49 protein-coding genes, 1 tRNA gene and 2 pseudogenes (2 of these 52 cut by a window edge) are annotated in these 57,671 nt (G+C 63.2%); 26 read left to right on the plus strand and 26 right to left on the minus strand.

Translation table 11 applies throughout. The features are described 5' to 3' along the window. Positions 1-196, plus strand: a pseudogene (locus tag C437_RS10240) (MFS transporter); it begins 994 nt to the left of the window's first position. On the opposite strand, the gene C437_RS10245 reads toward C437_RS10240, so the two are convergent. Both C437_RS10245 and C437_RS10250 read right to left on the minus strand, forming a co-directional pair. Further along, entirely contained in the window at positions 197-2,218 is a 2,022-nt protein-coding gene (locus C437_RS10245; protein ID WP_004516879.1) for an AMP-binding protein, read from the minus strand. It abuts the pseudogene before it with no gap. Positions 2,219-2,353: 135 nt separating this feature from the next. After that, positions 2,354-3,223 carry an SDR family oxidoreductase gene (locus tag C437_RS10250; RefSeq protein WP_004516880.1) on the minus strand — a complete coding sequence of 290 codons (870 nt, stop codon included), beginning with the start codon at positions 3,221-3,223 and terminating at the stop codon, positions 2,354-2,356. Positions 3,224-3,470: 247 nt separating this feature from the next. Here C437_RS10250 and C437_RS10255 point away from each other — a divergent pair, with 247 nt between their 5' ends. Genes C437_RS10255 through C437_RS10275 form a run of 5 tightly spaced genes read left to right on the plus strand, consistent with a single transcriptional unit; the run spans position 3,471 to position 8,409 of the window. Further along, entirely contained in the window at positions 3,471-4,820 is a 1,350-nt protein-coding gene (locus C437_RS10255) for an ABC transporter substrate-binding protein (RefSeq protein WP_004516881.1), read from the plus strand. Positions 4,821-4,829: 9 nt separating this feature from the next. After that, positions 4,830-5,774, plus strand: coding sequence for a branched-chain amino acid ABC transporter permease (locus C437_RS10260; RefSeq protein WP_004516882.1), 945 nt, complete (start codon positions 4,830-4,832; stop codon positions 5,772-5,774). Beyond that, a complete protein-coding gene (locus C437_RS10265; RefSeq protein WP_004516883.1) occupies positions 5,774-6,922 on the plus strand; it encodes a branched-chain amino acid ABC transporter permease in 1,149 nt (382 codons plus the stop codon). The genes C437_RS10260 and C437_RS10265 overlap by 1 nt, the downstream gene beginning before the upstream one ends. A 1-nt stretch (position 6,923) precedes the next feature. Beyond that, positions 6,924-7,679, plus strand: coding sequence for an ABC transporter ATP-binding protein (locus tag C437_RS10270; protein ID WP_004516884.1), 756 nt, complete (start codon positions 6,924-6,926; stop codon positions 7,677-7,679). After that, positions 7,672-8,409, plus strand: coding sequence for a branched-chain amino acid ABC transporter ATP-binding protein (locus C437_RS10275; RefSeq protein ID WP_004516885.1), 738 nt, complete (start codon positions 7,672-7,674; stop codon positions 8,407-8,409). Before C437_RS10270 ends, C437_RS10275 begins: the two co-directional genes overlap by 8 nt. A gap of 30 nt (positions 8,410-8,439) precedes the next feature. Here C437_RS10275 and C437_RS10280 read toward each other — a convergent pair whose 3' ends face one another. After that, a complete protein-coding gene (locus C437_RS10280) occupies positions 8,440-9,144 on the minus strand; it encodes a helix-turn-helix domain-containing protein (protein WP_004516886.1) in 705 nt (234 codons plus the stop codon). 108 nt (positions 9,145-9,252) lie between these two features. On the opposite strand from C437_RS10280, the gene C437_RS10285 reads away from it, so the two are divergent. Further along, positions 9,253-9,837 (plus strand): GNAT family N-acetyltransferase, encoded by a 585-nt coding sequence (locus tag C437_RS10285; RefSeq protein WP_004516887.1) that lies wholly within the window; start codon positions 9,253-9,255, stop codon positions 9,835-9,837. A 22-nt stretch (positions 9,838-9,859) separates the two neighbouring features. Here the strand turns inward: C437_RS10285 and C437_RS10290 are convergent, their stop codons facing one another. Continuing rightward, positions 9,860-10,333 (minus strand): FKBP-type peptidyl-prolyl cis-trans isomerase, encoded by a 474-nt coding sequence (locus C437_RS10290; protein WP_004516888.1) that lies wholly within the window; start codon positions 10,331-10,333, stop codon positions 9,860-9,862. A 129-nt stretch (positions 10,334-10,462) separates the two neighbouring features. Here C437_RS10290 and C437_RS10295 point away from each other — a divergent pair, with 129 nt between their 5' ends. Both C437_RS10295 and mce read left to right on the plus strand, forming a co-directional pair. After that, positions 10,463-12,145: an acyl-CoA mutase large subunit family protein gene (locus tag C437_RS10295; RefSeq protein WP_004516889.1), complete on the plus strand. Its 1,683-nt coding sequence runs from the start codon at positions 10,463-10,465 to the stop codon at positions 12,143-12,145. 83 nt (positions 12,146-12,228) lie between these two features. Further along, the gene (gene mce, locus C437_RS10300) at positions 12,229-12,618 is read left to right on the plus strand and encodes a methylmalonyl-CoA epimerase (RefSeq protein WP_004516890.1); all 390 of its coding nucleotides are present in this window, start codon (positions 12,229-12,231) and stop codon (positions 12,616-12,618) included. A 20-nt stretch (positions 12,619-12,638) separates the two neighbouring features. Here the strand turns inward: mce and C437_RS10305 are convergent, their stop codons facing one another. Beyond that, on the minus strand, positions 12,639-13,286 hold the full coding sequence (locus C437_RS10305; RefSeq protein WP_004516891.1) for an NUDIX hydrolase: 648 nt from the start codon (positions 13,284-13,286) through the stop codon (positions 12,639-12,641). An 84-nt stretch (positions 13,287-13,370) separates the two neighbouring features. Between C437_RS10305 and C437_RS10310 the strand changes: the two are divergent. Beyond that, a pseudogene (locus C437_RS10310) lies at positions 13,371-14,341 on the plus strand (sugar phosphate nucleotidyltransferase). Between the two features lie 28 nt (positions 14,342-14,369). Here the strand turns inward: C437_RS10310 and C437_RS10315 are convergent. The 4 genes from C437_RS10315 to C437_RS10330 are packed head-to-tail and all read right to left on the minus strand — an operon-like array spanning position 14,370 to position 18,055. Continuing rightward, positions 14,370-15,089 (minus strand): diphthine--ammonia ligase, encoded by a 720-nt coding sequence (locus C437_RS10315; protein WP_004516892.1) that lies wholly within the window; start codon positions 15,087-15,089, stop codon positions 14,370-14,372. Between the two features lie 35 nt (positions 15,090-15,124). Continuing rightward, positions 15,125-16,246 (minus strand): DUF373 family protein, encoded by a 1,122-nt coding sequence (locus C437_RS10320; RefSeq protein WP_049919725.1) that lies wholly within the window; start codon positions 16,244-16,246, stop codon positions 15,125-15,127. A gap of 40 nt (positions 16,247-16,286) precedes the next feature. Next, positions 16,287-17,282 (minus strand): signal peptide peptidase SppA, encoded by a 996-nt coding sequence (gene sppA, locus C437_RS10325; protein ID WP_004516894.1) that lies wholly within the window; start codon positions 17,280-17,282, stop codon positions 16,287-16,289. Continuing rightward, positions 17,282-18,055 carry a proteasome assembly chaperone family protein gene (locus tag C437_RS10330; RefSeq protein ID WP_004516895.1) on the minus strand — a complete coding sequence of 258 codons (774 nt, stop codon included), beginning with the start codon at positions 18,053-18,055 and terminating at the stop codon, positions 17,282-17,284. The genes sppA and C437_RS10330 overlap by 1 nt, the downstream gene beginning before the upstream one ends. Positions 18,056-18,106: 51 nt before the next feature. Between C437_RS10330 and C437_RS10335 the strand changes: the two genes are divergently transcribed. Next, a complete protein-coding gene (locus tag C437_RS10335) occupies positions 18,107-19,018 on the plus strand; it encodes an RsmB/NOP family class I SAM-dependent RNA methyltransferase (RefSeq protein ID WP_004516896.1) in 912 nt (303 codons plus the stop codon). Next, positions 19,015-19,515, plus strand: a complete 501-nt coding sequence (locus C437_RS10340) for a DUF7122 family protein (RefSeq protein WP_004516897.1) — start codon at positions 19,015-19,017, stop codon at positions 19,513-19,515. Before C437_RS10335 ends, C437_RS10340 begins: the two co-directional genes overlap by 4 nt. 33 nt (positions 19,516-19,548) lie before the next feature. Here the strand turns inward: C437_RS10340 and C437_RS10345 are convergent, their stop codons facing one another. Beyond that, positions 19,549-21,357, minus strand: coding sequence for an ABC transporter ATP-binding protein (locus C437_RS10345; protein ID WP_004516898.1), 1,809 nt, complete (start codon positions 21,355-21,357; stop codon positions 19,549-19,551). A 127-nt stretch (positions 21,358-21,484) separates the two neighbouring features. Here C437_RS10345 and C437_RS10350 point away from each other — a divergent pair, with 127 nt between their 5' ends. The 4 genes from C437_RS10350 (at position 21,485) to C437_RS10360 (ending at position 24,774) form a co-directional block, all read left to right on the plus strand. Continuing rightward, a complete protein-coding gene (locus C437_RS10350; protein WP_241431663.1) occupies positions 21,485-21,802 on the plus strand; it encodes a PqqD family peptide modification chaperone in 318 nt (105 codons plus the stop codon). Then, positions 21,783-22,220 carry a lasso peptide biosynthesis B2 protein gene (locus tag C437_RS19870; RefSeq protein WP_074654884.1) on the plus strand — a complete coding sequence of 146 codons (438 nt, stop codon included), beginning with the start codon at positions 21,783-21,785 and terminating at the stop codon, positions 22,218-22,220. Before C437_RS10350 ends, C437_RS19870 begins: the two co-directional genes overlap by 20 nt. 422 nt (positions 22,221-22,642) lie before the next feature. Next, positions 22,643-23,557, plus strand: a complete 915-nt coding sequence (locus tag C437_RS10355; RefSeq protein WP_004516901.1) for a phosphoenolpyruvate carboxykinase (ATP) — start codon at positions 22,643-22,645, stop codon at positions 23,555-23,557. Further along, positions 23,551-24,774, plus strand: coding sequence for a nucleotidyltransferase domain-containing protein (locus C437_RS10360; RefSeq protein ID WP_004516902.1), 1,224 nt, complete (start codon positions 23,551-23,553; stop codon positions 24,772-24,774). The genes C437_RS10355 and C437_RS10360 overlap by 7 nt, the downstream gene beginning before the upstream one ends. A gap of 62 nt (positions 24,775-24,836) precedes the next feature. On the opposite strand, the gene C437_RS10365 is transcribed toward C437_RS10360, so the two are convergent. Continuing rightward, positions 24,837-26,399, minus strand: coding sequence for a DUF790 family protein (locus tag C437_RS10365; RefSeq protein WP_049919730.1), 1,563 nt, complete (start codon positions 26,397-26,399; stop codon positions 24,837-24,839). 89 nt (positions 26,400-26,488) lie between these two features. Further along, positions 26,489-27,823, minus strand: coding sequence for a DEAD/DEAH box helicase family protein (locus C437_RS10370; RefSeq protein WP_004516904.1), 1,335 nt, complete (start codon positions 27,821-27,823; stop codon positions 26,489-26,491). Between the two features lie 415 nt (positions 27,824-28,238). Between C437_RS10370 and C437_RS20940 the strand changes: the two genes are divergently transcribed. Together C437_RS20940 and C437_RS10380 are read left to right on the plus strand one after the other, a co-directional pair. Further along, positions 28,239-28,670 carry a NosD domain-containing protein gene (locus C437_RS20940; RefSeq protein WP_004516905.1) on the plus strand — a complete coding sequence of 144 codons (432 nt, stop codon included), beginning with the start codon at positions 28,239-28,241 and terminating at the stop codon, positions 28,668-28,670. Between the two features lie 95 nt (positions 28,671-28,765). Beyond that, a tRNA-Pro gene (locus tag C437_RS10380) sits at positions 28,766-28,836 on the plus strand. Between the two features lie 79 nt (positions 28,837-28,915). Here C437_RS10380 and C437_RS10385 read toward each other — a convergent pair. Beyond that, positions 28,916-29,197, minus strand: coding sequence for a hypothetical protein (locus C437_RS10385; RefSeq protein ID WP_004516906.1), 282 nt, complete (start codon positions 29,195-29,197; stop codon positions 28,916-28,918). A gap of 60 nt (positions 29,198-29,257) precedes the next feature. Continuing rightward, entirely contained in the window at positions 29,258-29,536 is a 279-nt protein-coding gene (locus tag C437_RS10390; protein WP_004516907.1) for an ArsR/SmtB family transcription factor, read from the minus strand. A gap of 332 nt (positions 29,537-29,868) precedes the next feature. On the opposite strand from C437_RS10390, the gene C437_RS10395 reads away from it, so the two are divergent. Next, complete coding sequence (locus tag C437_RS10395) at positions 29,869-31,335, plus strand: DUF4397 domain-containing protein (RefSeq protein WP_004516908.1); 1,467 nt, start codon at positions 29,869-29,871, stop codon at positions 31,333-31,335. 109 nt (positions 31,336-31,444) lie between these two features. Continuing rightward, the gene (locus C437_RS10400) at positions 31,445-32,695 is read left to right on the plus strand and encodes a mandelate racemase/muconate lactonizing enzyme family protein (protein WP_004516909.1); all 1,251 of its coding nucleotides are present in this window, start codon (positions 31,445-31,447) and stop codon (positions 32,693-32,695) included. A 76-nt stretch (positions 32,696-32,771) separates the two neighbouring features. On the opposite strand, the gene C437_RS10405 is transcribed toward C437_RS10400, so the two are convergent. The 9 genes from C437_RS10405 to C437_RS10445 form a co-directional block, all read right to left on the minus strand. Next, a complete protein-coding gene (locus C437_RS10405; protein ID WP_049919731.1) occupies positions 32,772-34,643 on the minus strand; it encodes a hybrid sensor histidine kinase/response regulator in 1,872 nt (623 codons plus the stop codon). A 54-nt stretch (positions 34,644-34,697) separates the two neighbouring features. Further along, a complete protein-coding gene (locus C437_RS10410; RefSeq protein WP_004516911.1) occupies positions 34,698-36,347 on the minus strand; it encodes an AMP-binding protein in 1,650 nt (549 codons plus the stop codon). Next, on the minus strand, positions 36,340-37,143 hold the full coding sequence (locus C437_RS10415; protein WP_004516912.1) for an alpha/beta fold hydrolase: 804 nt from the start codon (positions 37,141-37,143) through the stop codon (positions 36,340-36,342). The genes C437_RS10410 and C437_RS10415 overlap by 8 nt, the downstream gene beginning before the upstream one ends. A 65-nt stretch (positions 37,144-37,208) precedes the next feature. Continuing rightward, positions 37,209-38,372, minus strand: coding sequence for a branched-chain amino acid ABC transporter permease (locus C437_RS10420; RefSeq protein ID WP_004516913.1), 1,164 nt, complete (start codon positions 38,370-38,372; stop codon positions 37,209-37,211). A gap of 139 nt (positions 38,373-38,511) precedes the next feature. Next, positions 38,512-39,501, minus strand: coding sequence for a branched-chain amino acid ABC transporter permease (locus C437_RS10425; protein ID WP_004516914.1), 990 nt, complete (start codon positions 39,499-39,501; stop codon positions 38,512-38,514). Further along, positions 39,498-40,196, minus strand: a complete 699-nt coding sequence (locus C437_RS10430) for an ABC transporter ATP-binding protein (protein WP_004516915.1) — start codon at positions 40,194-40,196, stop codon at positions 39,498-39,500. The genes C437_RS10425 and C437_RS10430 overlap by 4 nt, the downstream gene beginning before the upstream one ends. After that, positions 40,193-41,002 carry an ABC transporter ATP-binding protein gene (locus C437_RS10435; RefSeq protein WP_004516916.1) on the minus strand — a complete coding sequence of 270 codons (810 nt, stop codon included), beginning with the start codon at positions 41,000-41,002 and terminating at the stop codon, positions 40,193-40,195. The genes C437_RS10430 and C437_RS10435 overlap by 4 nt, the downstream gene beginning before the upstream one ends. Before the next feature lie 2 nt (positions 41,003-41,004). Then, positions 41,005-42,417 (minus strand): ABC transporter substrate-binding protein, encoded by a 1,413-nt coding sequence (locus C437_RS10440; RefSeq protein ID WP_004516917.1) that lies wholly within the window; start codon positions 42,415-42,417, stop codon positions 41,005-41,007. 100 nt (positions 42,418-42,517) lie between these two features. Continuing rightward, positions 42,518-43,222, minus strand: coding sequence for a helix-turn-helix domain-containing protein (locus C437_RS10445; RefSeq protein WP_004516918.1), 705 nt, complete (start codon positions 43,220-43,222; stop codon positions 42,518-42,520). 153 nt (positions 43,223-43,375) lie between these two features. On the opposite strand from C437_RS10445, the gene ppc reads away from it, so the two are divergent. Together ppc and C437_RS10455 are read left to right on the plus strand one after the other, a co-directional pair. Beyond that, on the plus strand, positions 43,376-46,072 hold the full coding sequence (ppc, locus tag C437_RS10450) for a phosphoenolpyruvate carboxylase (protein WP_004516919.1): 2,697 nt from the start codon (positions 43,376-43,378) through the stop codon (positions 46,070-46,072). Positions 46,073-46,147: 75 nt separating this feature from the next. Continuing rightward, a complete protein-coding gene (locus C437_RS10455) occupies positions 46,148-46,600 on the plus strand; it encodes a universal stress protein (protein WP_004516920.1) in 453 nt (150 codons plus the stop codon). A gap of 23 nt (positions 46,601-46,623) precedes the next feature. Here the strand turns inward: C437_RS10455 and C437_RS10460 are convergent, their stop codons facing one another. The 3 genes from C437_RS10460 to glpA are packed head-to-tail and all read right to left on the minus strand — an operon-like array spanning position 46,624 to position 50,991. Beyond that, a complete protein-coding gene (locus tag C437_RS10460; RefSeq protein WP_004516921.1) occupies positions 46,624-48,000 on the minus strand; it encodes an anaerobic glycerol-3-phosphate dehydrogenase subunit C in 1,377 nt (458 codons plus the stop codon). Then, positions 47,997-49,271: a glycerol-3-phosphate dehydrogenase subunit GlpB gene (glpB, locus tag C437_RS10465; RefSeq protein ID WP_049919733.1), complete on the minus strand. Its 1,275-nt coding sequence runs from the start codon at positions 49,269-49,271 to the stop codon at positions 47,997-47,999. The genes C437_RS10460 and glpB overlap by 4 nt, the downstream gene beginning before the upstream one ends. Next, on the minus strand, positions 49,261-50,991 hold the full coding sequence (glpA, locus tag C437_RS10470) for an anaerobic glycerol-3-phosphate dehydrogenase subunit GlpA (protein WP_004516923.1): 1,731 nt from the start codon (positions 50,989-50,991) through the stop codon (positions 49,261-49,263). The genes glpB and glpA overlap by 11 nt, the downstream gene beginning before the upstream one ends. Positions 50,992-51,337: 346 nt before the next feature. Here glpA and C437_RS10475 point away from each other — a divergent pair, with 346 nt between their 5' ends. From C437_RS10475 to C437_RS10490, 4 genes are all read left to right on the plus strand, one after another. Beyond that, complete coding sequence (locus tag C437_RS10475) at positions 51,338-53,875, plus strand: methyl-accepting chemotaxis protein (protein ID WP_004516924.1); 2,538 nt, start codon at positions 51,338-51,340, stop codon at positions 53,873-53,875. Positions 53,876-54,003: 128 nt separating this feature from the next. After that, positions 54,004-55,536, plus strand: a complete 1,533-nt coding sequence (glpK, locus tag C437_RS10480; protein WP_004516925.1) for a glycerol kinase GlpK — start codon at positions 54,004-54,006, stop codon at positions 55,534-55,536. Between the two features lie 3 nt (positions 55,537-55,539). Next, a complete protein-coding gene (locus tag C437_RS10485; RefSeq protein WP_049919726.1) occupies positions 55,540-56,673 on the plus strand; it encodes a hypothetical protein in 1,134 nt (377 codons plus the stop codon). A 54-nt stretch (positions 56,674-56,727) separates the two neighbouring features. Further along, positions 56,728-57,671, plus strand: the 5' portion of a protein-coding gene (locus C437_RS10490; RefSeq protein ID WP_004516927.1) for a Cdc6/Cdc18 family protein. 232 nt of this gene lie beyond the right edge of the window; the window shows 944 of its 1,176 coding nt (coding positions 1-944); its start codon is at positions 56,728-56,730; the stop codon falls past the right edge of the window.

The following is a 57,671-nucleotide window of genomic DNA, read 5'->3' on the forward strand; positions in this document are numbered from 1 at the left end:
CGCTATGGCCGGGTTCAACATCTTCGGCAGCGTTGGCTTCCTCGCCGGGATCCTCGTCGGTGGCACTGTTGCAGGGGCCTTCGGCTATTCGGCGGCGTTCCTCGTCGCCGGCGGAACAGAGGTCGTTCTCGCGGTGCTCGCGCTGCCCGGGCTGCTACGGCTTGAGAAGCCGACTGAGGATGCCGTCAGGGGCTAGCTACGACGCTTCGCGGACCTCGTCTAGCGCCGCGGGGTTCTCGATGCTGGACATATCGCCCAGGTCCTCGCCACGGTAGACGCCGGCAATCGCTCGGCGGATTATCTTCCCGCTCTGGGTCTTGGGGAACTCGTCGACGAACAGCACCTCGCGAGGTCGGAACGGCTTGCCGAGTTCCTCGCCGACGGCCGCACGGATGTCGTCCCGGAGGTCGTCGCCGGGCTCGTAGCCGGGTTCAAGCACGGTGTAGAGAACGACGGCAGTACCGGTGGTGTCGTCCGGCGCACCGACGGCGGCGGCCTGATTGACGGCGTCGTGTTCCATCGCCGCCCCCTCGACCTCCGCCGGCCCGACCTTCCGCCCGGCGACGTTGAGCACGTCGTCGGCCCGGCCGTGGAGGAACCAGAGGCCGTCCTCGTCTTTCTGCGCCCAGTCGCCGTGGTCCCACACGTCGTCCCAGGTCGACCAGTACTCGTGCAGGTAGCGTTCGTCGCCGCTCCACAGCGACTTCGTCATCGAGGGACAGGAGTCCCGGGCGACAAGATAGCCACGCTCGTGCGTGTCGGCGATGGATTCGCCGGCGGCATCGACGATGTCGATATTCATCCCCAGCCCCGGACCGCCCAGCGTGCAGGGCTTGAGCGACTGCGTCGGCATCGGCATCAGGAAACATCCCATAATCTCGGTCCCGCCGGAGATGTTGATGATGGGACAGTCCTCGTTGCCCACGTTCTCGTAGAACCACTGCCAGCTCTCGGGGTCCCAGGGTTCGCCAGTCGACCCCAACAGCCGCAGGCTGGAGAGGTCGTGGCCGTCCAGCCACTCGTCGCCTTTCTTCCGTAGCGCCCGGATCGCGGTCGGCGAGACGCCGAAGGTGGTGAGGTCGTGGCGGTCGATCATCTCCCAGAAGCGATCCGGCTCGGGGTGGTCCGGTGCTCCCTCGTACATGAAGACAGTCCCGCCGAAGGCGTGGTTGCCGAGCAGCGTCCACGGGCCCATCATCCAGCCGATATCGCTAACCCAGAAGAACCGGTCGCTTGGCTTGTGGTCGAAGCCGAAGTAAATCTCCTTGGCCGCCTGCATGAGCGCGCCGGCGTGCGTGTGGACGATGCCCTTCGGCTTGCCGGTCGTTCCAGAGGAGTACAGCAGCATCGACTCCTGATTGCTCGGGAGTTCCTTCGCCGCATACTCGTCGTCAGCGGTCTCGATAGCCTCGTCCCACCACTCGTCGCGACGGGTCCAGCGGATCGTCTCGTCGGGGTCGTCCGCGATGCCGAGGCGGTCGTAGACCACAGTGTGTTCGACTGGAGTTGTTCCGAGTTCGTCGCCGGCCTGTTCGATAGCCTCGTCGGCGCTCCCCTTGAGGTGGATTCCCGAGCCCCGGCGGTAAAAGCCGTCGCCGGTAAACAGGACGGAACACTCGGCGTCGGCGATGCGTGTCGCCGTCGCGTCGACGCCGAACCCGGAAAAGATTGGCACGGCGATTGCGCCGACCTTGAGACAGCCGTACAGTATTGACGCGACTTCGGGAACCATCGGCATATACAGGCCGACGGTGTCGCCGGTGCCGACGCCGACGGATTCCAGGTAGTTTGCTACCTTGCTGGCCTGCCGATTCAGTTCGTGATACGTGACTTCCCGCACGTCGCCGGGTTCGCCCTCCCAGATGAGCGCGACTGTGTTTCGGGTCGGGCTGTCCCGCGCTGCGTGGCGGTCCAAGACGTTGTGAGCCGCGTTGATTGTCCCGCCGGTGTACCAGTCAGTGAACTGTGGCCCCTCGCTGTTGTCTCTGACTTCGTCGTACGTTTCGAAGAACTCGATGTCGAGATACTCCGGAAGCAGGTCCCAGAACCACTCGACGCCGGAGTCGGGTTCGTCCGGTATGTCTGTGGTCGTTCGCTCGATGAGCTGGTCGTAGTTGTCGATGTCGTATTCCTGCATGAACTCCCAGACGTTCGTCGATTCGACGAACGCATGGCTCGGTTCGTGGACGATGGAGTCTACGTGGTTTTGTTCGCTCATTGCGTCAGTATTCCGTAGTGTTTGGTCGTCTGGTATAAACTGGTACCGCTGCCCGGCACACGATACCCGTGGGCCGGTCCGGTAGTCCGGTTCCGCACCGCCTGTGTGACACAGGGGCCGTTCATTTCTGCTGTCTCACTCGTACGTTTTTGTCATGCCGCCGTCGAACAGCAGGTCGCCGCCGTTGAGGTGGTCGGCGTGGGTCGAGAAGCCGAACACGAAAAGGTTCGCCACGTCGACCGGGTCCATCATCTCCTTGACCCGGGCCTGCCCCAGCATCACGTCGTCGATGACTTCATCGACGCTGATACCCCGTTGTTCGGCGGTGTCGGGGATCTGGTCGACGACGAGCGGCGTCTTGACGTAGCCCGTACTGATGGAGAACCCACGAAGGCCGTCGCCGCCCTCGGCGGCGATAGACTGCGTCAGCCCCCGCAGGCCGAACTTCGAGACGTTGTAGGCCACCTTATCAGAGGTGACGTAGTGGCCGTGGACCGACGCCATGTTGCCGATGGCCCCCACGCCGTCGTCAGTCCCGCGGATGTGGGGGATGACGCGCTTCGAGAGCGCGAGCGGGGCGCGAAGCATTACGTCGTGCATCTGATCGTACTTCTCCATCGGGAAGTCTTCGATGGCGTCGATGTGCTGGAGGCCGGCGATGTTGGCGAGGTAGCGAACCGTGCCGTGAGAAGCCGCGGTCTCGACGATGGTCTCGATGTCCGCATCATTCGCGAGGTCGCCGGTCACTGTCTCGACGGTCCCGTCGAGGTCGAGGCCCGCCGCCGTGTCCGCGACTTCGGCGAGGCCGTCCGCGTCGATGTCCGTCGCGACGGCGGTCACCCCGTTGGCGGCCATTGCCAGCGCCGTCGCCCGACCGATGCCAGACCCACCACCGGTCACCAGACAGACGGTGTCGCTCGTGTAGTGGTCGTCGTCGACGAACAGGATCGAGGACTCGTCGATTGGCTCGACTTCGAGCCGTTCGTGAGAGGTGCTGGATGCCATTCAGTCACACGTTCTCCAGACACGCCCGAATAGGGGCGGGTTGACATGTATACCCGATTGGCTGCTGCGACGGACCCGCAGTCCGACGCGAGAACGCCGCTCCGCTGTTTCACCGGCTTCCGTGGTTTACGTGTAAACCTCCCGTTATTCGGGGGTTACGTCGGAAGCATCAGCTATCCCTGTGAGCGTGGCACACACCACGTGACCAGACAGCCCAGACTCGTCCGGGCGTCGTTGGGACATACCTATGAAACGAACGACAACGGACCATGACAGCGAAGGTATCGGCAGACGACAACTGCTCTCCGCGGTCGGTGGCTCAGCCGTCGCCGCAGCGCTCGCCGGCTGCTCGACACTGCTAAGCGACGGCGAGGCGGCAGACCAGGGCGGGCAGTCCGGTGGCGGAATTTCAGACGAACCGATACAGGCCGGGCTGTTGACCTTCACCCGCGGCGCGCCGGGCGTCCTCGGGATTCAGGCACAGCGCGGGGCCGAACTCGCAGTCCAGCGCATCAACGAAGCGGGCGGTATCGGTGGGCAACGCGAAATCGAACTGGACGTGGTCAACGAGGGGTCGAATCCGCTCGACAGCTACAACCAGTTCATCGAGGAGGGGAAAGAGGTCACCTTCGGCCCGATTTCCAGCGGTACGCACAGCCAGATCGCTCCGGAGGTCGAGAAAAACGAGGTCATCAACCTCGGGACCGACGGAACGGTGACGACGCTGTACGAGGAGACTGTCCCCGACCCGACCTACTCCTTCCGCTTCCAGAACTACGACATCATGGAGGTGGTGACGATGGCCCGGGAAGCCGTCCAGCGGGTCGGCGCGGACAACATCTCGACCGTCGCCGGCGTCAACCCCGGCTACTCCTTCGGCGAGGACGAGATGCGGGTGTTCACGCAGGCCATCCAGCAGCTCACTGACGCCGAAATCGTCTACGAGGGGTTCCCGGAACTGGGGGCCAGCGACATGGCGAACCACATCACCTCCATCAACAACGAGGAGCCGGACGTGACCTTCTCGAGTCTATGGGGCGGCGACGTGACGACGTTCGTCCGGCAGGCCAGCGCGAACAACATGTTCGAGAACACGACGGTGTTCGGGACGACGCTGTACAGCGCGGCCGGCGACGTCCCGGCTGATGCGCTGGCCGGGACGGACATCTACTCCGGCTCTCGCAACTACTACTGGGGCCTGCCGGCGCTCGGGAACTGGCAGCCCGGCCGCGAACTGTTCGACGCCGCGACACAGCAGGAGGGCGTAACGGTCCCGACGGCCCACTACATGAGCGGGTACGGCGCGGTCACCGCCTGGGCGACGGCCGTCGAGAAGGCTATCGACCTGCTGGGCACCTACCCCAGTCAGGAGCAGATCGCCCAAGTGCTGGAGGGTCACGGCTTCTTCACGCCAGCAGGCTATCACAACATCGCCGAGGACCACCAGGGGGCGTCGAACTCCTTCGCCGGGCAGATGGTGTACGACGACGACCTCGGCGCGGCCAGGCTCGAGGACGTGAACACCTACCCGGCGACCGAAACCGCGCCGCCGCCAGGCGTCACCGGGAGCGACTGGCTGGACAGCTGGAGCGCCTGATACCGAGCCATGGCAGTCTCAGCTACAGCCGCGCTCGTCCAGACGCTCAACGGCATCCAGTTCGGGTTCATCCTGTTTATGATCGCTTCGGGGCTGACCGTCATTCTGGGGATTCTGGATGTCCTGAACCTGGCCCACGGGGAACTGTTCTCACTGGGCGCGTACACCGCTATCGGCGTGTTCGGGTTCATCATCGGCGTCATCGGCCCACCGGGCGGTGGCGTCGTCGGCACCGTCGTGTTCGTCCTCGCGGTCATCGCCGCCGTCCTCGTCACGGCGGCTATTCTCCTTCCCGTGGGAACCATCTTCGAGGCGGTGTTCCTCCGGCAGATCTACGACCGCGACCAGGTGTACCAGCTCGTCTTGACCTTCGCTCTCTTGCTCATCCTGCTGGACGTCAAGAAGTTCATCTGGGGAGACAGCTCGATACGGACCGACGCTGTCTACAGTGCTATCAACACGATCCCGACGAGCGAACTCGTCGGCCTGAACTACCCGACCTACAACGTGTTCGTCATCCTCGTCGGCTCGGCCGTCGTCGCGGGCCTGTTCTGGTTCTTCGAGCGCACGAAGACCGGGCGCATCATCCGCGCGACGGCCATCGACCGCGAGATGGCGACCGCTATCGGCGTCAGCACCGACCGCGTGTTCACGCTTGTGTTCGCACTCGGGGCGTTCCTCGCCGGCTTTGCGGGGGCGATGGCGGTGCCGCCGACGTCGGCGACGCTGGAGATGGGTACCAATCCGCTGGTGCTCTCCTTCGTCGTCATCGTCATCGGCGGCCTCGGCAGCCTCCGTGGCGCGTTCGTCGGCGCGCTCTTGGTCGGCGTCATACGGAGCTGGATGATCACGCTGTACCCACCAGGCGAGATTGCGGCCCCCTTCGCAATCATGGCACTCATCCTGCTGGTCAAGCCTGAAGGCCTGTTCGGAACGTGGGGTGAGACGGCATGATGCCGGAGCGCGTCGACCGCGACGGGACGCCGGCGTATCGCTTCCTCGGGGTTGAAATGACCCGTCGGGAGGCTGCCTTCCTCGGCCTCGGGGTCGTGTTCCTGTTCGTCATTCCCGACATCGCGGGCCTCTCCGACAGCCTCCAGCTCAGCGTCATCCACCAGGGCCTGCTGTTTGGCTTCGCGGCGGTCGGCCTGAACCTCCTGCTTCGGCACACGAAACTCACGTCGTTCGGCCACGCGGCCTTCTTTGGCACCGGCGCGTACGCGACCGCAGTCCTCGCACGGTATGCGGGCGTCCAGAGCGTCGGCCTGCTGTTGCTCGGCGCTATCGCGGCAGCGACGGTGATGGCGGCCATCATCGGGGCGCTGTCGCTACGACACACGGGGCTGTACTTCGCTCTCCTGACGCTGGCGTTCGGCCAGCTTCTGTATGCCATCGCACTCGGCCAGAGCGCACTCGGCGGAAGCGACGGACTGCCGATTCGGCCCGGTCCCGCCAATCAGCCGCTCCTGTTCGGAACCGCGTTCAGCCCGGACGTGTACCAGGTGCTCACCTACTACCTGACAGTGGTCGTCATCCTCATCGGCCTGTTTGTGATGTACCGCATCACGCAGTCGCCGTTCCGCAACGCGCTTGACGCCATCGGACAGGAACGGACCCGGGCGCGGTTCATCGGCCTGCCGGTCCGCCGCTACGTCTGGGCCGCGTTCGTCATCTCGGGCATCTACGGCGGCGTCGCGGGCGGGCTGTACGCCGTCGTCCGCCAGTACGTCCGCCCGGAGGGGACGCTGTTTTTCCTCCGGTCGGGCGACATCCTGTTCATGGCGATTCTGGGCGGGTTCCGGACGCTGGTCGGTCCGCTCATCGGCGGTGTCGTCCTCATTTTCCTGCAGGACGTGGGTCAGGACGTTACTCAGTACTACGAGTTCCTGACTGGCGTAGTGCTCCTGATACTGGTGTATGGCTTCCCGCGGGGCATCGTCGGGTCACTCCGGTCCGGCGGCATCGTCAACACGCGGCTCGGTGAACTCCGCCGGGAACCGTCCGTCCTGTCGACGTGGGGTCGGACCGCCGTGCAGTCGATAGAACGGAAGGTGACAGCGGCGCTGACCAGCCTGCGGATAATCCTCTTTGGAGTCGACTGATATGCTCGAAGCACGCAATCTACGGAAGTCCTTCGGTGAACTGGTCGCGACTGACGACATCACGCTTGAGTTCGGCAAAGAGGAGGGCGAACTCGTCTTCATCGTCGGCCCGAACGGGGCCGGGAAGACGACGTTCATCAACCTCCTGACGGGCTTTCTCTCGCCGGACGAGGGCTCAATCATCCTCGACGGTGACGACATCACCGGGATGTCGGCAAACGGGCGGGTCGACGCCGGCATCGCCCGGAGCTTCCAGGTCGTCAAGGTGTTCGAGGAGATGACGGTCCGAGAGAACCTTCGGACGGTCGTGCTGACTGAACAGGGCAAGACGTGGAGCCTCTTCTCGATGGCTGACGGCCACGAAGATGTGGAGGCGCAGGTCGAAGACCTGCTTGAGAAGTTCCGTCTGGAAGACGCCGCCGACACCGTCGCCGAGGAACTCCCCCACGGCGACCGGAAACTGCTCGACGTGGCGATGTCCTTCGGCCTCGACCCGGATTATCTCCTGCTCGACGAGCCGACTTCCGGGGTGTCGACCCGCGAAAAGGAGTACGTCATCGAGACGATTGTCGAGGTCGGCCGAGCAGAGGGCGTGACGACAGTGACCATCGAGCACGACATGGACATCGTCACGGAGTACGCCGACCGCGTCGTCGCCCTCCATCAGGGGGCCGTCCACGGGGTCGGCCCGCCGACGATGCTGGAAACCGACGACGAACTCCGGCGGCTCCTCTTGGGGGTGGGCGAAGATGAGTAGCGAGCCGTTGCTGTCCGTTCGCGGCCTCAACGCTGCCGTCGAAGGATTTCAGGTGACCGAGGACATCGACCTCGACGTGAACGCCGGGGAGGCGGTCGGGCTGGTCGGCCGCAACGGTGCCGGCAAGACCAGCACCTTCCGCGGCATCATGGGTCTGACGCCGGTCTGGAGCGGCTCAGTCAAATTTCGCGGCGAGGAACTGACCGACATTCGTTCAGAGCTCATTCCAAAGCGGGGCATCGGCTATCAACCGGAGGACCGGAAACTGTTTACCGGGATGACCGTCGACGAGAACTTCCGGCTCCCCATCTGGACCAGCGGGAAAGCCCGCGGTATCGACGACGAGGACGCGGTCGTCGAGAGCGTCTACGACGTGCTCACCGAACTTGACGACCGACGGAACGCGAAGGTCCAGAATCTCAGCGGCGGCCAGGCAAAGATGGTTGCCATCGGCCGAGCGCTGGCGCTCCAGCCCGATTTGCTCATCCTTGATGAACCGCTTGAGGGACTGGCCCCGGTCGTCGTCGAGAACCTCAAGCGCTATATCCGGGCCATCAACGACCGTGACATCGCGGTCCTCATCGCCGAATCGAACGTCACGCACGTCCCAGAGGTCGTGGACCGCCTGTATGTTATCGAGCGCGGCGATATCATCGCCAGCGGCGACCCGGCGGAACTGGCGGCCGATGAAGACATCCAGAAGCTGATGCAGGGCAGCGGGGCCGAATAGTTCTCACAGACAGAGCGTCGGGCCAGCCCCTCACTCGGTCACGTCGTTCATCGCCGTCGTGACGCGGTCGAGTATCTTCCGCTGGCCACGCCGGAGGTTCTTCGAGATGGCCATTTTCGACACGTCGAACTCATCAGCGAGCGACGACAGGGTCGCGTCCCGGGGCGTGTCGAAGTAACCGCCTTCGACGGCTTTCTCTAAGGTGTCTCGTTCCACCTCTGAGAGTTCGCGACAGCCGTTGACCAGCCGCTTCGCCGAGTCGATGTTCTGTAGCAGGTCGTAGTAGTCTTCGAGGTCAACCGACTCCCGTGACCGAATCGTGTAGTCGTTATCGCGCTCCAGTTCCGATAGGGTCCCCTCGGCGACGCGTTCGGTGTCGAAGCCGACGTGCCAGATCTCCGACCCATCCCGGATGCGGAACGGCCCGGTGATGTAGCCGCTGTGGTCGCGGATGACGCTCATCGCGTTCGTCTCGTCGATACGCGAGCGGATGAGCGCCAGATCACCTTTCCGGCGGAGCAGCTGGTACGACTCCATGTGGTCGTGTGCTTCGAGCGCGTTCAGCCCGCGGTCCAGTTCTTCTCGGTCCGCGCCGTTGACCATGATCCGGGTCTCCAGCTCTCGCTCGACAGGGTGAAAATCCCATTGTTTGGCCAGAAACGACACCTCATACTCTCGTGTTGTGTCGATGTACGGACAGTCGTACTGGACCATATCCATTTCGAGCGATATCATGGGCAATCAATCATGTTGAACTGTCTTAGTGGTTGCCTCTTTCCCACGTCGTCACCCCGTGTCAGTCACGCCGCAAACCCTTTTGACTGCGGCAGTTAAGTTTCAGGTATGTACGTCCGGGATGCGAAAAACCGCGAAGAAGTCTGGCTGCTCGACCGTATCGAAGAGATGGGGCTGGACGAGACGGCTTTCAGATCCCGGGACTACGTCGTCGCTATCGACGAGGAGAGCCACGAAAAGGCGGGATTCGGCCGCATCCGCATCCACAAGGGCGGCGACAAACCAGTGTGTGAACTGACCAGCATCGGCGTCCTGCCCGAGTGGCGCAATCAGGGCGTCGGTGCCCACGTCATCGAGCGGCTGGTCGAGTACGCGGGCGATGAAGGGTTCGACACCGTCTACTCGCTGACGAACGCCTCGGAGTTCCTCGCGCAGTTCGGCTTCGAGCGCATCGAGCCGGCACAACTCCCTGATCCGCTCCGGGACCGGCTCGCGACCAAGCAGGAGAACATCCAGCCGGATGCGGTGCCGCTCCGGGTGGCCGTCGACCGCTTCGAGGTGCCCGGCCACCTCCGCAAGCGATTCAAAGAGGCCAGTGCCGGGGACCCTGAAGAGTCCGAGCCACAAGAGGGGCCCGAAGACTTCGGCATCGACCCCGACGAAGCGACCTATAAGTACGACACGGGCGACTGACCAGCTACTGACGACGGACTGATTATCTGATGTCGACGACTTCGATATCGAACACAAGCGTCTTACCGGACAGCTCGTGGTTGAAATCCACCTCGACGGCGTCATCCCGGACAGCAGTTACGTCCCCGTGAAGCCCGTTTTCGGCCTCGACGTGGATGCCGACCTCCGGCTCTTTTCCCACCATACCCTCGAACGTTTCGGGGTCGTACTCACGGACGCGGTCGGGCTGAAACTCGCCGTAGCCCTTCTCCGGGGGCACTGTGATAGTTCCCTCCTCGCCGGCGGTCATTCCGACGATGGCCTCGTCGATTCCCTCGATGATCTCCCCTGCACCGACAGTGAAGGAAAGCGGTGCGTACTCGCTCGCCTCGACGCCCTGTGCCTCGATGAGTCCGTGCTCTCTGGCGACCTCGGGACGTGACGTATCGAAGACGTTCCCATCCTCGAAGCGGCCGACGTATTCGATGGTGACGCCGTCACCCGGTTCGATTGGCATACGTCCTCGGTAATTGGCGACGATATAAACCCACCTCGGAACAGCACGCCGCCGACTGCCGCGGGGTGTATATTACAAACCGTGAAGGATTTAAGAACCCTTAAGCCTCCGCCGTCCGACAATCCGTCCATGTTTGACCCCGACGAGCTGGCGGAGATACGGGAGTCGAAGGCTCAGTGGGAGGAAGACGATGTCCAGCCCACCGTCGACCGTTTCGGCGAACGCAAGGAGACGTTCACCACGGACACCGAAGGGCACGAGGTAGACCGCCTATACACCCCCGACGACATCTCCAACCTCGACTACGAGGCGGACCTCGGCTTCCCTGGCCAGGAGCCGTACACTCGCGGCGTGTATCCGACCGGCTATCGGGGCCGGCTCTGGACGATGCGCCAGTACGCCGGGATGGGGACCGCGACAGAAACCAACGAGAGATTCAATTACTTGCTCGACCAGGGCCAGACCGGACTCTCGATGGCGTTTGATCTCCCCACCCAGATGGGCTACGACTCCGATCACGCGATGGCCGCCGGCGAGGTGGGCAAAACCGGCGTCGCCATCGACTCGCTGGACGACATGGAGACCGTATTCGACGGCATCCCGCTCGACGAGGTTTCGACGAGTATGACTATCAACGCCCCGGCGTCAGTGCTGTTGGCGATGTACATCGCTGTCGGCGACAAGCAGGGCGTCGACCGCGAGGAGCTTCGCGGGACTATCCAGAACGACGTGCTGAAGGAGTACATCGCCCGAAATACGTTCATCTACCCGCCAGAGCCGTCGATGCGGCTCATCACCGATATCTTCGAGTTCTGCGCCGCCGAAACGCCGAGTTTCAACACCATCTCAATCTCGGGCTATCACATCCGTGAGGCCGGCTCGACGGCCGCCCAGGAGATCGCCTTCACGCTCGGCGACGGCATCGAGTACGTTGAGGCCGCCATCGAGGCCGGGCTGGACGTCGATGAGTTCGCCCCCCAACTCTCGTTCTTTTTCGCCTCTTACAACAATATCTTCGAGGAAGTGGCGAAGTTCCGGGCGGCGCGTCGCCTCTGGGCGAAAATCATGGACGAGCGCTTCGACGCCCAGAATCCCAAGTCGAAGCAGTTGAAGTTCCACACCCAGACCGCCGGCTCGACGCTGACCGCTCAACAGATCGAGAACAACGTCGTTCGCGTGTCCTACCAGGCACTGGCGGCGGTCCTCGGTGGAACCCAGAGCCTCCACACCAACGGGAAAGACGAGGCCATCGGCCTGCCGACCGAGGAGTCCGTGCGAACGGCCCTGCGGACCCAGCAGATTCTGGCCCACGAGTCCGGCGCGGCCGACACCATCGACCCGCTGGCCGGGAGCTACTACGTCGAATCACTGACTGACGAACTCGAAGCCGAGGCCCGTGAACTCATCGAAGAGGTCGACGAGCGCGGCGGGATGCGCCGTTCCATTGAGGAGCAGTGGGTCCAGCGCCAGATTCAGGACGTGGCGTTCGAACGCCAGCGAGAACAGGAAGAGGGCGACCGCATCATCGTCGGCGTCAACGAGTATCAGGTCGAGGAAGAGGGCGAGCAAGACATCGAGGAGGTCGACGAAGCGGTCGAGCAAGCCCAGCAGGACAACGTCGCCACCGTCCGCGAGGAGCGCGACGACGAGACCGTCGAGGCGAAACTCGACGCACTCCGACAGGCCGCCGAGGGCGATGAGAACGTGATGCCCTACATCATCGACGCGGTGAAGGCCTACGCCACGACCGGCGAGGTGTGTGACGTGTTCCGGGACGTGTTCGGCGAATACCAGCCCGGCTCGTCGATGTAGGGTCGGTCGAAACGTAAATCGCGGCCTGCCTTCCAGCTCTCCATGCTCCCAGAATTATAAGCTATCCCGATGTACAGCCGTCCATGCAATTCGACCACGCCGGTATCGCGACGGACGACGCCGACTCGCTTGCGGCACTGTTCACTGACGCCTTCGGGACGCCTGTCGTCCACGAGGAGACGTTTGACGGCCTCCAGGTGACGTTTCTGGAGATGGACAACGGCTACTTCGAGCTGCTGGAACCGCTGCCGGACGCCGATGGTGCGATTCCACGCTACCTCGACAGCAACGGGCCGGGCATCCATCACGTCGCGCTGGAAACCGACGACATCTCCGCCGCACTAGAGACGGTCAGTGCCTGTGGGATCGACCGCATCGACGAGGAGCCGAGGCCGGGCGCGTGGGGCCACGATGTGGCGTTCCTCCATCCGAAGACGACTGGCGGCGTCCTCGTGGAATTAGTCGAACACTAATCGGCGGTGTTGCGGCTGTGTTACTCGTCGCTGTCGTCGAGGAAGGCCGCGAACCGTTCTTCGGCTCCCGGTGTCAGCCGCTCCGGCGGCTCTGCGAACCACGCCGCGCCCACGATCTCCGACTCATCCACGTCGAGCGCCCCTTTCTTGTACTCTGCTTCGAGGTAGATGTCCAGCGTGTGGACCGACCCCTGTGCGTCGGTGTCTGGATAGTACTTCGAGTGAACGACCTCCGCGACGCCGGTGACCGTACAGCGGATACCGGTCTGTTCGTTGACCCGTCGGACGGCGGTCCCTTGCACTGATTCGTACTCGCCGCCCTTGCCGCCGCCCGGAAGTGCCCACACGTCAGCACCCCGGCCCAGCACGAGCAGGACACGGTCGCGGGTGTCGCCGGCCGCCTGATCGGGAATCTGGTCGCTCAGTTCCGGGAAGTCGGTGCCATCACGCGTGACGAACACAACGCTGTTCCCGGAGTAACCGGTCCCGCGTGTCGCGGCGAACACGTCCGCGTATTCGTCAGGTGATAGCTCGAAGGTTTCCTCGGTGACCGGGACCTCGTCGTAAGCCGCCTCCAGGCTCGAAACCCGCTCGTCGACGTTCGTCTGATTGATTTTCTCCGTGAGGTTCACGTCCTCAGTCCCCCGGCCGTCGGCGTCGTCAGTCATACGCGGTTGTACTCCGGACCACCGATAAGTGCCGCGGTCCAGTCGATGCAAAAGAACTTGTATTCTGGTTGTCCCTTTGCAGACATGAAGGCGATTGTCCTCGCGGGCGGGTACGCCACCCGGCTCTGGCCAGTTACCAAGCACCGGCCCAAGATGCTCCTTCCTGTCGGTGAAACAACCATCATCGACCGGATTCTCGGCGAGTTAGAGGCGGACAATCGCATTACGGACGTGTTTGTCAGCACGAACCAGCGGTTTGCCGACGACTTTCGGGACCACATCGCCGCGAGCAGCTTCGAGAAGCCGTCTCTGACCGTCGAGGAAACCGCTGAGGAGGACGAAAAGTTCGGCGTCGTCGGCGCGATCGCCCAGTTGGTCGACCGCGAGGGGCTTGGCGATGAAGACCTGCTGGTCATCGCCGGCGACAATCTCATTAGCTTCGATATTGCGGCGTTCATCGATTACTTCCAACAGTACGGCGACCCAACGCTCGCCGCCTACGATGTCGGGTCCCGCGAGAAAGCCCTAGTTCCTACGGCCTCATCGAACTGGACGGCGAGGAGGTCGTGGACTTCCAGGAAAAGCCCGACGACCCCAATAGCACGCTCGTCTCGATTGCCTGTTACGCGTTCCCGGCCGACTCGATTCGCTTCGACGAATATCTCGAAGATGGGAACAATCCCGACGAACCCGGCTGGTTCATCCAGTGGCTCGTCAACGACGGTCCCGTCCGCGCGTTCACGTTTGACGACGCTTGGTACGATATCGGGACGCCGGAAAGCTATCTGGAGGCCGTCGCGTGGGAACTCGACGGGCACAACGTCGTCGCAGAGGATGCTACCATCGAGAACACCACTCTCGGCGAGAATGTCCACGTCCTCTCGGGAGCCGAACTCGTCAACTCAAGTCTCGACCGGACCATCGTGTTCCCGGATACAACCATCATCGATTCGGACATCCGCCAGTCAATAATCGATCAGGATACGCACGTCGAGAGTCTGGACCTGGCGGGTGCGCTTATCGGTGCACACACGCAATTAACCGACGGCAATTAACCCCGCTCAGCCGTTTTGTCTCTCCTGATTACGCCAGCCACGCGTCTTCAATCTGGAGCGTCCCGCGACTCCCGTCCCACTCCGTCTCGTACTCCAGTTCGATTCGACGGTCCATATGTGGCCCGTCGGTCACAAGCGTCTCGAATTCGCCGCCTTCGCCGAGGATGTGAACGCCGTACTCATCGTTGAGCGCCTCCAGTTCGTCGAGCGCGTCGGCATCGAGCGTGCGCCCCAGCCAGGACTCGTCGAGCCCGTACGCAGCCACCCGGATAATGCGGATTTCGAAGCCGGCATCGAGCATCGCGTCGGCGAGGTCGCGGGGGTTCTCCTGCCATAGCGGCGCAAACACGTTGGCTTCGAGGCGGTCGGCCATCGATTCGATGCGGGTCGTCTGGTACTCGCTCTCGACAGCCCCGGCAGTGACACCAGTGATACCGCCGTCCAGTTCAGCATCGAGTTCGCGCAGTGCCGCTTCGAGCGGTTCGAGTTCGGCATCGCCCTGTGCGCCGGAATCAAGCACGTCGTCGGCCTCGAAATCAGCAGGTTCAATCTCGACCAGTGGAATGCCGATACTCTCGGCGGCCAAGCGGGCTAACCGGGTCGCCGGGACGTGGTACATGTAGGAGTCGCCGTCGGGGTGGACCGTCACCAGACGTTCGACGGGATGGTCCCGTTCCAGTGCCCGGTACAGCGCCCACGAGGAGTCTTTGCCGCCGGAGAACAGTGAAACCCACGCGCCGTCTGTCATAGCCGCCGGTAGCCGGCGGCGGCGTAAATCGCTGTCTATTCCACCAGTTCGTCCTCGATATCGGTGTGACTGACGTAGGTCGCTACCCGGACACCGACGATGCTGATGAGGATACCTGCGAGGATGAACAACCCGAGACGGGTGCCAGCCTCTAGCGAGAAGCCCTGAATCTGTACGATGCCGAGGTTCGTTTCCGGCACCTGAAACGGCTCGAACACGCCGCCGCGTTCGAGGAAGTATGCAGAAAAGCCGCGAACGACGAGCCCGACCGCAACCGCACCGAACGGGAGATTCACGTACGCGCTCCGGACCCCCTCTTGCTGGATGAGTTCGTCCAGCAGGCGACCGAGCGAGGCCGCCAGCGCAGCGCCGGTCAGCCACGGCACAGACGCGAAGGCAAAGCGATTCGCGAGCAGGAAGGGGCTGATATCGCCGACCGCAGAGACGCCCAGCACGCCGGCGAAAATACCGACGAGCGAGAGGCCGGCGGCGACGACGTAGGTCACGAGCGACACCTGGCCCGAGTACAGGGCTTCCCGGGTCTGGCTGGGCAACCGGGAGAGGTACGTGTCGATACCGAGTCCCTTGTAGATGAGAAACACGCCGATGGCGGCCGCGATAGCGCCGACGGCGATGGTCGGGCTGGTGACGACGAGCAACAGCGGGAACGCGAGCATGATGATCCCGACGGGGACCAGCACCGTCTTGCGCAGTTCCTCATCGGCCAAGAACTGTTTGAGCAGGTAGTACGTCGATTCGATGTCGCGGGCCTGGCGGACGACGACCCGGTCGACAGCGTCGACCCTGACGCGGCTCTCGATGATGGGGACCAGCCGCTCGTCGTCGGCGCTGTCGACGACGACAACGGCGGAATCGGGGTCGTGCTCGGCGACCAGATCGTCGATCTGGCTTGCGATTTCCCGGTCCGAACCGACGCTGTCGCTCCCACCGCCGACGACAGCGAGGACCGGCGAGGACCCCTCGGCTTCGAGTTCATCCGCGACTGCGAGCCCTTCGAGCAGGCAGTTGACTCGGCTGTCCTCCGGGTCAACGACGCCTGTCTGGGTGATGAGTGACTCGACAGCGTCGCGGCCGACGACGGGACACGCCGCTGCGGCCGGACTGTCCCTGTCGATACACACCACCAGCGTAGTCACACTACGGCGAAGGCGGTCCCCGAATAAAAAACCTCCCGAGCTACCGCCGGAAGGAGAGGCCCTCGATATCGCCGTCGGCGACGCCGGCGATACCCGCACCCAGCGCGAACGCGACCTGCTGTGCGCCCCCGCGGAGTTTCCCTGCCAAGCCGCGCTCGGGCTCGTACTCCTTGATCGTCACATCCTCGCCCAGCCGTTGTTCCAGACTCGCCTCGACATCGTCTCGTGTCCCGAGTCGGTCGACGAGCCCGCGCTCCTCGGCCGCGTCGCCGAGATAGATGCGCGCTTCGGTGTCTCTGAGCGTCTCGGCGTCCATCTCGCGGCCCTCGGCCACGGTGTCGATGAACTGGTCGTAGTAGTCGTCGACGATGCCCTGCAGGTACTCGCGCTCGTCCTCGGTCATTTCCTTCAGCGGGACGCCGGCGTCCTTGTACTCGCCGGCGGTGAACTGCTCGTAGGAGAGCCCGAGGCGGTCGGCCAGATCCTTGGCATTGACCCGCGAGCCGACGACGCCGATGGAGCCGACGATAGAGCCCTCACGCGCCCACAGTTCGTCACAGCCGGCGGCGATGTCGTAGCCGCCGCTGGCACAGACATCCGTCGCGTAGGCGATGGTCGGGCCGTCGAACTGCTGGGCAGCGATGCGGATGTCCTCGCTGGGGACGATTTCGCCGCCCGGCGTGTTCAGCTTCAGAAGCAGCGCCTCCGAGCCGCGGTCGGAATCAGCGCGTTCGATCTGGTCGACGATGTCGTCGGCCGACGCACCGACCGGCGGACTGGTGATACCACCGCCGCCGTCACGGCTGATCGGCCCTTCGACAGTGACTTCTGCGACGTTGTGTGCCGGGAGGAGCGAGCCGGCGATACTGCTACCGATACGGGCTGTGGCAACGGCGACAGCAACGACCAGCAGGACGCCGAGCAACTGGGCGAGGTTGTCAGGCGTTCTGACAAACAACACCCACCCTAGAACCGCGCCAATCCCGACGATAACTGCGATCAGTAACCCACGAACGATGTCGTCTGCGCCCGCCATTACTGATACATCCCGAGCGGCTGTGCGCTCGTGCTCTCCTCTTGATTCTCCTGTAGTTGCTGTGCCAGCTGTGCCTTGGCGCGCCCGATTTCCTCAGCCTGCTCGACCAGCGCTTCGGTTTCGATCTCGAAGTCAGCGAGCGGACTGATGCCCGTCTGGAGCAGCGCCCGTGCCGCTTCCGGGTCAGGGAACCGCTGGTCGGCTTCGACGATAAGGCCGACGCTCGTCAGCCCCATCCGCTGTGACTCGTGAACGAGCGCGCCGGTCGGTCCGGTGATTGCGCCGTTCTCAGAGGGTGGATTCACGTCCGCCTCCGCAAGCATTCCCGCCCCGTCGCCCGTCGAGATACCGTACACGTCTGGGACCCCATCTTTCTCGGCGGGACGGCCGCTGAGGTAGATCGGCGTTGCGTCGTTGGCCTCGAACCAACTGACCATGCAGCTAGCGAACTCTTTCGCGCCGGACGGGGAGATCGGAGCGTCGCTCTGAAGCACGAGCAGGTCACGGTCTGCGTCCGCGTACAGCCGGACCGGTGGGCGAACGTCCGGGTCGTCTGTCCCGTATACGGCTATTTCTGGCAGCCCTTCGCAGTGAGCCGACGCGTAGTACTCCATGTCGTAGAGCTCGACAAGATGGTCCGCGGCTATCTTCCCGACGAGGCCGACACCCGGGAGCCCCTCAACCAGTGTTGGCGAATCGAGGGAAATATCCTCGCGGTGGACCTGTATGTGTGCCATATCTCGAATGTCGGCCGCCGGCGGCTTGAAAGCCATGGGCGGGTCCCGTTCGAAACCCACAAACCGACCGCCAGCGAACGCCGGATAATGGAACCACTCGACCGCTACCGGCCCATCATCGACGACTTCGAGGCGTTCACCGACGCGTGTGAACGCCCGCTGCCGTCGGCTGTCCGGGTCAACAGCATCAAAGCCACCGTCGAGCGGGTCCGGACGGCGCTTACGGAAGCGGACATCGCCTACGACCCCGTCGACTGGCACGACGGCCTGTTCGTCCTGCCCGAAGACTCTCCCGGCGCGAACTGGCCGTACTTCCACGGCTGGATTCACGGCCAGGAGGAGGTGTCCGTGATTCCCGCGACCGTACTGGACCCCCAGCCCGGCGAGCGAGTCTGGGACGCCTGTGCGGCACCGGGCAGCAAGACGACCCAGCTCGCCGCGCTGATGGACGACACCGGCGAAGTCGTCGCGACCGACAACAACCTCGGCCGTATCTCGGCGTTGCGGACCAACACCGAGCGGCTGGGCGCGACGACGGTGGCCGTCACCCACGAAGACGGCCGCAACCACTCGCTCAAGCCATTCGGCGGCGAGGGATACGACCGGGCGCTCGTTGATGTCCCCTGCTCGTGTGAGGGGACGATCCGCAAGAATCCGGATACGCTGGAGGACTGGACGCTCTCGCACGTCGAAGGCATCTCCGGCGTCCAGAAAGGCATCCTCAAACGCGCCGTCGAGGTGACTGAGCCCGGCGGAACCGTCGTCTACTCTACCTGTACGTTCGCTCCGGAGGAAAATGAGGCCGTACTGGACTACGTGCTTGGCGAAGTAGACTGTGAGATTGTAGAGTACGACCTCCCGCTCGACCATGCGCCCGGAATCACCGAGTGGCAAGACGAGACCTACGACCCGAGCGTGACAAACGCCAAGCGAATCTACCCGCATCACAACGACACGGGCGGGTTCTTCTGTGCGAAACTGGAGGTGCCCGCCGAATGAGCGACCAGAGCACAGTGTTCACGCGGCTCCCCGAAACGGACGACGAGCGCGAGGACCCCGAGCGAGCGACCCGCGAGGAAGTACTCGACTTCTGGACCGAGCGATTCGGCGTCCCGCCGGAGACCTTCGACGGGTACACGTTCTGGGAGCGCGGCGCTGGCAAACTGTGGCTGTATCAGGGCAGCCCTCCCTCGCCTGTCGACATTGAAGGGCTGGGCATGACGGTCCTGCGGACGCGCCAGGAACACTGGAAGCCGACGCTTGAGGCCGTCCAGCGGTTCGGCGAGCACGCCTCGAAGAACGTCATCCACCTCGACGAGGACGCTGCCCGGGCGTTCGTGGCCGGTGAGGACCAGGAACTCGACTGGGACGGTGACTGGGGCTATCTGGTCGTCACCCACGACCTTGCTGGTGAGGCTGAACCGGTCGGCGTCGGCCTGTACGTCTACGGTGAACTCAGGTCACAGGTGCCGAAGGGCCGCCGCCGAGAAGTCTGATTCGAGCAGTGTGACTGCTCCGGCGAGAGCGGCTCAGCCGCTTGAGGACTTTGCGGCCGCCGTACCCTGCATCGCGTACAACTCCGCGTACGTTCCATCGTCGTCGAGCAGCTCGGCGTGGCTGCCCTGTTCTGTGACCTGCCCGTCCTCGACGGTGTAGATTCGGTCGGCGTTAGAGACGGTCGAGAGCCGGTGGGCGATTGCGATTACGGTCTGGTCCCGGTCAAGCGTCTCGATGGTTCGATGGATTTGTCGTTCCAGGTTCGAGTCGAGGTTGCTGGTGGCTTCATCGAGCACGAGTACTTCAGCATCCATCAGGAGCGCACGGGCCAGCGCGACGCGCTGGCGCTGTCCGCCGGAGAGTTTCACGCCATCGTCGCCAAGCACCGTATCGAGTCCCTGCGGAAGGTCATCGAGGAATTCGGGGATGTGGGCCTTCTCAGCGACTTCGTACAGCGTCTCGTCGGAGACATCCCCACCAACGGTGAGGTTGTACCGCAAGGAGTCGTTGAAGATATGTGGGTCCTGTCGGACCATCGCAACAGCGTCACGCCAGTCCGCAAGAGCATAGGTCGAAATCGGCGTTCCGTTCGCCAGAACGTCACCGCTATCCGGAGCATAGAGTCGAGTGAGTAGCGAGACGACTGTCGATTTGCCGCCGCCAGACTCGCCGACGATGCCGACGAACTCTCCTCGCTCGACGGCCATGGAAAAGTCCGTAAGCACTGGCTCGTCCTCGTAGGCGAACGAAACATCCTCGAATGCGATTTCCTCAATTCGGTCCGGAACTGGCTGGCCGTCAGTTGGCTCCTGTTGGGATTCGAGGTGGTCGATGAACTGGTGCGTTCGAACAAGGTGTGGCAACTCGCCCTCTATAGCGTAGACGGTGGAATTGAGCGAACTCAACCGGGGCGCGAGTCGGAGCATCACAAACAGGAACACGCCAAGTTCCGCGATGGACAGCGCCCGGAAACTGAGTGCAACGTAGACGAGGCCGAACAGGAGCAGCGAGACCGAGAGCCGATAGAGGCTTCCGATTGCGACTTGGTTCCGGCGAACGGCGACGCTGGTTACGGTGTATCGGTCGAGTGTGGCCCGGAACTCGGCGAGCAGTCCGTCACACATCCCGAACAGCTTCACGTCGCGAATACCCTGGGTTCCCGCCTGTGTTGTCTCCTGTAGCTGTTCGTTTGCCGTCGCCACACGGTCGCCAATTGCATACCCGGGCTCAATGCCGTATCTGATGAGCGCCGTAATGCCGCCCAGAGCGACAGCCGCACCGACTGCCAGCATCGGCGCGATAGCCAGCGCGATTCCGATATACACCAGACAGAGGATACCCTGCTGGAAGAACTGGATGATTCGGCCGATGACACTGCTGGCATACCGGGTCTGTGTCAGAATCGTGTTCATGATGTCGTCGGACCCCTTGTCGTCGTAGTAGGCGACCGACGCACCCATTGCCAGTCCGTAGGCCCGGTCTTTGAGGTCGCGTTCGTACGTCTGGGTAAGCTTCGCCGCAAGCCATTTCACTGTAAACGACATCGTGAACCGGACGACCATCACGCATGCAAGACCAAGGAGCAGGAAGTCGAGCGTAAGCGGCAAGCCGGCAGCGGCATACGCAGACAGAAACCGGCCGGTGACGCCGCCGGCTTGCAGCGGGGGCCCCTGTCCGGTCTGTGCGGCGTCGAGTATCGGAAACAGAAACGAGAGGCCAACCCCCTCCAGTAGCATCACGAATAGGCTGGCGGCGACGATACTCCCCGTCAGCGCCGGACGATAGAGCGCTACGCGGCGCAGCGATGCGTATTTCTCACTGATGGAGGGAGTCCCGGCCATTGTTCCGGATGCGAGCTCTATGTAACATAGTTACCGACCCACTACGGTCGGGTAGCTCTGGAGCGAAGGACGTGTTTACCGGCGGTCAGGGTTGTGATGGCGACGAAAAGGGGCCATAACAATCCGTGTGAGTATCGCCGATGCCCTCATGGTAGCGATAGATTCCGGATCGGCTGTCGTCGCGACTGACGACTGTGTCACAACGACAATCGACGGCGAGGTCGTACTGCTCAACAATAAGACAGGACGGTACCAAGGATTGTTGGGGGCCGGTCCGGATATCTGGGACCTGATTCAGGAACCGACAGAGCCAGCTGACATCGTCTCTGCGCTGGTCGAGGAGTACGATATCGACAGAGACCGAGCGGCAAATGACGTGGAGCAGTTTCTGGAAACGCTTGCCGCGGAGCAACTCATCAATGTCGATGCGAGCCCGACTCGGTGAATTCAGGGCGTTGTCACGGGCGCAGAAACTGTTGCTCTGTGAAGCAATGGCATTGCTGGTTGCGAGCAAGGTACTGCTTGCAGTCGCTGGGCTGGCGGACGCAGAGCGATATTTTGCCACGGTTTCTCAGCTTCTCCCGTGTCATCGTCAGTCTGGGTCACCAGAGTCAGTACGCTGGGCAGTTCTGACAGCAGGATCGCATCTTCCGGGCACCTACGATTGTCTCGACCGAGCACTCACTGGTAGTACACTGCTGGTGGCTAACGGCCTGCCGCATTGTCTTCGCTTCGGCGTGGATACACAATCCAATACCTTCGAGGCTCACGCTTGGATCGAATCGAACGGTAGGGTCATTATCGGGGGTGTCGATAACTTTGAGCGTTTCCGAACACTCACAGAACGAGAAGTACATGACTAACGGCTAATAAACACGCTATTCTACGAGAATTCAACAGTAATAGATGCTATAACAAATACACGGATATCTGAAAGCAGAGTCGGGGTAACCCATGAAGGAATACGAAACGCCGTCGGTCGAAACGTACGGAACTGTCGAAGAAAAGACGAACTGGTGGGACCACGACGACGGATACGGGAAGTGGAGCTAACGTCTACAGTCGGTTCACGTATCTAACAAATTCCTCTTTTATCCGTCGTTGAAACCTGCACGCTTCAGTGGCTACGTCGCGGCGGTTTCGTAGCTGTGTGTCGAAAGTAGAGAGTGCATTCTTATCCACCACAGCAGTCAAGCGGTCTGGTATGAACCAGGGGTGTCATGTATGGGGTGTATTTCAGTACGGACGGAATCGACGGACAACTACGCAAGGAGGACTCTAAGAGATGGCAACGGCGAACACAGCCACGTACGAGGCCTTCGGGCTGACAGTCCGCTCAGCTTTCGACGTACCGGAACTTCCGTCCGCTGAGACAGCGCCCGACGGGCAAGTCGACGTCACCATCACTGAAGAACGGATCTCTCGCCCACTGTCGGCTGACCCCGGGTCCACCTTTCACGCGGTAACCGAGCGCGAATACTATCTGCTATACGATGCAGCAACGGTCAGAATTTGCGACGGCAAGTCCATCGCTGTCGACCCGGCAGCAGATGTCCCCAGTGAAGTCCTCCGCCACGTGCTGGTCGGCCCAGCGTTGAACCACCTGCTTGATCAACGGGGCTATTTTGTACTGCATGCAAGCACTGTCAGCGTTGACGGGCGCGCAGTGGCGTTCGTCGGGGCGTCCGGAGCCGGGAAAACGACAACTGCGATGGCCTGCCTGCTTGACGGGCATCGTGTCCTCAGTGACGACGTGGCCGCGATAGCGCTGGATGATGGGCGACCAGTTGTCCGGAGCGGCTATCCATCAATGAAACTCGATCCGGAGGCAGTTGCGGCGTTTGACCCCCCGGTCGAACCACCGGAACAGGTCCACAGCGAGCGCCCTCGACACTTCTACGGGCTCAGACATGACCAGCCCGCAACCCCGGTACCGTTAGCACGCATCTACCTCCTCGAAGACGGCGAAACAATCGAAGTGGAATCAGTCAGGCCGAACGAACAGATCATGGCGCTCATAGAGAACACGTACACGCTGGGCGCGCTGGAAGCCGACGGTCAGGCTGTGTTTAATTTCAGCGCCTGCGGGGAGATCGTCGACACAGCGGAAATAAAACGGCTTCGCCGGCCGCGAAATCTCGATGCGATTCCGGATATCGCAGCCAAGATTCGGTCTGATATCACGAGCGATTCATGCTGACGGAGGCTGAGCCCGAACTTCAGGTGGTGCTCGACTGCGCTCGGACCGCAATTGTGACCGACGCTTCCCCTGACCCTCTCCCGCTGGCTGACACGCCAGACTGGGACCGCGTCGTCGAACTCGCCCGGTATCACGGCGTTGTGCAACTCCTCTATGAAGGGCTGGAAGCGGTGGCACGCAAGAGCGGTACCGAGTTTGCTGTCCCGAAGACTGTGCTGACGCAACTTAGCAGCATCGTACAGCAAAAACGGATGCAGAATCTCGCATTCACGACCGAGTTACAGGAGCTACTAGAACGCTTCGAGACCCGCGGTGTGCGCACGCTGCCGTTCAAAGGACCAGTGCTCTCGGCCGCTGCATACGACGACGCAACGGTGCGCGAGTACAACGACTTGGATCTGCTCGTCCATCCGGAAGATATCACTGTTGCCGCGGACATCCTGGAAGAGCGAGGATACGAGTGGCGCAGGGGGATGCCGCGGTTGGACGACGCAGCGCTGTTAGGCGGTCCTGTGACGAAGGCAATCGTTCACGAGTACGAGATGCGAGGGCCGGAGTTCGACGTGGAGCTCCGCTGGCGGGTTGGGGACGCCGAGCGCCCATTTTCCACGCCGTTCAGTGAGCTCTGGGACCGCCGAGACACCGTAGCGGTCGGCGGCCAACCGCTCCCGGCGCTTGCAGAGCCGGACCGGCTACTCGTGCTGGCGTTCCACGGAACCAAGCACCGTTGGTATCTCCTGAAATGGCTCTGTGACTTCGTTGCGGCACTGGAGGCGACAGAAACCGACTGGCGACATGTGCTCGCACGGGCGCGAGAAACTGGTGTCGAGCGGAATCTACTGCTCGGGGCCGAACTCGCCCGAAATGTCTTCGAGTATGCCCTCCCAGCCCCGATACTGGACCGTCTGCGTATGGACGGCCGTGTTTCCGAATTGGGCGAGGCTGTCGTCGAGTCGCTGGCTGCTGGGACGCCACAGGCGCCCACGCAGTTCGAGGTTGCTCGGTTTCATGTCGCCGCCAGCGATTCGATAACTACGCTGGTGCCGCTCGTGCTATTACATTCCTCGCTTCACCCGACGTACTCAGAGTACCAGTTTTGCCCACTCCCCGGGCCGCTACATCTGCTGTACTACGCCATCTGGCCGCTTCGACTTCTCGTCGAAACGCCACAGTGGCAACGCCAGCGGTCCGAGGGGGCGCTCGACGAGACGACCTGAGCGCTGACTTGCTCGCTTCATTCCGGCGGGACGCTGAGTTTCAGCGATGTCCCACAGGCGACTCACTCTCGCGGTTCGATAGTCCCGTTTCCCAGCCCTTCCCAGACAACCCGATAGCCCAGTCGTGCGAGGGCGGCGCTGTCGTCCTCGATTCCGTGGGCATCCAGTCGCTCGCTCGCCGTCTCGTAGGCCATGCCGGGCTCGATCTGCTCGGCCAGCTCGTCCAGCACGGCAGGGTCGACGAGTGTGCGGCCGACCAGTTCGTGACCCGGAAAAACCACGTCCTCCAGCGCATCCTCGCTGACGCCGTACGCCACAGCGAGGTCGGCAAGCGAGATGACAGCGTCGTCCGGTCGGAGTTCGTCGGGTATCTCTGCGGCACTCTCCCGCACCAGCCGTTCCTCGTAGGGCCGCAGCGCGTCCCGGACGTCCTTCACGCTAACCGTCCCGGTGTAGGGAATCGCCCTGTTATCCGTCGCTTCGATTTTCTCTCCGACGCCGAGTGACTCGTCGACGGCGACCAGCATCTCCACGTCCTCCAGTGCGTCAAGGCGAGCAAGTTTCTTCTCGACGTACTCCGGCGTCCAGAAGCCCATAATCTCGAAGAAGACGCGGAACGGTGCGTCGCCGTCGGTCCCATCTGGCTCCTCTCCACCCGTATCCCGTACCCCGGTGTCCGCGCCAGGTCGCCACTCGAAGGCGAAATCCGGAATGACGACGTGTTCGCCCGCCGCCAGCGGCTCGGGTTCGCGGAGCAGGTCCCAGTCGAGGTCCAGCGCCCCGAACCGGCCGGCGAAGTCGGCCTCGACGCCGCTGTCATAGCTGACCGCCGTGACGGGCTCGACGCCGGGCACGGAAACATCTCCGTCCGAGAGGGTGAGTTCCCGCTCGGTGCCCCGGTCGTCGATAGTCGCCGTCAGCTCCCACTCGCTCGCGGCCGCGACCGTCCGAAGGAGGCGAGCGAAGCGAGTGCCGTACCGTCGGGTGTTCGAGAACAGCGCGTCCGGCCCCGTGACGACGACCTCACGTCCGTTCTCAGTCCGGCGAATTTCGTACATCAGCCGGAGGCGCTTGACCGCCGAGACGAGCGCCTTCGGGTCGGAGGAGCGGACACGTACCTCGGTCGCGTCGAACAGCGCCGTCTGCGCCAGCGAGAGGTTGTACTGGGCTCGCAGTTCGGCCGGTCCCCAGCGGGAGTCGACAGCGGTGAGAATCTGGCGCGAGTCCCGGTCAGCGTACAGCGCGTCGGCCAGCGTCGCGGCGTCCGTGCCGAAGTGGGCGGCTGCCTCGGCAAGCACCTGTTCGCGCTCGACCTCGGTCACGACGCCGATGTCCGCCGCGGTCTCGAACACCCGACGACGGGCTCGAACGGGGTCAACAGGAGCCTGCGTCTCGAACGTGGCTTCTCGCTCGACGAGCTTCGCCAGCCCGCGGACGAGCTTGAAATCGTCGGCCTCTCGCTCTATGTCTGTGAGTGCGGCCTCCAGCGTCTCGCGGGACTCGCCGACGTGGCCCTGATAGATGCCGAGGACGCGGGCCGCCAGTCGCTCCGCGTCGGCGTCGGCGAACTGCAGGTGATAGCCGCCGCCCGCCCGAGACACCCGCAGGAGGTCTTTCGTCAGCACACGCATGCCTCTGCGACGGAGCGATAAAAAACAGGGAGTCAGGCAATCCCATCTGGACGAATGAGCGCCACCTCGACACGCATCGCCTCCTATCTGCGTCGCCTGGCGACCCGCTCTTCTGCGGTTTCTTCGGTCACGAGTTCGTACAGTAGCGCCCGTCCGCCGTCAGCTTTCGGCCGGAGAATACGACCAAGCCGCTGTGTGAACTCCCGCTCTGACCCGCTCCCCGAGAGTACGACCGCGACGTTTGCGTCGGGCACGTCCACCCCTTCGTCGAGGACATTCGCCGTCACGACGCGGGAATACGTTCCGTTGCGGAACCGCTCTAATATCTCCCGGCGCTCGCTCGCGCCGGTCTCGTGTGTTATCGCCGGAATGAGAAACCGCTCGGAGAGCCGGTACACGAGGTCGGTGTGGGCGGTGAAGACGATGATTCGGTCCTCGCGGTGGCGGTCCAGAATCGTCGCCAGCCGGTCGACCTTTCGCTGGGCGTTCATCATCACCTCACGGGCTTGCTGTTTCGCCAGCAGCGCATCGCGGGCCGCCGGGTCGTTGCCCGACCGCTTGACGAGCTCCTGGTAGTCGCTACCGGAGCGGAGCTGGATGTTCGACTGCGTGAGGTAGTCGGTGAACGTTCCCTGATGCTCCTCGTAGCGGTCCCGCTCATCCGGGGTAAGTGCGACCTCGATTCGCTTGATGTCGTAGTCCGCGAGGTGCTCGCCCGCCAGGTCGTCGACGCTGACCCGCTGGACGAGCGGCCCGACGAGGTCCTCGATAATCTCGTGAGCCCCGTCCGACCGCTCGAACGTCGCCGTCAGTCCGAGCCGTGCCGGCGCGGCGAGCAGTCGAGCGATATCCCGATAGCCCTCCCCGCCGAGGTGGTGGACCTCGTCGAAGACCACGAGCCCGAACCGGTCGCCGAGTTCGTCGGCCCGCAGGTATGCCGAGTCGTACGTCGACACCGTGATGTCCTCGACGCGCTGCTCGCCGCCGCCCATACGACCGACCGGCCGGTCGAACTCCCGCTGTAGCTCGCGCTGCCACTGCTCAAGCAGGTCAATGGTCGGGACCACGACCAGCGCGGGCGTCCCCAGCGCGACCATCGCCGCGATACCGATGACGGTCTTGCCGCTTCCCGTCGGTAGCTCCAGACATCCCCTGTCGGCAGCGTCCCGCCAGGCGTCCAGCGCCGCCTGCTGATACTCTCGGAGGTCGTACGTCGTCGAGAGCGACAGCGACGGGAGCGAATTGACGTGGTCCTCGTACGCCAGCCCACGCTCATTGAGCTCAGCAGCAAGTTCGGCGTACCGGTAGGCCGGCGCTCGCCCCGTCTGCGTGCGCTCGTCGTACTCGACGCCGGGCAGGTCCGACGGCGGGTCCCCCGACACGCGGATTGTTCCCGACTCGTACGTCAACTCCAGCACACGCAGGGGTTCGCCGGTCCGGCCGATAACGCTTTCGCGGGCCGCACCACTGCGTGTGCTACCGAGTGAAAGAACACTACGGTTTACATCTATTCGCCCCCTATCACTCCAACTGTGAGCGACACGCGTACGAAGCTGTCTACCCTCTTGTTATCGATACTGCTGGCACTGGCTGTCATGCCAGCCGGCGTGGCTGGGACCAGGCAGCAGCGGACACATTGACCGTCGACAAATCCGGGAGTCCCGAGTATCGGTCGATACAGGCTGCCGTGGATGCCGCCGATAGCGGTGACACCGTCGAAGTCCGACCGGGCATTACCGCGAAAAAGTCCGGATTAACGAGAGTATAACCCTCACCGCACCTGACCCGGCGATACTGGACGGCTCGCGGTTCGTCAACGGAACCGGTGTCACGGTGGCCGGCACAGCCGAGGCGACCGTCACCGGATTTGCCGTGCGGAACTACCGCTTTGGTGTCGCCGAAAACGGAACCAGCGGTGACTGGACGGTAACTGACACGACTGTCATCGCTGCCGATGTCGGCGTCTACGCGCCAAACACGACCGGGGACTGGACTATCGAGAGCGCCGCCGTCTCCAGCACGACCTACAGCGGCGTCTTCGCCGCTCGAACGACCGGCGCGTGGTCGGTCCAGAATACGACCATCAAAAGCCGGCAACAGGGCATCCACGCCGTCGAGACGAACGCGTCGTGGACTGTCTCCGGTTCGACTATCTCCGTGACCGCAGACCGGAACGCCATCGGTGTCGACGCCCGGTCCGCAAGCGAAGGCTGGTCGCTCGACGACGTTACCATCGACAGCCCCGGTATCGAGGTCGCCGAGTGACGGGGACACGCCAACACCGCCAACCCCGTCACGGGCTGGCACTCTCGTCACCAAAGCGAAGCCCTTAATTAAAACACCCCCTTCTCCCAGAGTGCGGGACCGTGGGGTAGCGGTATCCTCGGCGGATGGGGTCCGTCGGACCTGAGTTCGAATCTCGGCGGTCCCACTTTTTACGAAGCGAAATGAGATGTGCGAAAGGAGCGACGGAGTCGTTCAAACAGGCAATCGATGAAAGCTGCCACGCGTCACTTCCAGGTGAAGTACGTCAGTACGCCGATACCAATCGTTTCGAGCATCTGGAGCACCATCATCACCTGAACGGCAACCGCGGGCATCGCCGGAGCGGTGAAGTAGAAGTACAGGGCAACGGCGTTTTCCGCCAGCAGGAACGACGCGAACACGATAGAGCCAAGCGTCAGTGGGGCGCGGATTTCCCGGTACGTCTGCACCCAGATACTGATGAGGACGCCCAGTAGCAGGATGTTCACTGCGGCGGCGATACGAGCCCCATTCAATACGAGACTCATGGTGCGGGCTCCTGCCGTTGGCCAGTGTCCAACTGTCGGCGATGTGGTGTCGTGCTCATATCAATCGTCCACCTGTGTGAGGATTTGTTCGACCGTGTCCCAGTGGGTTCTCGCGCGCTCGCTGGGGAGATAGATAACGCCGTAGTCGGCATCGCTGCTGGTGATGACTCCGTTGTCTTCGAGGACATCGAGATGGTACCGGACTGTGTTGTACGCGAGGTCAAGGTCATCAGCGAGCTGGTTGGCGTTTCGCGGCTGGTCGGCTAGCGCGCGAAGTACGCGGGCACGGTTGGGTCCTCCGCGGGTACCTGCAAGCGTTTGCCAGAGGACCGTCTCCATTCTGGTTCCATTTCCGGACGGGGTGGCAAGAATCCACCGACATGGTGCACGACCGACCACACACGCCCGGAGACTGCGTCCAACGACCAAGTGTGAGGCATTGAGGGTTGAAAACGCCTCCGTTTAGCCCGGCGCTGAGAATCGCCGCCGTACCCAGCGCGAGAAACCTGTTGTCCATGTTGCAAACGTCCGGGAATGTTCGATAAAACAGTTTCGGGGAATTCGAGCAAACGGCGGGTTCGAACTCTCTAGCCGGATTTGAGAGAGAATTGAGAGAGTCACGTCCGAGTCACGAAATGTACTATTTAGCTGACAATCCCAGCAGATGATGGATGTCATCAGACACGACCCGACGACGGATCTTGCTCGGTATCGGAACCGGTGTGACAGTCGGCATCGCTGGCTGTAGCGGCGGCGGTAACGGCGGTGCCGAAGAGCCAGACACCGAGACGGACAGCGGCATGGACACGCCGATGGAGACCGAAACAGGGACTCAGACTGAAGAGGAAACCGATCCGGGGACTGCGGCGGTCCGAGTGGCGCACATGTCGCCGAACGCCCCGAACGTGGACGTCTATCTTGAGGGCGATGCAGTCCTCGAAGACGTTCCCTTCGGTGCGGTGAGTCAGTACCTCGACGTGCCCGCGGGAGAGCGGTCGGTCGAGATAACCGCCGCTGGCAATCCGGACACGTCGGTGTTTTCGGGGCCCGTTCCGGTGGAAGCAGACACAGCGTACACCATCGCCGCTCTCGGCGAAATCGGCGACGACGCCGACCAGGCGTTCGAACCGCTCGTGCTGGAAGACGACAACAGCGACCCCGGCGGCGACACCGCACGCGTCCGCCTGGTCCACGCTTCGCCCGACGCGCCGGCCGTCGACGTGACCCTTGCGTCAAACGGGGACGCGCTGTACGACGGCGTCGAGTACGGCGGTTCCGGCTACGTTGAAGTGCCTTCGGGCGACTATACGCTCCAGGTACGTGGTGACACGGAGAGCAACGACGGCGACGTCGCCGCGGAGTTCGACGTGAGCCTGTCCGGTGGCGAAGTGTACACGGCCTTCGCAGCAGGCTATCTCACGCCGGACGACGACCCGGCGGACACGCCTTTCGACCTGCTCGTGACACAGGACACTGGCGGCAGCGCTACGCAGACTGAAACAGAGTCCGAGCCAGCGAGCGTCCGGGTGGCACACATGTCGCCGAACGCCCCGAACGTTGACGTGTACGTCGACGGGTCGGCCATGCTCGAAGACGTGCCCTTCGGCGCTGTCAGTGACTATCTGGAGGTCCCCGCTGGCGCGCGAACGGTCGAAATCACTGCTGCCGGCGACCCGGACACGTCGGTGTTCGAGGGTGACGTGACCGTTGAGGGCGGACAGGCGTACACCGTCGCGGCGGCCGGCGAAATCGGCGACGATACCGGTGACCCCTTCCAGCCACTCGTGCTCGCCGACAATACCACCGCACCCAGCGATGGGACAGCCCGCCTCCGACTGGTCCACCTCTCGCCCGATGCCCCACAAGTCGACGTGACAGTCGGATCGCGCGGCGACGTGCTGTTCGATGCTGCCGACTTCCGGGAATTCGACAGCGTCGAGGTGCCAGCGGGCGAGTATACGATACAGGTCCGCGGAGCGACACCTGATAACGATGGGGACGTTGTCGCGGAGTACGACCTCAGCCTGGCTGGCGAAACCGGATACACCGCCTTTGCGGCGGGCTATCTCACACCGGACGACGAACCGGCCGACACACCCTTTGATCTGATTGTCGCACAGGACACCGGCGGAATGTAGCGGCCCGCGAGACGCCGTGGGCTCCCCGCAGGTATCGGACACAGTCGATTATGTCGGAACGAGACCGATTTCCTCTACACTTTTGTAACGCCAATAGCAAGCGAGGGGTATGGGAAAGGCAAACGACGTAGACTACGCTGACCTGCACGACCCGAACGCAGAGTACACCATGCGGGAGCTCTCTGCGGAGACAATGGGCGTCACCGCCAAGCGCGGCGGCGGCCGTGACGTGGAGATCACAGACGTTCAGACGACGATGGTCGACGGGAACTTCCCGTGGACGCTCGTCCGCATCTACACTGACGCAGGCATCGTCGGCACGGGCGAGGCCTACTGGGGTGCGGGCGTCCCGGAACTCATCGAGCGGATGAAACCGTTCGTCGTCGGCGAGAATCCGCTGGATATCGACCGCCTCTACGAGCACCTCATCCAGAAGATGAGCGGCGAGGGGTCTGTCGAGGGCGTCACCGTCACCGCCATCGCCGGCATCGAGGTTGCGCTGCACGACCTCGCGGGCAAGATCCTCGAAGTCCCGGCCTACCAGCTACTCGGTGGCAAGTACCGCGACGAGATGCGCGTGTACTGTGACTGTCACACCGAAGAGGAGGCCGACGCCGACGCCTGCGCCGCGGAGGCTCGCCGCGTCGTCGACGAGCTGGGCTACGACGCCCTGAAGTTCGATCTCGACGTACCAAGCGGTCTAGAGAAGGATCGTGCGAACCGACACCTCCGTCCGGGTGAAATCCGCCACAAGGCCGAAATCGTCGAGAAGGTCACGGAAGAGGTCAAAGACGAGGCCGACGTGGCCTTCGACTGTCACTGGACGTTCTCGGGTAGCTCGGGCAAGCGCCTCGCAGACGCCATCGAAGAGTACGATGTCTGGTGGCTCGAAGATCCTGTTCCGCCGGAGAATCTCGAGGTACAGGAGGAAGTCACCAAGTCCACGACTACGCCGATCACCGTCGGTGAGAACCGCTATCGCGTCACCGAGGAGCGACGCCTCATCGAGAACCAGGCCGTCGACATGATCGCGCCGGATATGCCGAAGGTCGGCGGCATGCGAGAGACGCGGAAGGTCGCCGACGTGGCGAACCAGTATTACATCCCGGTGGCGATGCACAACGTCTCCTCGCCGATTGCGACGATGGCGAGCGCACACGTCGGGGCATCTGTCCCGAACTCGCTGGCCGTCGAATACCACTCCTACGAACTCGGCTGGTGGGAGGATCTGGTCGAGGAGAGCGTCATCGAGGACGGCTACATCGAGATTCCGGAAGAGCCGGGCCTCGGCCTGACACTCGACCTCGACGCCGTCGAAGAGCACGTCGTCGAGGGCGACACCGTCTTCGACGAAGCGTAACGTCCGGCCACCCATTTGGTGTTGACTGGGGCGGCACCGGGTGACGTGGTGGTCACCCGATACCACGGCGACACGGTTACGCCGTCTCGAACTCGACGCCGGTGATCTCGAAGCGAGCACCGCCGGCGTCGCTTTCTGCGACCGTTATCGACCAGCCGTGGGTGTCGACGATTTCATCGACGATTCGAAGCCCAAATCCGGAGCCCGAAACAAGCGAGTAGCCGCTCTCGAACACGTTCTCGCGCTCGTCCGCCGGAATCCCGACGCCGTCGTCCGCGACGTAGAAGCCGTCGGCCAGTTCGCCGACAGTCAGCGTCAGGTCGGAGGCCGCTCCCTGTGACTGTGATCTCGGGGTTATTACACGTTGCTCGTCAGTGCCGTCCTGTCTGTCAGTGTGTGGTGTTTGGCTGTGTTCGACGCTGTTGCGAATCAGGTTCTCGAACAGTTGTCGAAGCCGACTCGGATCTGCCCGGATCACGGCGGAAGTCCGCAGCTCCAGCGTCGCGTCATCGGTCTCGACGGTTTGCCAGCATTGCTCGACGACGGTCTGGAGCGGTACCGGCTCGCTGTCGAGCGCTGCCTCGCCGTTCTGGGCCAGCGTCAGGAGGTCTTCGATGAGCTGTCCGATACGGTCGTGAGATCGCTTGACCGCATCGAGATGTTCGCTATCGTGGTCTCTCCGTGCGAGTTCTAGCTGGCCCCGAGCAACGTCTAGTGGATTCCGGAGGTCGTGACTGACGACGCTGACAAACTCTTCGAGGCGCTCGTTTTGCCGTTCAAGGGCCTGTTGGTGACTGTCGCGGGGAGCAGTATTCCGACCGATACCGGCCACGCCGAGCGCCGAGCCGTCAGCAGTTGTTATCCGGCCACCTGTGAACTCGTACGGGGCTGCCGTTCCATCGGCGGTCAGCAGATCGGCTTCGAACGCTGTCTCACCGGTCGCAAAAGCCGTCTCGATACCTTGGCGAACGCTCTCTCGGTCGGCTGGGGCGAAGAGGGCTGTCAGTGCCATCGACGCGAGATCAGCGTCTTCGTGCCCGGTGGCTGCCGCGAGCGCGTCATTCCAGCGAACGAGATTGCCGTTCTCGTCGAGTGCATAGAACAGGTCCGGCACTGCATCGACCGGTGTGTCGGGGCTATCCAGTTCCGCGGCGCGTTCGGACTCGCGTCGCTTCTGCTCGGTGATGTCGCGCGAGGCTCCGACGATTCTGGCGACTGTGCCATCCTCGACAATTGGTTGGGCCGTGGCCCGTACCCAGCGCTGTTCGCCATCCGGCCGGGTGATGCGGAATTCGAGCTCGGTGGATTCGCCGGCTGAGACGCGCTGCATCGCCTGCATAACACTGTCCTGATCTGCGGGATGAATCGCCGTCATGAACTCCGCGGGATTGGCCTGCAAGGACTCGACGGAGCGGCCGTAGATGGTTTCGTATGCCGAATTGACGAACTGTATCTCGGTCCAGTCTCCGGAGAACACCCACAGCAGTTCGTTCGACTGTTCCGCCAGTTCTGTGAGTTGCCGTCTGGTCTGGCTAGCGATTGCTGTCGACTGGTGGTGTTCGACGAGCAACCGAATCCGATTGGCGAGGAGGTCGCCACACCCGACAGCCGTGTCTCTGCGGAAAACGTCAGTGACTCCGTTCGAGAGTGCGTCGCTGGCGACGGATTCAGACTCGGTCAGCAGCAGTACCGGGACATTGTTGTCCCGCTCGCGGACCGCGTCGACGAACGCACGGCCGGACCGGTCCGGGAGGTCGTCCGCGGCAACGATACCATCGATAGCGGTGCCTTCGAGGCGTGCAAGCGCACTGTCAGCCCGGTCGGTCGTGGTCAGCGTCAGCGAGTCCGGGCCTCGACTGTCCGGAAAACCGACAGGCTCGTCGAGTAGTGGTGTGTCGTCTACCTGCAACACGTGCATTGAGTCCGCGGTCATATATGTGTCAGACATATTGTGTAAATAGAACTGCATCATCCCTCTTGAAGATACGCCTGCATTGCTGGATTACGCCCCAAAGCGGTCCGAGACGGCATCCCGGTCAATCTTGTCCGGACCGCTGGTCGGCATCGCCTCGACGAACGCGATGTCACGAGGGTGTTTATACCGCGCCAGGCGGTCATCGAGGAACGCCCGGAGGTCGTCAAGCGTGAGCGGCTGGTCGCCGGCTCCCTCCGTCGTGACACTGGGCGCAGGTTCGATGACAGCTTTCCCGACCTGTCCCCACCTGTCATCTGGAACTGGGATCACGACGACGTCGGCGACCGAAGGGTGGCCGGCGATGGCGTCCTCGACCTCCGCGGGATAGACGTTTTCGCCGCCGCTGACGAACATATGTTTGGTACGCCCCTCGATGTAGTAGTAGCCATCCGCGTCGACGCGGGCGAGGTCGCCGGTCGACACCCAGCTGTCGCTGAACGTCTCAGCCGTGGCCTCGGGGTTGTCGAGGTAACCCGTCGCAGCGTGGGGCGAACGTAACTGGAGTTCGCCGACGGTGCCGCGCTCGACCGGCTCCCGCGGGCTGGTATGCTTGTCCCCCTCGTCTCCGTCTTCGGGCTTGACGACTCTGGCATCGACGTGCAGCACCGGCTTGCCGACCGAATCGGCTTTCTCACGGGGCCAGTCCTCGGGCATCGCGAAGTTGTTCGGGCCACATTCGGTGAGGCCGTACCCCTGCGAGAGGTCGACATCGCGGTCCCACCACGTCTCCATCACGCTCTTTCGACAGGGGCCGCCGCCGGACTTGGCAAAGCGGAGCGTCGAGAGGTCCGTCTCCGCCCACCGGTCGTGGTCTGTCATCATCCGCAGCACCGCGGGGACAGCGACGAGGACGGTCCCGCTCTCCGCGTCGATGGTCTCCAGCACGTCGCCGGGGTCGAACTCGCGGGCGATGACGACGGTCCCGCCCATATGCCACAGCGGGACGGTGAGGACGTTCCAGCCGCCGGTGTGGAACATGGGAAACACCATCGGCGTCACGTCGTCGGCCCGCAGCCCCCAGGCCGTAATCGTGTTCAGGGAGTTCCAGACGAGGCCGCGGTGGGTGATTTCCGTCTCCTTTGGCGTCCCCGTCGACCCGCCGGTGTGCAGGAGAAGATGCGTGTCGCCGGGGGCCGGCGTCGCCGTCTCGACGAGTGTGTCGTCCTCGGGGAGGGCCGAAGCGTAGGGCGTACTGTCGAGCGTAGCAGCCGAGGACGCGCCGTCGGAGGCGGTTTCGAGATGGAAGAGTCGGGGATTTGGCGTGCCGGCCGCCTCCAGAGCCGCCGAGACAGTCTCGGCGAAGGGTGTCTCGACGACGAGGACGTCCGGGTCCACGCGGTCGAGGAGTTCGGCGAGTTCCGGGGGCGCGAGCCGGTGGGACAGCGGTGCCAGTCGACTCCCGGTCTTGCCGGTGGCAAAAAACAGGTCGACAACGGCGGGGCGGTTCCGCGAGACGACGGCGACGGTACCAGCAGTGTCAGAGCCGGCGGCCTCGCCGTCCGCGCCGACGCCGCACTCCCGGAGCAGGCGAGCGGTCCGGTTCGCGCGCCGGTCCAGCTCGGCGTAGGTGAACCGTTCACCGGTCGTCGCATCCACCAGCCCCTCGCGGTCCGGAGTGAGTGCGGCCCGTCGCTCGCTCCAGGCACCGACCCATTCCTGTGGCGTCCCCTCAGACATCGTCAATGAACTCCCGGATCTGTGTGTTGACGCGCTCGTACTCCTCGATGAACAGCAGGTGCGGGCCACCGTGGACGGTGACAAAGTCGGCGTTCGGGAGGCCGCTGGCCAGCAGTTTTCCATTCTCGTAGGGGACTACCTCGTCGGCGGTCCCGTGGATAACCAGACACGGCTCTGTAATCTCATCGAGCCGGTCCGACGCGTCAAACGCCTGCACCGCCGCGCCTTGCCATTCCAGTGCTTGGTCGCTGGCGTCGCTGTCGATGCGCCAGTCGATGATGCGCTCGATGAGGTCCTCGTGGGTTTCCATGAACCGCTCCGAGAGCGCCGGCTGCATCTTGTACCGCCGGAGTTCGCGCTCGTCAAGGTCATCGGAGACGGCGAACATCCGTTGCTGTGTCGCCTCTGGGACCGGCTTGGCATCCGGCCCGCCCGGTGAGGTACAGATAAGCGTCAGCGACTGCGCCCGGTCGTACTCTAGAGCGTACTGCTGGGCGATCATCCCGCCCATGCTGGCTCCGACGACGTGGGCCTGCTCGACGCCAGCGTCGTCGAGCACTGCTTCCAGGTCACTCGCCATCTGGCTCATCGTGTACGGACCGTCGGGTGCATCGGAGTCGCCGGTGCCGCGGTTGTCCCACACGATGGTCTGGTACTCCTCGACGAGCGCCTCCTGTTGCCACAGCCACATCCAGCGGCCATAACCGATGCCTTCGACGAAGACGACAGTCTCGGCGTCGGGCGGCCCGTCGCGTTCGTAGGCGATATCGACGCCATCGTTGGTCACGTGTTGCATACTGTCTGTTTCTGGTTGGATATGCTTCAAGTGGTCCGGTTCGATTGGCTCTCTCCCTGTTCTCGTCATTCCGACTCACCCCAGAGTTTCGCCGGGAGCGCCTTTGCGAACGTGCCACCGAGACGCGTCCGCAACGTCCCAAGCAGGCCGTCGGGGACGTAGAGGACGAACAGCACGAACACGAGGCCGACATAGAGGCTCGCGTGGCCGTTCAACAGCAGGTCGATGAGCCCGCCGATGGTCGTGTCGCCGACGAGCGTGGCGTCCAGCGTCTCCTGACCCAGCAGTGCGCGAAGGTACGGCAGGAGGCCGCCGCCCTGCCCGGCCTTCGAGAGGAACTCCCGAACTGTCTCGTCGAACAGGTGGCCGTACAGCGACCCGGCGAGCGTGCCGAAGCCGCCGATAATACTCGCCAACAGGGCGTCGCCGGTCACCAGGAAATAAAAGGAGTTCTCCGGGCTGGCCGACCGCTTGAAGCCGGCGAATAGTCCACCGGCGACGGCGGCGAAGAAGCCGCTGATGGCGAAGGCCCCGAGCTTGTACAGGTACGTGTTGTAGCCGACGGCGATGGCACGGTCTTCGTTTTCCCGGATGGCTATCATCACCCGGCCGAACGGGGAGTGGATGACTCGCTGCATGGCGAAATAGCAGGCAAGGACGACGAGGCCGATCATGTAGTACGACACTTCCGTCCCTGACAGCGTCGACCCGAGCAGTGCCACCTCATCGCCGGTGAGGACGCCGATAGACAGCGACAGTTGGTCGATGCCGGGGACGCCGATCTGGAACCCCTCGACGTGGCTCGGCCCGACCGCCGGACCGTCGCGTGGGTTGGTCGCCACGTAATCCCAGCCGCGGACGAACACGTAGAACACCTGCGCGAAGCCGAGCGTAATCATCGCGAAGTAGACGCCCGAAAGCCGGAACGATACCAGCCCGACGAGCATCGCCAACACGACGGCGATGAGGCCACCGACCAGCAACGACAACATAAACGGCGTTCCGGGGCCGAGCAGCGGCATCTTCCCGTTGGCGATGAGGATGACCGTGTACGCGCCGGTCCCGTAGAACACCGCGTGGCCGAACGAGAGGTAGCCGGTGTAGCCGCTGATAAAGTCGAATGAGATGGCAAAGAGACCGAAGTACAGCACGCCGACCATCGTCTCCACCGTCGGCAGGAGCATCTGCGTTTCCGCGCCCACCGCCGAGTTCAACAGCGTGTGATACACCGGCGGGTACAGCGCCAGCAGGGCGATGACGACGATGTGGGCGGTGTGGTCCCGCAGGTACTCGCGGGGCCACCCGGTCTCGACGGTCGTGGTGGCCTGTGGCTCGGACGCCGCCTCGGCGTCGGTCTCGGTTTCGGCGCTAATGGCCCCCCACCTCCTCGACGCCGAACAGGCCCTGCGGGCGGACGATGAGCGTCACCACGAGCACGAGGAACAGCACCAGTTCCGGCAGCCCCGTGAACTGGATGGCGTTCTGGAACCACCAGGTCGTCACCGCGTCGGCCATCCCCACCACGAGGGCGGCGACGACGGTCCCGCGGAACGTGCCGAGGCCGCCGACGATGACGACGATGAACGCCGGCAGCAGTGTCTCGGCCGCCAGCGGGACGCTCGCGCCCCACGTCGGGTCCCACATCAGCAGTGTGCCGGCCGCGCCGGCCAGACCGATACCGAGCGCAAACACGACGGTGAACACCTGGCGAACGTCGATGCCGAGCGCCGACGCCATCTCGGTGTCCTCGCTTCCGGCACGGATGTACAGCCCGTAGCGGGTCTTCGTGAGGAACGCCCAGATGCCGACGACGGTCACAATTCCCAGCAGTATCTGGAACAGCGACATCCACCCGGCGCTGACGGGGCCGAGGGCGACTGGTTCCCGGAGAAACTGGGGCTTTGTCGCCAGCGCGGCCTGCCAGTCCGACAGCGGCTGGAGGTCATAGATTCCCAGCACGATGCGGACGACCTCCTCAATGACCAGCGTCAGCCCGAACGTCAGCAGGATCTGGTATATCGGCGGCCGGTCGTACAGCGGCCGGATGATGGTCGTCTCGATTGCGCCGCCGAGCACCGTTAACAGCGCGAACACGACGACGATGGCGACGAAAAACAGCCCGAGACGCGTCAGCGGCGCTGTCCCGCCCGTTACGGTGACAACCATCAGGAGGCCGCCCAGATATGCGCCGACCATCGTCAGCGACCCGTGGGCGAAGTTCAACACGCCCATGAGGCCGAAGATGAGGGTGAGGCCGCTGGCTATCATCACGTATAGCGCCGACTTGGCGAGCCCGCTGACAATGACGCCGCCGAGTTCGCTGAGCGTCAGAAACTCCGCGAGCGCTTCGAGTATCATGCAGACAGGTACCTCCTGAACCGCTCGTCATCGGCCGTGACGTTCCCAGTCTCGCCGTCGTCGACGACCCGGCCCTTGTCGAGGATGTAGAACCGGTCGGCCAGGTCCAGCGCCAGCGGGAGGTTCTGCTCGACCAACAGCATCGTCACGTCGTCGCTCGCTTTCGACAGCGCCTCGGCCACGTCAGCGACGATTTGTGGGGCCAGTCCTTCGCTCGGCTCGTCGACCAGCAACAGGTCGTTATCACCAACCAGCCCGCGGGCGATGGCGAGCATCTGCTGTTGGCCCCCCGACAGCGTGCCGGCGTCCTGGCCCCGCCGCTCTTCAAGGATGGGAAAGGAATCGAAGGCCAGTCGGAGGCCGTCGCGCACGTCGTCGGGCTCCGGAATCGCCGCCCGGAGGTTCTCCTCGACCGTGAGCTGGCCGAATATCCGGCGGTCCTCCGGAATCCAGCCCAGCCCCCGCGACGCGACTTCGTGGGTCTCCAGCCCGACCAGCGATTCGTCGCGGAACGTGATCGACCCTTCGCGGGGCGGCGTCAGCTGGAGAATCGTCCGGAGGGTCGTCGTCTTGCCGACGCCGTTGCGGCCGGCCAGCGCGACCACCTCTCCCTCCTCGACGGCGAGGTCGACCCCTTCGAGGATGTGGCTGTCGCCGTAGTACGTGTGGACGCCGGCGAGTTCGAGCAGACTCACGCCGTCCCCTCCTCCGGGTCCAGTTCGGACCCGGCTGTCGTGTCGTCGTCCAGACTGCCCGGTTCGTAGCCGCCGAGATACGCCGACTGCACGTCGGGGTTGGCCCGGACCTCCGCCGGCGGGCCGTCAGCGATGACAGCGCCCTGATGCAGGACGACCACGCGGTCGGAGACGCCCATCACAATGTCCATATTGTGCTCGACCAGCAGGACGGGGTAGTCCTCCGCTACCGCTTCGATGAGGTCACGGATTTCGTCGACGCTCTCCGAGGAGACGCCGGCGTTTGGCTCGTCGAGTAGGAGGACTGCGGGGTCGCCTGCCAGCGCGATAGCGACTTCGAGCTTTCGCTTTGCGCCGTGGCTGAGTGTACTCGCAAGGTCGTCGGTCCGGTGGGAGAGGCCGACCCGCTCCAGAATCTCGTGGGCGCGCTCAGTGAATTCGTCGTAGTGATCGACGTTGCGCCAGAACGTCGTGGCGTCGTCGCTGTGGGCCTGTTCCGCGACCCGGACGTTCTCTAAGACGGTGCTGTTCGGGAAGACGTTCGTCACCTGATAGGAGCGGTGGAGGCCCCGGCTGGCCGTCTCGTGGGGGGCGGCGTCGGTGATGTCCTCCCAGGCCCCGTTCCGCCGAAGTTCGACCGTTCCTTCGGTGGGCGAAAGCGCCCCGGTCAACAGATTGAAAAACGTCGTCTTGCCGGCCCCGTTCGGACCGATGAGGGAGCACAGTTCCGCCTCCAGTTCGAAGTCGACGCTTTCAACGGCGGTGAGTCCCCCGAACTCCTTCGTCAGTCCCTGTGTTCTGAGCATACCTACAGTGAACAGCCCATCTGGTCGCTGTCCTGTGGGATGGTCGTCTCGTCCTGACTGATACGGGCCAGTGGCTCGCCGGGCATGATGGCTGCCCCCCAGTTGTCGGCCCACTCGTCGGTCGTCGGAATCGGGTTCGCGACGGTCATCGCCGACCGTGCCTGATTGTTGTACTCCTGGAAGGTGTAGCCGTTCTCGCCTTTCGGCGTGTCGGTGACGGTCATCCCCTTCAGAGCGTTGGCGATGTCCGCACCCTCTGTCGACCCGCTCTCCTGAATGGCCTGGTGAATCGCCGATGCGCCCGTGAACGTCCCCGCGGTGAAGAGGTCTGGGACGACGCCGTAGGCATCGGTGTAGCTCTCGACGAAGGCGTCGTTGATCGGGTTGTCGTACTGGTTCCAGTGGTAGCGCGTCGTGAACGGGCCGAGCCGGGACTCCCTGATTTTCTCCTCGGTCAGCGGTTCGCCGAGCACGCTCTGCATCGTCCCGCCGACCACGTTGTTCGTTATTCGGGTGGCGAACCCGCCGAACACCCGATAGGAGTACTCGCCCGAGAGGAACGCGTTGAACATGGCCGGCAGCGTCGCAACAGTGAACCCACCGACGACGCCCTCGGCCCCGGCTTCCTCGGCGTTGTCAAGCAGCCCCTCCCACTCGGCGTACCCCTGTTCGACGAAGCGCTCGCCGACGATATCGACGCCCTCGGCCTCCAGCACGTCCCGGTAGTTGTTGACGACGGCGCGGCCGAAGCTGTAGTCAGCACCGAAGAGATAGACGTTTGAAACGTCCGTCTCTCTGGCGACGTACTTTCCGCCCGAGCGGGCATCCATCGCGGTGTTCTCGCTGGCCCGGTAGACGAGATCGCTACAGGTTTCGGCGTTCGACGTGATATCGGCTGACGCTGCCGGCCCGAGCATGATGGGGACCTGCGCCTGATTGACGACCGTCGTGACGACCCGGCTGGCCACCGCCGAGGATGCACAGCCGGCGAGCAGGTCTACGTCCTCGTTCTCGACGAGGTTCGTCGCCGCCGTCTGGGCGGTGTCCGCCGAGAACTCCGTGTCCCGTATCAGCAGTCTGTACTCCGTGTCGTCGGCGGTAATCGTCACCTCGCCGCTGCTGGCGTCTGTCGGTGGCTCCGTCTCCCCTTTGTACGCCAGCCCGGAGAGAAAGCCCCACAGCGACTGGTCGCCGTAGTACTTCAGGTCGCCAGCGCGGGGCTGTAGCACGCCGATACTGACAGTCTGTGTCGAGCCGCTCCCGCCCGATTCACCGTTTGTGCCGCTGTCCGTCGTCCCGCCGTCCGAATCGTCCTGTTCTGTCATGGATGAGTCGTCACTGACACAGCCGCTGAGTCCGACAATCCCGGCACCGAACACGCCGAGAACGCGTCGCCGCGTAGCCGTATTCTGCATAACAAATTACTGTAGACTCGCTGCCCACATAGTGTGCTGAGTTAACATGTTAATGCGAGACGTCTCTCGTGTGAGAACGCAACTGGACAGACGGCCAGAATCAGTCCTCGATATCGTCGAGCGCCTCGACGACGCGTTCGATCATCTTCCGCTCGCCACGCCGGAGATTCTTCGAGACAGCAGGCTTGGACACGCCGAAGTCCTCGGCCAGCGACCCCAGCGTCGCGTCCCGGGGTGATTCGAAGTACCCCTCGGAGACGGCGGTTTCCAGCGTCTCGCGTTCGGTATCCGAGAGGTCACGACAGCCGTCGACGAGTGTCATGGCCGCGCCGGCGTTCTGGACGAGGTCCTGAAGCTGGGGGAGCGTCGTCGACGTGCGTTCGACCACGTCGTACTCGTTGTCGCGGTCGAGTTCCGAGAGCGTCGTGTCGGCGTCCCGGCCACGGTCAAAGCCGACGTGCCAGGTCTCGCTGCCTGCCTCGATGTGGAACGGCCCGGTGATGTAGCCGCCGTTGTCCCTGATTGTCCCCATCGCCGCCGTTTCCTCGATAGTGGTCCGAATGTGTGCGGCGTTGTCCTCGCGGCGCAACAGCGTACACTCGTTCATGTTCCCGTGGGCCTGCAAACTGCCCAGCCCCGTATCGAGTACTCCCGCGTCCTCGGCTTCCACGACCATCCGCGTCTCCAACTCCCGCACACGCTGGTCGAAGTCCCAGTGTACCGCTGCAAAGGCGACATCGTGGTCTGCCGTCGTGTCGATGAAGGGGCAGTCGTACTGCTCCATGTCGAGAGCGATATCTATCATTGGCAGTCCACTGTGTTGTGTAGAATTCGTGTGATATGGTAAAGAACCCCACGATTACTGATGCCTGGTTCCCGAAATCGGATTCTTCACGAACGTCTATCCCTGATACACCGTTTCAATAGTGTTTTAGGGCTCGGTTCTGGATGAAGTGGTATGACTTTGCACGCCAGAGAGATAAACCAGGACGTACGGGAGCTGGGTGCGCTCCTGGGCGAAGTGCTGGAGGCACAAACCTCGACCGAGGCGTTCGAAACGGTAGAAACGATTCGGAACTCGTGTATCGATTACCGACGCGGAGACACCGAGACACGGGACGAAGTCCACCGGGCGCTGAACCGACTGAACCCGGAGACCCAGGATATCGTTGCCCGCGCGTTTACCACCTATTTCGAACTTATCAATCTCGCCGAGGAGCGCGAACGGGTCCGCGAAATCCGGGAGGGCAGCCAGGAGGGCGTTCTTGCCGACAGCGTCGAGGAGGCCGTCCGGGACTTGGCCGAACGCGGCGCGGACCCGGAGGAGTTTGAGCAGGTACTCGAAGACGTGCTCATCCAGCCGACGTTTACAGCCCATCCGACCGAAGCCCGCCGGAAAACGGTGAAGGCCAAACTCCGGTCGGTTGCCCGCGACATCGAACGGCTCGACGAGCGACGACTCACCGACCGCGAGCAAAAGCGCATCGAGCGCGACCTCGACGCCGAAGTGACGAGTCTCTGGCAGACCCCGCAGGTCCGGGACCGCCGGCCCGAGGTCACCGACGAGGCGCTGAACGTCCAGTGGTACTTAGAGAACGTTCTCTTTGACGTTATCGACGAAGTGTACGACGAACTCGAGGCCACGCTCGACGATGTCTACGACGAGGACATCGATATCGACACCCTCTATGAATTCCGCTCGTGGGCCGGCTCCGACCGCGACGGCAACCCGTTCGTCACGACCGATGTGACTGAGGAAACGCTTGAGCGCCAGCGCGAGACCGTCCTGCCGCTGTACCGCACCAAGCTCAAGGAACTCTCCGGCGTGCTGAGTCAGGACGCCTCGAACATCGCAACGGACGCGCTGTTCAACGAGCGACTCGACCGTCACAAGTCCCGGCTTCCCGGCATCGCCGCGGAGGCCGAGGAACGATATCCGGACGAGCCATACCGCCAGAAGCTCCGGCTGATGCGCGAGTCAGTCATCCGGGTCAGCGATGTCCGTCAGGGCGGCTACGAGAGCGAGGAGGAATTGCTGACGGACCTCCGTGTCATTGCCGACAGCCTCCGAGAAAACGACGCCGAGGTAATCGCGGAGGCTCACGTCGACCCGCTGATCCGCAAGGTCGAGACGTTCGGCTTCACCCTCGCCAGCCTCGACCTGCGCGACCACCGGAAGATGCACACCGACGCCATCGCCGAGGCTGTTGACCGGCAAGGTATCGACTACGCGTCGATGGACGAGGAAGAGCGCGTCGAGTTCCTGACCGAGGCCATCCTGCAGGACAACACCGTCATCGACATGGAGGACACCGAAGGGCTCTCCGAGGACGCCACCCGCGTCCTCGACCGCTTCCGTGTCACCGCCGACTGGCAGAACGAATTCGGCATCGACGCTATCGATACCTACGCCATTTCGTGGTGTGAGGAGCCCAGCCACGCGCTTGAGGTCCTGTTCCTCGCTGATCAGGTCGATATCGTCGACCTGCCCGGTTACTGTGGATTCGACGTGGTTCCCCTGCTGGAGTCGGAGTATGCGCTCTCCGGAGCCCGCCGTATTATGGGCACGCTGTTCGAGAACGAGGCCTACTCCCAGGCGCTTGCGGCCCGGGACAACATCCAAGAGATCATGCTGGGCTACTCCGACTCGAACAAGGAGAACGGCTTCCTCGCCGCCAACTGGTCGCTGTACAACAACCAGAAGCGACTCGCGGACATTACCGACGACTACGACGTCGAGATGCGCCTGTTCCACGGGCGCGGTGGCTCAATCTCCCGCGGTGGCGGTCCGATGAACGACGCCATGCTGGCCCTACCAAACGAGACAGTGACCGGCCAGATCAAGTTCACCGAGCAGGGCGAGGCCATCGCCGAGAAGTACGCCAACCACGACATCGCCGAGCGAAACCTCGAACAGATGCTCAACGCCCAGATTCGGGCGCGACAAAACGCAATCGAGGAGCCGGTCGAGGAGATTCCAGACGAGTGGGAAGAAGCCATGGAGACAGCGGCCGATGCCGCCCGCGACGAGTATCAGGACCTGCTTGAGACTGACGGCTTCGTCGAGTTCTTCGAGCAGGCGACGCCGATCACCGTCATCGAGAACCTCAACATGGGCTCGCGGCCGGCTTCCCGAAGCGAGGATCGCAGCGTCGAGGACCTCCGGGCCATCCCGTGGGTGTTCTCCTGGACGCAGGCCCGCTGTATCATCCCCGGCTGGTACTCCATCTCGACGGGGCTAGATGCCTACCTCGAAAACGGCGGCGACATGGAAACGCTCCAGGAGATGTACGAGAACTGGCCGTTCTTCCAGACGAAACTCGACAACGCGTCGCTGGCACTCGCCCGTACCGACCTCGGAATCGCCGAGGAGTACGCCGACCTCGCCGACCCTGAACTCCGCGAGCGTATCTACCCGCGGATCGTCGAGGAGTACGAGGACACTGTCGAGAAGGTCCTCGAAATCACCGGCCAGGACGGCCTGCTCTCGCGCGAGTGGCTACAGGAGAACCTCGAGCGCCGGAACCCATACGTCGACCCGCTGAACCTGTTGCAAGTCCGCCTGCTCAAGCAGTCCCACCGGACCGAGACCGAGCGCCGGACGCTGCGGCTGACCGTCCAAGGCATCGCAGCCGGCATGAAAAACACCGGATAAGACGCCACACAATCGAATTACTACGAAAGTAGTACCCATCGAAGGATTTAGGCGTCTTCCTGCGGAGTAGCCGGTATGGCACTCGAAACAGTTCTTCTTGCAGTTGGACCAAACGACGCCGACCGAATCGACGAACTCGCAGATGCCGTGCTCGATATCGCGAGTCCGGCCAACGCGACGGTCATCGTTGCACACGTCTTCACCGACGACCAGTACGACGGCGTCGTCGACAGGCTCGAATTCGAATCGACCGGCGAAGCCGACCCCGACGAAGTCGCGGACCGACACACCACCGTTCGGGAACTCGTCTCGCGGTTTGAGGACGGCGGCCTGTCGACACAGGTCCGTGGTGCCGTGGGCAACCACGGCGAGCAGATCGTCAGCCTTGCCGAGGTGACGGATTCAGACCTCGTCGTCGTCGGCGGCCGAAAGCGCTCGCCGACCGGGAAGGCCGTGTTCGGCTCCACCGCTCAGGAAGTCATGCTGAACGCGCCGTGTCCGGTCACGTTCGTCCGCGGCGAGGACTGAGACCGCAGAAAACGGATTTTCGGTTACTCCACCAGCGCAGCTTCCAGCAGTTCGAGCGGATGCCGGATCTCGTAGCCGCTGCCGTGTTCCATCTGCATCGCGCAGGTCGGACACTCGGTCATACCGGTTTCGCCTTCGGCATGTTCCATGTGCTCGAACATCTCCTCGCCGATCTCCATAGACTTCTCGTACTTCTCTTCCTTCCAGCCGTAGGTCCCCGAGATGCCGGAACAGGAGTCGCCCACGTCCTCGACCGCAGCGCCGTCGAGGTCACGGAACAGTTCGACGGCCTGGCGGTCAAGGCCCTGATTCCGTGAGTGACACGGGGCGTGGTAAGCGAACTCCTCTGCCAGCTCGCCGTCCACGTCGGCCGCCTGCACTTCGCCTTTGAGGTCCTCGTGGATGCGCAGATACTCGATGGCCTCGAAGGTGTTCTCCGCCACCTCATCGATGCCCTCGATGTCGAACAGCTCGGGGTACTCCTGGCGGAGCGCCATCGAACACGAGGTACAGGAGGCGATAGCGTGGTACCCCTCCTCGACGAGTTCGGACATCGACGAGACGTTCGTCTCGGCGTGGCGGCGGGCGTCGTCGAGCATGCCGTTTGCGAACATCGGCGTCCCCGAACACTTCTGTTCTGGCGCGACGACTTCGTAGCCGAAGTGCTCGTACACCCGGACCATCGCCTTGGCGACTTCCGGCGTGTTGTAGTTGGAGTAACAGCCATGGAAGTACGCGACCTTCTTGTCGGCGTCCTCGGGGAGGCCGCGGCGCTCGCGGGCTTCGCGGGCGTTCTCCCGTGACTGGACCTGTCCGCCGCGGTCGGCCCACCAATCGCGGAAGGTCTGTTTTGCGAAGGCGGGGAAGTCGCGTTCGCTGGTGACACCAAGCGTCTTCTCCATGACCCAGCGGGCCGGCCCGAAGTTCATCGCGAAGTTCGCCAGTCGGGGGACCTTGCTCGCGAGGAACGCGGAGGTGCGGTAGTTCGCGAGAATGCGGTTGCGGATGTACTCCACGGAGAGCTTGTCCATCTGCTCGCTGACGTACTCCCCGCGAGCGGTGTTGTGCATCTGGCTGAGCGGGACGCCCGACGGACAGGCGTTGTCACAGCGCATGCAGTTCGAGCAGTCCATCACCGAGTCATCAACGGTGTAGTCGTCGTCGGACTGCTTGAGCCGCCACTGTTCGGGGCCCTGGAACTTCGGGCCGGGGAAGTCGTCGTCGACCTCCGCGACGGGACAGTTCGTATCGCAGGTCGAGCATTTGTAACAGGAGTCCGCGCCGGGCCGGAGGTCAAAGTCGTCGCTGTCGGGGAAGACATCAACTGGTTCGAACTCCTCGCCTGTATTCGGTGCTACCGGGTCAAACTCTGAATCTGGTGGGGTTTCAGCGTCACTCATCGTGCCTCCTGTGCGGCGCGCTGGCCCGCCGCGTAGCCTGTTGCAATCGAGACCCCGCTACCGGACTTCTCGGCGGCGAAGTCGTACCCGCCCAGCACGGAGCCGGCGGCGCGTAGGTTCTCGAACTCGCTGTGCTCGCTCGCGTCAAGGGGTCGCAGGTCGTCGTCGGTCGCCACGCCGTAGCGGGCGAACTCGTGGTCGCCGAACAGTTCGCCCTCGAACCAGTCGTAGCGGTCCGTCGCGTGGGGAACGTGGCAGTCGAAGACGGGTTCGTACACCCCATCGCGGTCGGACTCGACGCCCTTGCCGACGAAGCCGCCGGTCGCGAGGACGTACTGGTCGGCGCTGTTGGGGATTTTCGCCCCGTTCTTCTCGATGTACACCTGTTCGATACGGTCCTCGCCCTCGAAGTCGACGACGGGGTTGCCAGTTTCGATGCTCGCGCCGGCCTCGTCCAGTGCCGCGAACAGCGCGTCTTCGAGGCGGAGGCCGGGCAGCGACGGCGGCCCCATGGGAACCTCGAATACGTCGACACCGAGATGGTCGCCAAGTGCGTCGCGGATCGCGCCGGGGTTGTCGTCGCCCAGAATCGCCGGGAAGCCGACTCGCTCTTCGCCCTCCAGCAGTGGGTTCACGCGCTGTGCCAGCGCCTCGCGGGCCGGGACCATTCGCCCGCGAACTGCTACCTCGCTGTTGGTATCGAGCAGTTTGGCGTAGCGGGTAACCTTCGCGTCGGCGCGCAGGTCGCCCGGGAACCGGATTGTCTCACCGCGGACATCGAACGGGACGCCCGTCGCGTCGAGATGGGCAGCGACGTGGGGGGCGTCGAAGTCGACCATCTCCTCGATGCCGACAAGCAGCGTGTCCCGCGTGTCGCTGGCGAGGCCGGCACTGGCTCCAGCCGGGTAGCGGGCGGTCGGCTTGATACTCCCGCCGTGGGTCGGCAGGAGCGCGTTCGTCTCCGTGTGTTCGCCCTCGTAGGTCGGGACCGCATCGTCGAACAGCGACAGCGCATCTCGGACCGTCCCGACGCCCACTTTCCGGTACGGGTGGGTCTCGGGCAGGGACGGAATCGCCTCGTACGGGTTGGTTAGTGGACCGTCGCCGTCTGGCGTGTAGCCGAGCACATCGACCAGGCCCGACGCCTGTCGGAGCGTGCTCTGTTTGTAGGAGACCAGTCGCACATCCGCTCCCTCGCGGGCAGCAGCCAGCGCGCTGGTCAGTCCGCCGAGACCGCCGCCGATGACGAGCACCTCCGACTCAATAGCCATCTGTCCCTCCGTCGGCGGCGACGTCCGCGCTGTCGACACTGCCGCCCGTCTGTCCGCGGCCCGAATCGAACGCCGAGAAGTCGACTGGCTCGCCGTCTGCCGGGTCCTGATCGCGGTTCTGCGTGGTGGCGTGCAGTGCGTAGTTCAGCGCGGCCTGTGAGAGCTGTTCGCCCCAGAGGGCGTGTCGCTGCCCCTTCCAGCGCTCCTGAAGCAGTTCGTCCCATGCCTCGCGGACGACGGGCTCGTCGTACTCCGAGTGGAGTTCGCTCGCCATCCGGTGCGAGCAGAAACCGCCCTGACAGTTGCCCATCGACGCGCGGGTTCGGATGCGGACGGCGTTGAGGTCAGAGCCGGACCCCCTGATTGCGTCCTGAATTTCGGCGCGGGTGACGCCCTCACACGCACAGACGGTCGGATTAGGCCCGTCTGTCTTGAGCACCTCGTCGGCCCGGGAGCCGAGCCGCTCGACGCTCCGACGGCCGATGGGTGAGCGAAGCCCGAACTCGTCCATGTAGTCCCGGAGTACGGAGAAGTCCTCACTGCCCGGGAGCGGCTCGTCGGCGGTCCGGCAGTCGGCGTCGATGCCGAACTTCCCGCAGACGTGGTCGGCGATCTGTTCGCCCATCATCCGGTAGGTGGTGAACTTCCCGCCGACGATGCTGGTCATGCCGGGCAGGTCGTCGCGCTCGTCGTGGTCAAGCAGGAAGAAGTCCCGCGTGATATCCGTCGGGTCGTCGCTGCCGACGTCCGGCGGTTCGTACAGCGGGCGGACGCCCCAGAACGAGCGAATCGTCCGTGCCTCGTCAAGCATCGGAATCAGTTCCGAGAGGGTGTCGATCATCATGTCGACCTCCCACTGCTCTTCGGGGTAATCCTCTGGGTCCTCGACCTCCTCGTCTGTCGTGCCCAGAATCGCGGTCGTCTCGTGGGGCACGACGATGTCGGCGTCGCCTTTCGGCCGACAGCGGTTAATGACGGTGTCGACCTGCCGGATGTTCATGATGGTCATGACGCCCTTGGAGGGGCGGACCTCGATGTCCAGCCCGGCCATGTCGCCGATGCGACCGGCCCAGGCTCCCGTCGCGTTCACGACGTAATCGGCGCGGATCTGTTCGGTTCCGCCCTCGGTTCCGTGGACGCGCTTCCCGGGACTGGAGTCGTGTTCGACCTCGATGCCGACGACTTCGCCGCTCTCGACGAGAAGGTCGGTCACTTTGCTGTGTGTCTCGATGCGTGCCCCGTGCTCCTGTGCGCTCGCGGCGTTGGCGACGACCAGCCGAAACGGGTCGATAGCCCCGTCGGGGACGCTGATTGCCTTGTCGATGTCTTTTGCCAGGTGCGGCTCCATCGCGCGGGCCTCTTCGCCCGAAATTACTTCGGCGGGGATACCGCATTCCTCGCAGCCGCTGAGCTTCTTCTGGAAGTACTCCTCAGAGTCCTCAGGTCGCTTAACAAACAGGCCACCGGTCATTTCGACACAGTGGCTCGCGATATCCCGCAGTACCCGGTTTTCCTCGATACACTCGGTCGCGCTGGCCTGGTCCGAAACAGCGTATCGCCCGCCGCTGTGGAGCAGCCCGTGCATTCGACCGGTGGTCCCGTGGGTCAGGTTTCCCTGTTCTACGAGGGTCACGTCGAGCCCGCGCATCGCGAGGTCCCGCGCGATGCCCGCCCCAGTCGAGCCGCCACCGATGACGGCGATGTGTGGTGTCGGTCCCATCTATCTTTCCGTGATTTTGGAGCGCACACACTTCACTTTACCGTTGCTGGTGCTTGGGTAGTAAATTTTCTATGTAATAATGAAGAATACTGACACGCCATACTGCCTACTGTGAACAGTACTCACATTATTTGCAGCTGAAAATTCAGCACATAGAATGGACAATCGTGTACTTATCATAGATTGATGTTCTGTATCTCTATAATTGCCGTTTCTAGCCCAAATTCAACAAAAAGAACGGCTTCTAAACGGTAGTTATCACCGATGCCGGTGCGACAGTAACTATTATGTATTTTGATAGTTGATTTCCTCAGAACGATTGGCTGTTTGGCCAACGAGAGCGACAATGAGTAAATGGAATCCATTTAATTCTGACGAGGACCGGTCCGGTGACCGATGCACCGACGGCGGCGTCCCAGAGGAAGTAGAGCGGACAACGCCGACACCAGACCGTTTCGAGGAACAATCTGAAGCCGGCAGTACTGAGAACCCCTCTCGACAGGCGGAACTGGAAGCGCGGTGTGAGCAACTGGCGGCGGAACTCGAACAGGAGCGGGCAGACCGTCAAGCGCTCGAAACCACTGTCGACCGTCTCACGTCTGTTGCCAGGGCTAACGCTGACGGCGACCTGACTGCGAAACCCGGCCAGCCACCGTCTGAGGCGGCTGAGCCGTTGTACAACGCATACGAGGACCTGCTTCGTGAGTGGACAGACACCGTCGACCGGATGGCGTCGTTCAGCGAACAGGTGACCGCTGCAACGGAACAGGTGGACACCCGTCTCGGGTCTGTCAAGTCCGCCAGCCGGGACGTGAGCGGCGCTGTCGGCGAAATTTCGACCGGTTCAGACGAGCAACGCGACGAGATACAGTCGATATCCGACGAGATGCGGAACCTCTCGGCGACGATCGAGGAGATAGCGAGCGCCGCAAACGAGGTCGCAGACACCTCTAGTGAGGCCAGTGACCGAGGCGAATCCGCACTGGAGTCGGCGTCCTCGGCGATGACGACGCTTGACCGATTGACCGACAACGCCGAAGCGACTGTCGACAAGGTCGAACAGCTGAACGACCTGCTGTCTGACATCGAGGAGATTGTCGGTTTCATCACGGATGTCGCGGATCAGACCAATATGTTGGCGCTGAACGCCAACATCGAAGCGGCCCGAGCGGGAGAGTCGGGCGACGGGTTCGCCGTTGTGGCCGAGGAGGTCAAATCGCTCGCAACCGAGACGAAAGAGGCGACTGACGAGATTGCGGCCTCCATCCAGGAGGTCCACGAACAGGCTGACGCGACGGTTTCAGAGATGCACGACACCCGGGAGAGTGTCGAAGACACCCGGTCGTCAGTCGCCAGCGCGCTTGAGGAACTGGATTCCGTCGTCTCGATGGTCGCGGAGGTCGATTCGAGCGTCCAGGAGATCGACGATGCGACGGATACGCAGGCCGATTCCACGCAGGAAGTCGTGTCGATGGTCGACGATGTCGAGGACATCAGTGCCCGGACAGCCGAGGAAGCGGCCGTCGCCGCCGACGCCGCAGCAGACCAGACGACGGAGCTCGCGGAGGTTTCGACGCGGGTTTCGACGCTCACCGAACGGGCCGAATCGCTGGAAGCATCGCTTGACGCCTTCGAACTGGCAACTGGGTCGGCGGCGGCGAACACGGACGAAACCGTTGTCGAGTTCTGGCACGCGATGGGCGGCGAGAAGGCGTTACTGCTGGAAGACCTCGTCCGCGAGTTCGAATCACAGACCGAGGGGATTAGTCTCGCACTGCGGTCGAAAGGGAGCTACCGCGGAACACTCGATGCGACGCTGAACGCCGCCGAAAACGGTGATCCACCGGCCATCGCACAGATATTTGAGATCGGCACTACGCGTGCGCGCGTCAGTGAATACTTCATGCCTGTCGAGGAACTCCTCCCGACAGCCCACGTCGACTCGCTGCTCGACCCGGTGACGAACTACTATCGTTTCGACGGAACGCTCCACTCACTGCCGTTCAACGCGTCGAACCCGGTGATGGCGTACAACCGCGATGCGTTCAGACGGGCTGGCCTCGACCCCGATTCGCCGCCGGAAACCCTCGCTGCCGTTCGGAGCGCGGCTGAACAGCTTGTCGACGAGAGTGGCGTAGAGGCCGGTATCACGTTCGCGAACTACTCGTGGTTCGTCGAGCAGTGGTTCGCCGAGGCTGACCAGCTTCTCGTGGACCAGCGCAACGGTCGCGCCGGGTCGCCGACGGAGAGCTATCTTGACGGGGAATTCGCCCACGACTTATTCGAGTGGTGGCAAGGTCTCGAAGCGGACGGACTGTACTACGACCCCGGGATTGAAGCCAGAGGTGCCGCTCGAACTCACTTCACAGAAGGGAACGCCGCGATGCTGATTGGCTCGACGTCGTCCCTGAACAGCATCGAGAGCAGCGCTGACTTCGATGTCGGGACCGGCCGATTCCCCGTACTTGACGACCGGGCCGGCGTACTCGTCGGCGGTGCATCCCTCTGGGTCGGCAACGACGTCTCCGGCGCTGTCCACGACGCTGTCGGCGAATTCCTGACCTGGCTCACTGAACCGGCCCAGCAGCGCCGGTGGCATCAGGAAACCGGGTATTTCCCAGTTCACGCTGACGCGATTCCACAGCTCCGGTCGGCAGACTGGTTCGAACAGAACCCGCATTACAGGACGGCGTTTGACCAGCTTATAGACACACGTGACACCACGGCGACGCGGGGCGCACAGATCGGCCCGTTCGATACAGTTCGGACAATCATCGAAGATGCTGTCGACAGTATGGATGGGCCTGATTCGGTCCCGTCCGCACTCGACCGACTCGACACACAGGTCACAAAACAGCTTGAACGGTACGGTTCTGACCGGTAACGCCGCCGCGCCCTTTCTTTACTAGCCAAACATCACCATTAGTAATCTTTATAATGGTTCACTATGTTGTTTACTGGCAAGGTGGTAGCTTTCATAAATAAGCTACCTCCACCACGGAGAAAACAACAATGGCAGACACATACGTTGGCGCGATCGACCAGGGAACGACTGGCACTCGCTTCATGGTATTCGACCATAGCGGCCAGGTCGTTGCGAACGCTTACGAGAAGCACGAACAGATCTATCCGGAGCCCGGCTGGGTCGAACACGACCCCGTCGAAATCTGGGAAAACACGCAGGAAGTCGTGACGAAAGGGCTGGCGGATGCAGGTGTCGGTGCCGAACAGCTTGAAGCACTCGGCATCACGAACCAGCGTGAGACGACGATTGTCTGGGACAAGGAGACCGGCAAACCGGTCCACAACGCGCTGGTCTGGCAGGACCGCCGAACCACTGACCGCGTCGAAGAGATCCAGGAAGAGGACAAGGTCGAATGGATTCGGGGGAAGACCGGACTGGAATGTGATGCCTACTTCTCGGCGACGAAGACCGAGTGGATCCTCGACAACGCGGAGCCGCTCAAGATGCAGAGCTCGCGCGGCGCTGACCTCCGCGAACGGGCCGAAGACGGCGAGCTTCTGATGGGAACCATCGACGCGTGGCTCATCTACAAGCTCACCGGCAACCACATCACGGATGTCTCGAACGCATCGCGGACGATGCTGTACAACATCCACGACATGGAGTGGGACGATGAACTCCTCGAAGAGTTCGGTGTTCCGAAGTCCATGGTGCCGGAGGTCCGCCCATCCTCCGACGAGAGCCTGTACGGCCACACTGACGCGGACGGCTTCCTCGAAGAGGAAGTTCCCGTCGCGGGCGCGCTGGGCGACCAGCAGGCCGCGCTGTTCGGCCAGACCTGCTTCGATAAGGGCGACGCCAAAAACACCTACGGGACCGGCGCGTTCTACCTGATGAACACCGGTTCCGAAGCAGTCGCCTCCGATAACGGCCTGCTGACGACCGTCGGCTTCCAGATGTCTGGCGAGCCCGTCCAGTACGCGCTTGAGGGCTCCATCTTCATCGCCGGCGCAGCCATCGAATGGCTCGAAGACGTCGATCTCATCAACAACGCCGCCCAGACAGCGGAACTGGCCCGCTCGGTCGAATCGACCGACGGTGTCTACATGGTGCCGGCCTTCACGGGTCTCGGCGCTCCGCACTGGGACGGCCGCGCCCGCGGGACGATTGTCGGGATGACTCGCGGAACGCGAAAAGAACACATCGTGCGTGCGACTCTGGAATCCATCGCGTACCAGACCCGCGACCTCGCGGAAGCGATGGAGGAAGACTCCGGTGTCGAGATGACGACGCTGCGAGTCGACGGCGGTGCTGTCAAGAACAACTTCCTCTGTCAGCTCCAGTCCGACATTATCCAGACGGACATCGCCCGCCCGCAGGTCGACGAGACGACCGCACTGGGTTCGGCGTACGCGGCCGGTCTCGCCGTCGGGTACTGGGACACCGTCGACGAACTCCGGGACAACTGGCAGGTCGACGAGGAGTTCTCGCCGGAGATGGACGCCGAGGATGCAGACAAGATGTACGCTCGCTGGGACGACGCCGTCGACCGTTCCCGCGACTGGGCACAGGAGGAATAATCCATGATAGAGACGCTTCCCCTACAGATTCCGGTTTTCGGCATGGGAGTTCCGGATCTCCTGCTGCTGATAATCGCCGCCTTCGCCGGCGGTGCCTTCGGCGCAGCAGTCGGCGCGCTCCCGGCGTTCTGTTTCACCGGCTTCATGGTCATCGCCGGACAGGCAGTCGCGATTCTCCGGGGCAGTATCGTCGGCCAACTCGGAGAACTCGGAGCTGATGGGCTGGCGACTGGCGTGACCGGTGCTATCGCGTTCGGTCCCGTCTTCGGACCACACATCTCCTTCGCGGGTGGTGCCGCAGCGGCCGCGTACGCCGCGAAGAGCGACGGAATGTACGAGCCGGACGACGGCGACTACCACCCCGCAAAGGACATCGCCTACGCGCTCGGAACGCGACCGGATATCCTCGCAGTCGGTGGCCTGTTCGGTATCTTCGGGATGGTCGTCCGTCAAGTGTCCGGCGGACTCGCGCTCCCGTGGGACCCAATCGCGCTGGGTGTCGTCCTGTCAGCTGCCGCCCACCGCGTCGTGTTCGGCTACCCGCTGATCGGCGCTGGCAGTCGGAACATCCTCGATATGTCGCCGTTCGAGAACGGTGAGAAACGCGTGGCAACAGACGGTGGCAGTGGTGAAGCGACCACTGACGGCGGCGTTGCGGAATCGTACCGCCTTGCTGTCGAGCCGTGGCTGCCCCACCAGTACCGGTGGGCAAACGTCGCGATGATCGGCCTCGTCGCCGGCCTGCTCGGTGGCTGGATCGCTCTCCAGACCGGCAGTGCGTTCCTCGGCTTCGGTATCTCCGCAGCGAGCCTGACATTCCTCAACCTCGGCGTTGAGAAAATCCCGGTGACCCACCACATGACCTTGCCCGCGAGCACGGCTGCACTGGCCGTCTTCGGCGGTGCACCGGAGCTGGGTACGATGGCCGCCGTCGTCGCCATCCTCGTTGCCGGCGTGTTCGGTGCCTACGGCGCACTCATCGGAGAGGTCGTCCAGCGCGTGTTCTACGCACATTCGGACACGCACTTCGACCCGCCCGCAGCGGCAATCGTTGTCGCGACGTTGACCGTCTTTATCCTCGCTGTCGTGGGCGTCTTTGGCGGCACTTCCTGGGTCCCGGCCCTAGGTATGGTCTAAAGCGGTACCTCTATATTCCCGTCCCAAACGCTATAACACATATCTCTCTGAACGATGGACATCGAAGCGAGAATCAAGCGACGACAACGCCGGAACGGTGAGCCACGGCTCATTCAGGATTACGAGGCCATCTCACCGGTCGTCCACATAGAGGAACCGGCTGACCGCGGTCCAGTGCTTGAGCGGCTCCTCGACCACCTCGATCCGGTGTTCGATGGGCAGCTTCCCCCGAACGCGTACGTGTACGGCCCATCTGGTTCAGGGAAGTCCGCAGTTATCACGGCACTTTTCGCCAGTCTGGAACAGCTCCCGACGGAGCAACAGGCGATTATCCATACGACAACCCGCGCACAGCCACCGACCTCCCCGTCGTTCGTCTACGTAAACGCCCGGGAAACCGCAAGCGAGTTCGCGTTCTATCACGCTATCTTGGACGCACTCGTGGACGACTCGGTGCCTGAACACGGAATCGGGACGGAGACGCTCAAGTCTCGCCTCCACGACCTGGTCCGGGAGCAACGCACGGGTATCGTCATTGCAGTTGACCACATCAGCGAACCGGAGAGCATCCAAGCCTCGGCTCTCGTTGACCTGTTTGCCGGCTTACCGAGTAACGTCAGCTGGCTGGCTATCGGTCGGGATGACCCGTCGGCGACTGAGCTGACACGGTACACCGCTGAGTCGATCAGTATCGACCGCTATCAACGGCAGATGCTCGTCGACGTGTTGATGACCAGAACCTCGAACGGACTGGCCCAGCAGGGACTCGGCCACGGTCTGGCGCGGCATATCGCGGACTGGGCAGACGGAAACGCTCACGACGCCCTTGCCGCGTTGTTTATCGCTGCAGAACTTGCCCAGGAACGGGGACAGGACCGCATCACACAGGCCAACGTCGACGCGGCCATCGCAGAAGTGCCCGATCCATGTGTTTCGTTGGGCGTTGTCCTCTCTCTGCCGACGAACAGGCAAATCGTCCTCAGAGAACTCATCGACTT

This window comes from Haloarcula vallismortis ATCC 29715, from assembly GCF_000337775.1.
Lineage (GTDB): Archaea > Halobacteriota > Halobacteria > Halobacteriales > Haloarculaceae > Haloarcula > Haloarcula vallismortis.

Excerpts from the sequence above, each read along its gene's own strand:
- C437_RS10280 (WP_004516886.1), bottom strand. The coding sequence starts at position 9,144 with ATGATATCGCTCGAAATGGATATGGTCCAGTACGACTGTCCGTACATC.
- C437_RS10270 (WP_004516884.1), top strand. The coding sequence starts at position 6,924 with ATGCTCGAAGCACGCAATCTACGGAAGTCCTTCGGTGAACTGGTCGCG.
- C437_RS10405 (WP_049919731.1), bottom strand. The coding sequence starts at position 34,643 with ATGTCTGACACATATATGACCGCGGACTCAATGCACGTGTTGCAGGTA.
- C437_RS10335 (WP_004516896.1), top strand. The coding sequence starts at position 18,107 with ATGGAACCACTCGACCGCTACCGGCCCATCATCGACGACTTCGAGGCG.
- C437_RS10345 (WP_004516898.1), bottom strand. The coding sequence starts at position 21,357 with ATGGCCGGGACTCCCTCCATCAGTGAGAAATACGCATCGCTGCGCCGC.
- C437_RS10250 (WP_004516880.1), bottom strand. The coding sequence starts at position 3,223 with ATGGCATCCAGCACCTCTCACGAACGGCTCGAAGTCGAGCCAATCGAC.
- C437_RS10330 (WP_004516895.1), bottom strand. The coding sequence starts at position 18,055 with ATGGCTTTCAAGCCGCCGGCGGCCGACATTCGAGATATGGCACACATA.
- C437_RS10260 (WP_004516882.1), top strand. The coding sequence starts at position 4,830 with ATGGCAGTCTCAGCTACAGCCGCGCTCGTCCAGACGCTCAACGGCATC.
- C437_RS10340 (WP_004516897.1), top strand. The coding sequence starts at position 19,015 with ATGAGCGACCAGAGCACAGTGTTCACGCGGCTCCCCGAAACGGACGAC.
- C437_RS19870 (WP_074654884.1), top strand. The coding sequence starts at position 21,783 with ATGCGAGCCCGACTCGGTGAATTCAGGGCGTTGTCACGGGCGCAGAAA.
- C437_RS10275 (WP_004516885.1), top strand. The coding sequence starts at position 7,672 with ATGAGTAGCGAGCCGTTGCTGTCCGTTCGCGGCCTCAACGCTGCCGTC.
- glpK (WP_004516925.1), top strand. The coding sequence starts at position 54,004 with ATGGCAGACACATACGTTGGCGCGATCGACCAGGGAACGACTGGCACT.
- C437_RS10265 (WP_004516883.1), top strand. The coding sequence starts at position 5,774 with ATGCCGGAGCGCGTCGACCGCGACGGGACGCCGGCGTATCGCTTCCTC.
- C437_RS10475 (WP_004516924.1), top strand. The coding sequence starts at position 51,338 with ATGAGTAAATGGAATCCATTTAATTCTGACGAGGACCGGTCCGGTGAC.
- C437_RS10410 (WP_004516911.1), bottom strand. The coding sequence starts at position 36,347 with ATGTCTGAGGGGACGCCACAGGAATGGGTCGGTGCCTGGAGCGAGCGA.
- ppc (WP_004516919.1), top strand. The coding sequence starts at position 43,376 with ATGACTTTGCACGCCAGAGAGATAAACCAGGACGTACGGGAGCTGGGT.
- C437_RS10460 (WP_004516921.1), bottom strand. The coding sequence starts at position 48,000 with ATGAGTGACGCTGAAACCCCACCAGATTCAGAGTTTGACCCGGTAGCA.
- C437_RS10355 (WP_004516901.1), top strand. The coding sequence starts at position 22,643 with ATGGCAACGGCGAACACAGCCACGTACGAGGCCTTCGGGCTGACAGTC.
- sppA (WP_004516894.1), bottom strand. The coding sequence starts at position 17,282 with ATGGCGGGCGCAGACGACATCGTTCGTGGGTTACTGATCGCAGTTATC.
- C437_RS10360 (WP_004516902.1), top strand. The coding sequence starts at position 23,551 with ATGCTGACGGAGGCTGAGCCCGAACTTCAGGTGGTGCTCGACTGCGCT.
- glpB (WP_049919733.1), bottom strand. The coding sequence starts at position 49,271 with ATGGCTATTGAGTCGGAGGTGCTCGTCATCGGCGGCGGTCTCGGCGGA.
- C437_RS10285 (WP_004516887.1), top strand. The coding sequence starts at position 9,253 with ATGTACGTCCGGGATGCGAAAAACCGCGAAGAAGTCTGGCTGCTCGAC.
- C437_RS10385 (WP_004516906.1), bottom strand. The coding sequence starts at position 29,197 with ATGAGTCTCGTATTGAATGGGGCTCGTATCGCCGCCGCAGTGAACATC.
- C437_RS10290 (WP_004516888.1), bottom strand. The coding sequence starts at position 10,333 with ATGCCAATCGAACCGGGTGACGGCGTCACCATCGAATACGTCGGCCGC.
- mce (WP_004516890.1), top strand. The coding sequence starts at position 12,229 with ATGCAATTCGACCACGCCGGTATCGCGACGGACGACGCCGACTCGCTT.
- C437_RS10440 (WP_004516917.1), bottom strand. The coding sequence starts at position 42,417 with ATGCAGAATACGGCTACGCGGCGACGCGTTCTCGGCGTGTTCGGTGCC.
- C437_RS10455 (WP_004516920.1), top strand. The coding sequence starts at position 46,148 with ATGGCACTCGAAACAGTTCTTCTTGCAGTTGGACCAAACGACGCCGAC.
- C437_RS10400 (WP_004516909.1), top strand. The coding sequence starts at position 31,445 with ATGGGAAAGGCAAACGACGTAGACTACGCTGACCTGCACGACCCGAAC.
- C437_RS10295 (WP_004516889.1), top strand. The coding sequence starts at position 10,463 with ATGTTTGACCCCGACGAGCTGGCGGAGATACGGGAGTCGAAGGCTCAG.
- C437_RS10305 (WP_004516891.1), bottom strand. The coding sequence starts at position 13,286 with ATGACTGACGACGCCGACGGCCGGGGGACTGAGGACGTGAACCTCACG.
- C437_RS10390 (WP_004516907.1), bottom strand. The coding sequence starts at position 29,536 with ATGGAGACGGTCCTCTGGCAAACGCTTGCAGGTACCCGCGGAGGACCC.
- C437_RS10255 (WP_004516881.1), top strand. The coding sequence starts at position 3,471 with ATGAAACGAACGACAACGGACCATGACAGCGAAGGTATCGGCAGACGA.
- glpA (WP_004516923.1), bottom strand. The coding sequence starts at position 50,991 with ATGGGACCGACACCACACATCGCCGTCATCGGTGGCGGCTCGACTGGG.
- C437_RS10435 (WP_004516916.1), bottom strand. The coding sequence starts at position 41,002 with ATGCTCAGAACACAGGGACTGACGAAGGAGTTCGGGGGACTCACCGCC.
- C437_RS10485 (WP_049919726.1), top strand. The coding sequence starts at position 55,540 with ATGATAGAGACGCTTCCCCTACAGATTCCGGTTTTCGGCATGGGAGTT.
- C437_RS10245 (WP_004516879.1), bottom strand. The coding sequence starts at position 2,218 with ATGAGCGAACAAAACCACGTAGACTCCATCGTCCACGAACCGAGCCAT.
- C437_RS10415 (WP_004516912.1), bottom strand. The coding sequence starts at position 37,143 with ATGCAACACGTGACCAACGATGGCGTCGATATCGCCTACGAACGCGAC.
- C437_RS10445 (WP_004516918.1), bottom strand. The coding sequence starts at position 43,222 with ATGATAGATATCGCTCTCGACATGGAGCAGTACGACTGCCCCTTCATC.
- C437_RS10425 (WP_004516914.1), bottom strand. The coding sequence starts at position 39,501 with ATGATACTCGAAGCGCTCGCGGAGTTTCTGACGCTCAGCGAACTCGGC.
- C437_RS10315 (WP_004516892.1), bottom strand. The coding sequence starts at position 15,089 with ATGACAGACGGCGCGTGGGTTTCACTGTTCTCCGGCGGCAAAGACTCC.
- C437_RS10395 (WP_004516908.1), top strand. The coding sequence starts at position 29,869 with ATGTCATCAGACACGACCCGACGACGGATCTTGCTCGGTATCGGAACC.